At 58.7% G+C, this 54,170-nt stretch carries 51 protein-coding genes; 18 read left to right on the plus strand and 33 right to left on the minus strand.

Going from position 1 to position 54,170, the window contains the following annotated elements:
* Positions 1-173: 173 nt before the first annotated feature.
* The 11 genes from F8N21_RS19375 to F8N21_RS19425 form a co-directional block, all read right to left on the minus strand.
* Positions 174-503, minus strand: a complete 330-nt coding sequence (locus F8N21_RS19375; protein ID WP_191624357.1) for a GlpM family protein — start codon at positions 501-503, stop codon at positions 174-176.
* 30 nt (positions 504-533) lie between these two features.
* Positions 534-1,859 (minus strand): sigma-54-dependent transcriptional regulator, encoded by a 1,326-nt coding sequence (locus tag F8N21_RS19380; RefSeq protein ID WP_150643641.1) that lies wholly within the window; start codon positions 1,857-1,859, stop codon positions 534-536.
* Positions 1,856-3,757: a sensor histidine kinase gene (locus tag F8N21_RS19385; RefSeq protein WP_150643642.1), complete on the minus strand. Its 1,902-nt coding sequence runs from the start codon at positions 3,755-3,757 to the stop codon at positions 1,856-1,858. The genes F8N21_RS19380 and F8N21_RS19385 overlap by 4 nt, the downstream gene beginning before the upstream one ends.
* A 169-nt stretch (positions 3,758-3,926) precedes the next feature.
* Positions 3,927-4,661: an amino acid ABC transporter ATP-binding protein gene (locus F8N21_RS19390; protein WP_150643643.1), complete on the minus strand. Its 735-nt coding sequence runs from the start codon at positions 4,659-4,661 to the stop codon at positions 3,927-3,929.
* Positions 4,658-5,329 (minus strand): amino acid ABC transporter permease, encoded by a 672-nt coding sequence (locus F8N21_RS19395; protein WP_150643644.1) that lies wholly within the window; start codon positions 5,327-5,329, stop codon positions 4,658-4,660. Before F8N21_RS19395 ends, F8N21_RS19390 begins: the two co-directional genes overlap by 4 nt.
* Complete coding sequence (locus F8N21_RS19400) at positions 5,329-6,075, minus strand: amino acid ABC transporter permease (protein ID WP_150643645.1); 747 nt, start codon at positions 6,073-6,075, stop codon at positions 5,329-5,331. The genes F8N21_RS19395 and F8N21_RS19400 overlap by 1 nt, the downstream gene beginning before the upstream one ends.
* A 192-nt stretch (positions 6,076-6,267) precedes the next feature.
* On the minus strand, positions 6,268-7,182 hold the full coding sequence (locus tag F8N21_RS19405) for a glutamate/aspartate ABC transporter substrate-binding protein (protein ID WP_150643646.1): 915 nt from the start codon (positions 7,180-7,182) through the stop codon (positions 6,268-6,270).
* A 462-nt stretch (positions 7,183-7,644) separates the two neighbouring features.
* Entirely contained in the window at positions 7,645-9,183 is a 1,539-nt protein-coding gene (gene glpD, locus F8N21_RS19410) for a glycerol-3-phosphate dehydrogenase (RefSeq protein ID WP_150643647.1), read from the minus strand.
* 403 nt (positions 9,184-9,586) lie between these two features.
* Positions 9,587-10,342, minus strand: coding sequence for a DeoR/GlpR family transcriptional regulator (locus F8N21_RS19415; protein ID WP_150643648.1), 756 nt, complete (start codon positions 10,340-10,342; stop codon positions 9,587-9,589).
* A 95-nt stretch (positions 10,343-10,437) separates the two neighbouring features.
* Entirely contained in the window at positions 10,438-11,943 is a 1,506-nt protein-coding gene (gene glpK / locus F8N21_RS19420) for a glycerol kinase GlpK (protein ID WP_150643649.1), read from the minus strand.
* Positions 11,944-12,025: 82 nt separating this feature from the next.
* A complete protein-coding gene (locus F8N21_RS19425) occupies positions 12,026-12,877 on the minus strand; it encodes an MIP/aquaporin family protein (RefSeq protein ID WP_150643650.1) in 852 nt (283 codons plus the stop codon).
* Between the two features lie 367 nt (positions 12,878-13,244).
* Between F8N21_RS19425 and ybaK the strand changes: the two genes are divergently transcribed.
* Together ybaK and F8N21_RS19435 are read left to right on the plus strand one after the other, a co-directional pair.
* A complete protein-coding gene (gene ybaK / locus F8N21_RS19430) occupies positions 13,245-13,715 on the plus strand; it encodes a Cys-tRNA(Pro) deacylase (RefSeq protein WP_150643651.1) in 471 nt (156 codons plus the stop codon).
* A 94-nt stretch (positions 13,716-13,809) separates the two neighbouring features.
* Positions 13,810-14,592 carry a PhzF family phenazine biosynthesis protein gene (locus F8N21_RS19435; protein WP_150643652.1) on the plus strand — a complete coding sequence of 261 codons (783 nt, stop codon included), beginning with the start codon at positions 13,810-13,812 and terminating at the stop codon, positions 14,590-14,592.
* Positions 14,593-14,724: 132 nt separating this feature from the next.
* Here F8N21_RS19435 and F8N21_RS19440 read toward each other — a convergent pair whose 3' ends face one another.
* Positions 14,725-15,834 (minus strand): ABC transporter ATP-binding protein, encoded by a 1,110-nt coding sequence (locus tag F8N21_RS19440; RefSeq protein WP_150643653.1) that lies wholly within the window; start codon positions 15,832-15,834, stop codon positions 14,725-14,727.
* Positions 15,831-16,751: an ornithine carbamoyltransferase gene (argF, locus tag F8N21_RS19445; protein WP_150643654.1), complete on the minus strand. Its 921-nt coding sequence runs from the start codon at positions 16,749-16,751 to the stop codon at positions 15,831-15,833. Before argF ends, F8N21_RS19440 begins: the two co-directional genes overlap by 4 nt.
* A 416-nt stretch (positions 16,752-17,167) precedes the next feature.
* Between argF and F8N21_RS19450 the strand changes: the two genes are divergently transcribed.
* From F8N21_RS19450 to grxD, 3 genes are all read left to right on the plus strand, one after another.
* Positions 17,168-17,458: a hypothetical protein gene (locus tag F8N21_RS19450; RefSeq protein ID WP_150643655.1), complete on the plus strand. Its 291-nt coding sequence runs from the start codon at positions 17,168-17,170 to the stop codon at positions 17,456-17,458.
* A gap of 137 nt (positions 17,459-17,595) precedes the next feature.
* Complete coding sequence (locus tag F8N21_RS19455) at positions 17,596-19,704, plus strand: molybdopterin oxidoreductase family protein (protein ID WP_150643656.1); 2,109 nt, start codon at positions 17,596-17,598, stop codon at positions 19,702-19,704.
* Positions 19,705-19,828: 124 nt separating this feature from the next.
* The gene (gene grxD / locus F8N21_RS19460) at positions 19,829-20,170 is read left to right on the plus strand and encodes a Grx4 family monothiol glutaredoxin (protein WP_150643657.1); all 342 of its coding nucleotides are present in this window, start codon (positions 19,829-19,831) and stop codon (positions 20,168-20,170) included.
* Positions 20,171-20,304: 134 nt separating this feature from the next.
* Here grxD and bfr read toward each other — a convergent pair whose 3' ends face one another.
* Positions 20,305-20,775 carry a bacterioferritin gene (bfr, locus tag F8N21_RS19465; RefSeq protein WP_150643658.1) on the minus strand — a complete coding sequence of 157 codons (471 nt, stop codon included), beginning with the start codon at positions 20,773-20,775 and terminating at the stop codon, positions 20,305-20,307.
* A 200-nt stretch (positions 20,776-20,975) separates the two neighbouring features.
* Positions 20,976-21,194, minus strand: a complete 219-nt coding sequence (locus tag F8N21_RS19470; protein WP_150643659.1) for a bacterioferritin-associated ferredoxin — start codon at positions 21,192-21,194, stop codon at positions 20,976-20,978.
* A gap of 311 nt (positions 21,195-21,505) precedes the next feature.
* Between F8N21_RS19470 and F8N21_RS19475 the strand changes: the two genes are divergently transcribed.
* On the plus strand, positions 21,506-22,108 hold the full coding sequence (locus F8N21_RS19475) for a peroxiredoxin (protein WP_150643660.1): 603 nt from the start codon (positions 21,506-21,508) through the stop codon (positions 22,106-22,108).
* 116 nt (positions 22,109-22,224) lie between these two features.
* Here F8N21_RS19475 and rnt read toward each other — a convergent pair whose 3' ends face one another.
* Entirely contained in the window at positions 22,225-22,902 is a 678-nt protein-coding gene (gene rnt / locus F8N21_RS19480) for a ribonuclease T (protein ID WP_150643661.1), read from the minus strand.
* Entirely contained in the window at positions 22,899-23,945 is a 1,047-nt protein-coding gene (pyrC, locus tag F8N21_RS19485; protein ID WP_150643662.1) for a dihydroorotase, read from the minus strand. The genes rnt and pyrC overlap by 4 nt, the downstream gene beginning before the upstream one ends.
* Positions 23,946-24,117: 172 nt before the next feature.
* On the opposite strand from pyrC, the gene F8N21_RS19490 reads away from it, so the two are divergent.
* Together F8N21_RS19490 and F8N21_RS19495 are read left to right on the plus strand one after the other, a co-directional pair.
* Complete coding sequence (locus F8N21_RS19490) at positions 24,118-25,026, plus strand: flagellar protein MotY (RefSeq protein WP_150643663.1); 909 nt, start codon at positions 24,118-24,120, stop codon at positions 25,024-25,026.
* Between the two features lie 128 nt (positions 25,027-25,154).
* The gene (locus tag F8N21_RS19495; RefSeq protein WP_150643664.1) at positions 25,155-26,372 is read left to right on the plus strand and encodes an argininosuccinate synthase; all 1,218 of its coding nucleotides are present in this window, start codon (positions 25,155-25,157) and stop codon (positions 26,370-26,372) included.
* Positions 26,373-26,473: 101 nt separating this feature from the next.
* On the opposite strand, the gene F8N21_RS30500 is transcribed toward F8N21_RS19495, so the two are convergent.
* Positions 26,474-27,166, minus strand: a complete 693-nt coding sequence (locus F8N21_RS30500) for a hypothetical protein (RefSeq protein WP_191624356.1) — start codon at positions 27,164-27,166, stop codon at positions 26,474-26,476.
* A 656-nt stretch (positions 27,167-27,822) separates the two neighbouring features.
* Here F8N21_RS30500 and F8N21_RS19505 point away from each other — a divergent pair.
* Positions 27,823-28,449: a response regulator transcription factor gene (locus F8N21_RS19505; RefSeq protein ID WP_150643665.1), complete on the plus strand. Its 627-nt coding sequence runs from the start codon at positions 27,823-27,825 to the stop codon at positions 28,447-28,449.
* Positions 28,450-28,704: 255 nt separating this feature from the next.
* Here F8N21_RS19505 and F8N21_RS19510 read toward each other — a convergent pair whose 3' ends face one another.
* The 8 genes from F8N21_RS19510 to metG form a co-directional block, all read right to left on the minus strand.
* Positions 28,705-28,884 (minus strand): PA3496 family putative envelope integrity protein, encoded by a 180-nt coding sequence (locus tag F8N21_RS19510; protein ID WP_018926601.1) that lies wholly within the window; start codon positions 28,882-28,884, stop codon positions 28,705-28,707.
* A 107-nt stretch (positions 28,885-28,991) separates the two neighbouring features.
* Positions 28,992-29,630, minus strand: coding sequence for an endonuclease III (gene nth, locus F8N21_RS19515; protein ID WP_150643666.1), 639 nt, complete (start codon positions 29,628-29,630; stop codon positions 28,992-28,994).
* 25 nt (positions 29,631-29,655) lie between these two features.
* On the minus strand, positions 29,656-30,237 hold the full coding sequence (locus F8N21_RS19520; RefSeq protein ID WP_150643667.1) for an Rnf-Nqr domain containing protein: 582 nt from the start codon (positions 30,235-30,237) through the stop codon (positions 29,656-29,658).
* Entirely contained in the window at positions 30,230-30,841 is a 612-nt protein-coding gene (locus tag F8N21_RS19525; RefSeq protein ID WP_150643668.1) for an RnfABCDGE type electron transport complex subunit G, read from the minus strand. Before F8N21_RS19525 ends, F8N21_RS19520 begins: the two co-directional genes overlap by 8 nt.
* A complete protein-coding gene (locus tag F8N21_RS19530) occupies positions 30,838-31,827 on the minus strand; it encodes an RnfABCDGE type electron transport complex subunit D (RefSeq protein ID WP_150643669.1) in 990 nt (329 codons plus the stop codon). Before F8N21_RS19530 ends, F8N21_RS19525 begins: the two co-directional genes overlap by 4 nt.
* Positions 31,814-32,827, minus strand: coding sequence for an electron transport complex subunit RsxB (gene rsxB, locus F8N21_RS19535; RefSeq protein ID WP_150643670.1), 1,014 nt, complete (start codon positions 32,825-32,827; stop codon positions 31,814-31,816). Before rsxB ends, F8N21_RS19530 begins: the two co-directional genes overlap by 14 nt.
* Positions 32,824-33,411 (minus strand): Rnf-Nqr domain containing protein, encoded by a 588-nt coding sequence (locus F8N21_RS19540; protein WP_150643671.1) that lies wholly within the window; start codon positions 33,409-33,411, stop codon positions 32,824-32,826. Before F8N21_RS19540 ends, rsxB begins: the two co-directional genes overlap by 4 nt.
* A gap of 135 nt (positions 33,412-33,546) precedes the next feature.
* Entirely contained in the window at positions 33,547-35,598 is a 2,052-nt protein-coding gene (metG, locus tag F8N21_RS19545) for a methionine--tRNA ligase (protein WP_150643672.1), read from the minus strand.
* Between the two features lie 332 nt (positions 35,599-35,930).
* Between metG and apbC the strand changes: the two genes are divergently transcribed.
* On the plus strand, positions 35,931-37,025 hold the full coding sequence (gene apbC, locus F8N21_RS19550) for an iron-sulfur cluster carrier protein ApbC (RefSeq protein ID WP_150643673.1): 1,095 nt from the start codon (positions 35,931-35,933) through the stop codon (positions 37,023-37,025).
* Between the two features lie 113 nt (positions 37,026-37,138).
* Here apbC and F8N21_RS19555 read toward each other — a convergent pair whose 3' ends face one another.
* Complete coding sequence (locus F8N21_RS19555; RefSeq protein ID WP_150643674.1) at positions 37,139-37,897, minus strand: SDR family oxidoreductase; 759 nt, start codon at positions 37,895-37,897, stop codon at positions 37,139-37,141.
* Between the two features lie 164 nt (positions 37,898-38,061).
* On the opposite strand from F8N21_RS19555, the gene F8N21_RS19560 reads away from it, so the two are divergent.
* The 4 genes from F8N21_RS19560 to groL all read left to right on the plus strand — a co-directional run bounded on the left by F8N21_RS19560 (position 38,062) and on the right by groL (position 41,574).
* Positions 38,062-38,793: a HugZ family protein gene (locus F8N21_RS19560; protein WP_150643675.1), complete on the plus strand. Its 732-nt coding sequence runs from the start codon at positions 38,062-38,064 to the stop codon at positions 38,791-38,793.
* A 66-nt stretch (positions 38,794-38,859) separates the two neighbouring features.
* Positions 38,860-39,333, plus strand: coding sequence for an FxsA family protein (locus tag F8N21_RS19565; protein ID WP_150643676.1), 474 nt, complete (start codon positions 38,860-38,862; stop codon positions 39,331-39,333).
* Between the two features lie 255 nt (positions 39,334-39,588).
* Positions 39,589-39,882, plus strand: coding sequence for a co-chaperone GroES (locus F8N21_RS19570; protein ID WP_090180803.1), 294 nt, complete (start codon positions 39,589-39,591; stop codon positions 39,880-39,882).
* 48 nt (positions 39,883-39,930) lie between these two features.
* Positions 39,931-41,574 carry a chaperonin GroEL gene (gene groL / locus F8N21_RS19575; protein WP_150643677.1) on the plus strand — a complete coding sequence of 548 codons (1,644 nt, stop codon included), beginning with the start codon at positions 39,931-39,933 and terminating at the stop codon, positions 41,572-41,574.
* A 174-nt stretch (positions 41,575-41,748) separates the two neighbouring features.
* Here groL and F8N21_RS19580 read toward each other — a convergent pair whose 3' ends face one another.
* On the minus strand, positions 41,749-42,492 hold the full coding sequence (locus F8N21_RS19580; protein ID WP_150643678.1) for a phosphatase PAP2 family protein: 744 nt from the start codon (positions 42,490-42,492) through the stop codon (positions 41,749-41,751).
* Between the two features lie 219 nt (positions 42,493-42,711).
* Here F8N21_RS19580 and colR point away from each other — a divergent pair, with 219 nt between their 5' ends.
* The 4 genes from colR to F8N21_RS19600 all read left to right on the plus strand — a co-directional run bounded on the left by colR (position 42,712) and on the right by F8N21_RS19600 (position 45,389).
* Positions 42,712-43,395, plus strand: coding sequence for a two-component system response regulator ColR (gene colR / locus F8N21_RS19585; RefSeq protein ID WP_054593790.1), 684 nt, complete (start codon positions 42,712-42,714; stop codon positions 43,393-43,395).
* The gene (locus F8N21_RS19590; RefSeq protein ID WP_150643679.1) at positions 43,385-44,665 is read left to right on the plus strand and encodes a sensor histidine kinase; all 1,281 of its coding nucleotides are present in this window, start codon (positions 43,385-43,387) and stop codon (positions 44,663-44,665) included. Before colR ends, F8N21_RS19590 begins: the two co-directional genes overlap by 11 nt.
* 182 nt (positions 44,666-44,847) lie before the next feature.
* On the plus strand, positions 44,848-45,162 hold the full coding sequence (locus tag F8N21_RS31015) for a lipopolysaccharide kinase InaA family protein (protein ID WP_412071653.1): 315 nt from the start codon (positions 44,848-44,850) through the stop codon (positions 45,160-45,162).
* Positions 45,162-45,389 carry a hypothetical protein gene (locus F8N21_RS19600; RefSeq protein WP_150643681.1) on the plus strand — a complete coding sequence of 76 codons (228 nt, stop codon included), beginning with the start codon at positions 45,162-45,164 and terminating at the stop codon, positions 45,387-45,389. Before F8N21_RS31015 ends, F8N21_RS19600 begins: the two co-directional genes overlap by 1 nt.
* Before the next feature lie 220 nt (positions 45,390-45,609).
* On the opposite strand, the gene F8N21_RS19605 is transcribed toward F8N21_RS19600, so the two are convergent.
* From F8N21_RS19605 to F8N21_RS19625, 5 genes are all read right to left on the minus strand, one after another.
* Positions 45,610-48,636, minus strand: a complete 3,027-nt coding sequence (locus F8N21_RS19605) for a multidrug efflux RND transporter permease subunit (RefSeq protein WP_150643682.1) — start codon at positions 48,634-48,636, stop codon at positions 45,610-45,612.
* A gap of 13 nt (positions 48,637-48,649) precedes the next feature.
* Positions 48,650-49,801 (minus strand): efflux RND transporter periplasmic adaptor subunit, encoded by a 1,152-nt coding sequence (locus tag F8N21_RS19610; RefSeq protein ID WP_150643683.1) that lies wholly within the window; start codon positions 49,799-49,801, stop codon positions 48,650-48,652.
* 235 nt (positions 49,802-50,036) lie between these two features.
* A complete protein-coding gene (locus tag F8N21_RS19615) occupies positions 50,037-51,134 on the minus strand; it encodes a DUF1513 domain-containing protein (RefSeq protein ID WP_150643684.1) in 1,098 nt (365 codons plus the stop codon).
* A 14-nt stretch (positions 51,135-51,148) separates the two neighbouring features.
* Positions 51,149-52,213 carry an imelysin family protein gene (locus F8N21_RS19620; protein WP_150643685.1) on the minus strand — a complete coding sequence of 355 codons (1,065 nt, stop codon included), beginning with the start codon at positions 52,211-52,213 and terminating at the stop codon, positions 51,149-51,151.
* A 79-nt stretch (positions 52,214-52,292) separates the two neighbouring features.
* A complete protein-coding gene (locus F8N21_RS19625; RefSeq protein WP_150643686.1) occupies positions 52,293-53,720 on the minus strand; it encodes a di-heme oxidoredictase family protein in 1,428 nt (475 codons plus the stop codon).
* Positions 53,721-54,170: the final 450 nt, after the last annotated feature.

The raw sequence follows: 54,170 nt of genomic DNA on the forward strand, positions 1-54,170 counted from the left end.
GCCGAACGCAGCCTCGCAGGCTCGGCAGCTGCTACGCGCAGCCGGACGCAGGCTTCGCCAGCTGCTACGCGCAGCCGAACGCAGCCTCGCAGGCTCGGCAGCTGCTACGCGCAGCCGGACGCAGGCTTCGCCAGCTGCTACGGTTTCGCGTAACGTCTTGACTGGCGGCCAGTTCAGGCGTGCAACCGCACCCAAACCGTCACCAACACCGTCGCCGCCATCAACCACGCCACGGCGGCAACCGCCAGCGACAACTCCAGGCGCAGGCGATCGACCATCACGTACAAGGTCGCCAGATAAACGAAGTAGGGAATGATCGACCACATGCCAAACACGATGGTGGTCTTCAGGTCGTCCAGCGAGCGGCCCTTGCCGACGATGTAGTGGGCGATCAGCGCAAAGGTCGGAAACAGCGGTACCAGCCCGGCAATGTAATAGTTTCTGGTTTTCGCCAGGGCGGCCAGGATGACCACCACGGCGGCGCCCAATGCAGCTTTCAACAATAAATCCACAGGCTTCTCGCAGGCACAGGGTTAGTGGTTCAAGCCGTATTTCTTGACCTTGTCGAACAGTGTGGTCTTGGCCATGCCCAGTTCCAGGCTGGCCTGGGTCAGGTTGCCGCCACTGCGCTGCAAGGCATCGTTGAGCACGTTGCGCTCGAAAGCCTCCACCGCTTCGGCAAACCCCAAACCCTGGCTGGCATTGCTGCCGGATTTTTTGAAGGCGGGCAGGCCGAGGGCAAAACGTTCGGCGACGTTGCGCAATTCACGCACGTTGCCCGGCCAGTCGTGGCTCATCAGGTTCGACAGGGTCTGGTTGTCCAGTTCCGGTGCGGTGCGGTCAAAGCGCAGGGATGATTGCTGCAGGAAATGCTCGAACAATTGCAGGATGTCTTCACGCCGTTCGCGCAACGGCGGCAGTTCCAGGGTCACCACATTCAGGCGGTAATAGAGGTCGCTGCGGAACTGGCTGGCTTTGCTCAACTCGTCCAGATCGGACTTGGTCGCGGCAATCACCCGGCAGTCGACGGCCACACTCTGGTTCGATCCGAGGCGTTCCAGGGTTCTTTCCTGCAGGACCCGCAACAGCTTGATCTGCAGATTCAGTGGCATGCTTTCCACTTCATCGAGGAACAGCGTACCGCCGTGGGCGTGTTCGATTTTGCCGATCCGCCGTTTGCCGGCACCGGTGAAGGCGTTGGCTTCATGGCCGAAGATTTCGCTTTCGAACAGGTTCTCCGGCAGGCCGCCACAGTTCAGCGCGACGAATTGCGCGGACTGGCGCCGGCTGAAATCATGCAGGCAGCGTGCGACCAGTTCCTTGCCGGTACCGGTCTCGCCTTCGATCAATACGTTGGCCGAGGTGTCGGCGACGTTGGCGATCAGCTCGCGCAGGTTGTGCATGGCCGGCGAGCGCCCGATGATCCGGCCTTCCAGGGAATCGCGTTCGGCCAGCTGCCGACGCAGCGACCAGACCTCAAGGGCCAGGCTGCGTTGCTCCAGGGCACGCCGGGCCACGTCCACCAGGCGTTCGGGAGAGAAGGGTTTCTCCATGAAGTCGTAGGCGCCTTTTTGCATGGCGTCGACAGCCATGGAGATATCGCCATGACCGGTAATCAATACCACCGGCAAGCTGCGATCGCGGGCCTTGAGGCGAGTCAGCAGTTCCAGGCCATCGATGCCCGGCAGGCGAATGTCGCTGATGACGATCCCGGCGAAGTTGTCGCCGACTTGCGCCAGGGCTTCCTCGGCGCTGCCGACACCAATGCTGGGGATATCTTCCAGTGTCAGGGCTTGCTGGCAGCCTAGCAGGACATGGGGATCGTCTTCGACGATCAGCACGGTGAGGTCGGTATTCATAACGGCTCGACTTGAGTAGGGCTTACCAACGGTAAACTGAGGACGAAGGCGGTACCACCGCTGGCCGGGTGTTCGACGCCCAGATTACCGCCGGTGGCCGCGGCCAGGCTTGCCGACAGCGTCAGGCCGAGGCCCAACCCTTGTTCGCCGGGTTTGGTGGTGAAGAAGGGTTCGAACAGATGCTTGCGCGTTTCGGCGTCGATGCCGTGGCCGTTATCGCGCACCCGCAGGCGATATTTGCCGTCGACGGTTTCGCCCTCCAGCCACAACTCGGGCAATGGTTGCGCCTGCATGGCATCCAGAGCGTTGCCGATCAGGTTTACCAGAATCTGCTCCAGCCGGGTCTGATCGATCTGCACTTGCGCGTCGCTGAAATCGCGGTGCAGTTGCGGCTCGCTGCTTTCCAGACGGCTGCCGAGCAGCTGCAAGGCGGCGTCGACGGCCTTGCCGAGGCTGGCCTGACCCTGGTCATCGCCGCGGCGGGCGAAGGAGCGCAAGCTGGCGGTGATGCGGCCCATGCGGTCGATCAGTTCGTTGATGGTCTTGAGGTTGGCACTGGCGGTGTCCAGCGCGCCGCGCTCGAGGAAGCGCACGGTATTGCCCGACAGCGTGCGCAGGGCCGCCAGCGGCTGGTTCAATTCATGGGCGATGCTGGTGGACATCTGGCCGATGGCCGCCAGCTTGCCGGCCTGCACCAGTTCATCCTGGGCGCGGCGCAAGGTTTCTTCGGCTTGCCGGCGTTCGCGGATCTGCCCCTTGAGCCGTTCGTTGCTGGCGCGCAGGTCGGCGGTGCGGTCGGCGATCTTGCGTTCCAGCTGGTTGTTGGCTTCCTGCAGGGCCTCACGGGCGGCGAGGCGGGTGGCGATGACCTTGCGCCGTTCGTTCCAGGCAATCAGCAAAAACGCCACCAGGGCAAACGCCACGGCCACCAGGATGCCCTGATTGATGGCTTCGCGCCGCAGGTCCTGCAAGGGCGTCAGCAGGGTGAAGTTCCATGGCGTATCGCTCAGCGGCCGGGTCTGCGACAGGTAGCTGATGGCCTGTTCATCCGACTCCAGTTCGGTGTTGGCCGGAAAGGTCAGCTTCTCCACGCCTTCGGCCAGGTGTTCGCGGGCCAGCGGTTGCAGTTCGTTGAGCGGGAACCAGTAATATTGCAGGCTGCGCGCCAGGCGCTCCTTGGTTTCATCGCTGAGCGGAAGGACTGCCTTGAGACGTCGGGCCGGGTCGCTGGAGAGGATGATAATGCCGTTCTCGTCACTGACGAAGGCCTCCAGACGCGCCCGTTGCCAGCGTTCTTCCATGGCTTCGAGGCGCACTTTGACCACCGCGACGCCGATGATCTTGCCTTGTTCTTCCAGGCCATGGGCCAGGTAGTAACCGGGTTCGCCGCTGGTGCTGCCGATCCCGTAGAAACGCCCGGGCTGGCCGCGCACGGCGTTCTGGAAATAGGCGCGAAAGGACAGGTCTTCACCCAGGTAACTGTCGAAGTCACGCCAGTTACTGGTGGCCATGACCCGGCCGGTGGTATCCATAACGTAGATGGCCCGACTGCGGCTGCGCCGGTTCAGGCCTTCGAGGTAATCATTGACTGTCTGCCGATGTTCCGCAGACGGGTCGGCCAGCAGCTTCGAGACACTGGATTCGAGCTCCAGCAGGCTGGGCAGGTAGGTGTATTTACTGATCTCGCTTTCGACGGCACGGGCGTGCAGTTCCAGCTGGCGCTCGCCGTTCTCGCTGAGGGTGCGGATCCCGAAGTGTTCGCTGGTCCAGAAGCCGAGGTAACCCAGACCGATCATCAACGCGATGATCAGTGGCGGCAGGAACAGCTGGCGAATCAGGCGGGGTTTCACGGCAAGTGATGGCGGCGCGGCGCGATAGAGAGTGGGGTCGCATTTCATCACAGATGCCTTGGGTCAACCAGAACTACAAGCCGCGAGGATCCCGTGTAGGAGCTGCCGCAGGCTGCGATCTTTTGATTTGTTCAGCAGGCAAATCGTTGCCTGGACTGGCGCCAACATCAAAAGATCGCAGCCTGCGGCAGCTCCTACAGGGGCGGCCGTGTAGCTTTTAGTGCTGCAGAATCTTCTCGAGGAAGTGCTGGGCACGTTCGGAGCGGGCGTTGATGTCACCGAAGAACTCTTCTTTCTTGCAGTCTTCGATGATCTTGCCCTGGTCCATGAAGATCACACGGTCCGCCACTTTGCGGGCAAAGCCCATTTCGTGGGTCACGCACATCATGGTCATGCCTTCGTGAGCCAGCTGCACCATCACGTCGAGTACTTCGTTGACCATCTCCGGGTCCAGCGCCGAGGTCGGTTCGTCGAACAGCATGACGATCGGGTCCATCGCCAGCGCGCGGGCAATCGCCACACGCTGTTGCTGACCGCCGGAGAGTTGCCCGGGATGCTTTTTGGCATGGGCCGAGAGGCCGACGCGTTCGAGCAGTTGCAGGGCCTTTTTGTTGGCTTCTTCCTTGCTCCGACCCAGCACCTTGATCTGTGCGATGGTCAGGTTATCCATGATGCTCAAGTGCGGAAACAGTTCGAAATGCTGGAACACCATGCCGACCCGTGAACGCAGTTTCGGCAGGTCGGTTTTCGGGTCGGCGATGGAGGTGCCATCGACCACCACGTCGCCTTTCTGGAACGGTTCCAGGGCGTTGACGCACTTGATCAAGGTGGATTTGCCGGAGCCGGACGGCCCGCACACCACAATCACTTCGCCTTTTTTGACCTCGGTGCTGCAATCAGTCAGTACCTGGAAGTCGCCATACCACTTGTTGACATTCTTGATAGAGATCATACGGCAAACCTTTTTTGCAGACGCTTGACCAGCTGCGAGGCGGCAAAGCTGATTATAAAATACACCAGACCTGCGAAGACCAGGAACTCATTGGAGCGGCCGATGATGTCGCCACTGGCGCGCGAAGCATTGAGGAAATCCACCAGACCGACCGCGTAGACCAGCGAGGTGTCCTGGAACAGGATGATGCTCTGTTGCAGCAGCAAAGGGGTCATCTTGCGGAACGCTTGTGGCAGGATGATCAGTCGCATCATCTGGCCATACGTCATACCCACGGCTTGGGCAGCAGCCATCTGGCCCTTGGGGATCGACTGCACGCCGGCCCGGACGATTTCGCAGAAGTACGCCGCTTCGAACATCATGAAGGCCACGATGCACGAGGCGAACGCCCCGATCGGAGTGTCTTCGCCGGTGATCCAGCGCAGCACGAACGGCACCGCCAGGTAGAACCAGGTGATGACCAGCAGCAGCGGGATCGAGCGGAAGTAGTTAACGTAGGCGCCGGCAATGTTCGACAGCCATTTGTTGTGGGACAGGCGCATCAGCGCCAGGATCGTGCCGAGGATGATCCCGCCGGTGACGCCCAGGGCCATCAGCTTGAGGGTCATTACCATGCCGTTCCACAGGCCCGGTGTAGCCTGGACGATTCCACTGAAATCGAAGTCCATTATTTACCCCCCAGGGCAATCAGGCCGGGTACCGCGACTTTCTTCTCGACCATGCGCATCAGCAGCATCAGGCCCATGTTCAGCGTGAAGTAGATCAGGGTTGCCAGGGTGAAGGCTTCGAACAGGTTGGCGGAGAACTCGGCGGTCTGTTTGGTCTGCGCGAGCAGCTCCATCAGGCCGATCAGCGAGGCCACGGAGGAGTTCTTGAAGACGTTGAGAAATTCCGAGGTGAGCGGCGGAATGATGATCCGGTAGGCCTGGGGCAGCAGCACATTCCAGTAGACCTGTGGCAGCTTGAAGCCCATGGCGCGGGCGGCTGATTCCTGGCCGCGAGGCAGCGCCTGGATACCGGTACGCACTTGTTCGCAAACACGCGCGGCAGTGAACAGACCCAGGCACACGACGACGCTGAGGAAGGCTGAAGTGGTAGGGTTCAGGTCCTGCTTGTACCAATCCTGCAGGTTTTGCGGCAGCAGATCGGGCACCAGAAAGTACCAGATGAATAGCTGCACCAGCAGCGGTACGTTCCGGAAGAGTTCCACATAGCAGGTCGCGATGCCCGACACGACGCGATTCGGCACGGTGCGCATGACGCCCAGAATCGAACCCAGTAGCAGGGCGATGATCCAGGCCGAGATGGCGATGGCAATGGTCCAGCCCAAACCGGTGAGGTACCAGTCGAAATAAATCTCGCTGCCCACGCCGGTGGACTTGAAGAACACGCCCCAGTCCCAGTTGTAATTCATTAGGGGTCTCCCCTCTGATCAATCGATGTACAAGTGCCCGCCAGGGGAAATCCATTCCCGCCCGACCTTTACGGTCAGGCACACACGAGCGGCTCGACAATCACCGGTTCGAGTGTTTCCAAAAATGCCAGCAGGGAGTGACAACCCCCTGAAAGGGCAGTGGCCCTCTCAGGAGATAAGGTTAGTCAGAAATCAGGATTTCTTTTCGTCAGCCGCTTTATCGGTCGGATTGGCGATCAGAGCCTTGAGCTCTTCGCTCATCGGGAACATCAGGTTCAGGTTCTTAGGCGGGATTGGCTGCATGAACCACTTTTCGTAGATCTTGTTGATTTCGCCGGACTTGTAGGTCGCAACGATGGCGTCGTCGACGGCTTTCTTGAATGGCTCGTCGCCCTTGCGGACCATGCAGCCGTAGACTTCAAAGGACTGTGGAGTACCGGTCACGACCCAGTCGGTGGGCTTCTTGGCCTTGGCCATTTCACCGGCCAGCAAGGCATCGTCCATCATGAAAGCCACTGCGCGGCCGGTTTCGAGCATCTGGAAGGATTCGCCGTGGTCCTTGGCCGAGATGACGTTCATGCCCATCTGTTTGTCGGCGTTCATCGACTTGAGGATGCGCTCGGACGTGGTGCCGGCGGTGGTCACGACGTTCTTGCCTTTGAGGTCAGGGAAGTCTTTGTAGGGCGAATCTTTTTTCGTCAGCAGTTTGGTACCGATTTCGAAGATGCCGACGGAGAAGGCAACTTGCTGCTGACGCTCGACGTTGTTGGTGGTGGAGCCGCACTCGACGTCCACGGTGCCGTTCTGCACCAGCGGGATACGGGTTTGCGAGGTGACCAGGTTGTAGTTGACCTTGAGGTCCGGCATGCCCAGGTCTTTCTTGATGGCTTCGACGATTTTCAGCTGGATATCGTGGGAGTAGCCAACCGGTTTGCCGGAAGCGTCCGCGATGTAGGAAAACGGAATGGAAGCGTCACGATGCCCGAGGGTGATGGTGCCGGACTCTTTGATCTTCTTCAGTGTGCCGGTGAGCTCGGCCGCGAAAACTGGAGTACTGATCAGAGCAACAGCGATAGCTGCGCCCAGAAGCTGGGGAACGATGCGCATCAAATTTTCCTCGACATTGTTTTTATATGGAGCCAGTTCGTTGGCCCTTCTGTAACTGCAAATGCCTTGAGGCTCCTGATGGGGTGGCGCATCAGGCATTCGTCCAAGAGTGTAGAGCATGAGTCGTGCCAGGCCAGGCGTATTTGGTCAAAGTGCTGATTTATAAGAAAATTAAATATTTATGGCGAAGAAAAGGGTGCTCGATAATCCGGTTAACCGAATCGACCGGCAAGTCGCGTTCGGAAAACCGAATGCATTCCTAAGGGCACTGAGCCCCTTGTGGGAGCGAGCTTGCTCCGGGCGGCGTTCCGACGATAGCGGTGTGTCCGGCAACATCAATGTTGAATTTGATGGCCTCATCGCGAGCAAGCTCGCTCCCACAATGGATTTATGCTGTGCATCCGAATGCAAAAAGCCCCTGTATCTCGAGATTCAGGGGCTTCGCTTTAACCGGATTCCCGATCAGGCCGCTTCAATCTTCCTGCGGTTCTGTACAACCTTGGCCAGATACTGCTGCAGTTTTTCCTGCTCCGCCGGGGTAGTGAACAACCCCAGCTTGCTGCGGCGCCAAAGAATGTCGTGAGCACTCATGGCCCATTCTTCGCTGCACAGGTAATCGACTTCGCGGGTGTAGAGTCCGCCACCGATGTGTTCGCCCAGATCGCTCAGGCTCCGCACGCCTTCCAGCAGGCGCCAGGTGCGGCTGCCATAAGTGGTGGCCCAACGGCTGGCGATTTCAATGGGTACCCAATCGAACTTGTCGCGGATCAGCGAGCTCAATGCCTGCGGGGTGGTCATGTCTTCGCCGCCGGGCAGAGTCGATTGCGCGGTCCAGCTCGGCTTGATGTCTTTAAAGAATGGCGCCAGTTGCGCCAGGGCCGATTCGGCCAGTTTGCGATAAGTCGTCAGCTTGCCACCGAACACCGACAACAATGGCGCTTCTGCCGCACTGCCGGACAAGGCCAGGGTGTAGTCGCGAGTCACGGCCGAAGGGTTGTCGGATTCGTCGTTGCACAGTGGGCGAACGCCGGAATAGCTGTGCAGGATGTCCTCGCGGTTCAGTCGCTTCTTGAAGTGCGCGTTGACCACCTTGAGCAGGTAATCGGTTTCGCCTTCGGTGATCGTCACTTTGGCCGGGTCGCCGGTGTATTCGCGATCGGTAGTACCAATCAGGGTGAAATGGTTCAGGTACGGAATAGCGAACACGATGCGCTGGTCTTCGTTCTGCAGAATGAAGGCGTTCGGCGCGTCGTAGAGTTTCGGCACGATCAGGTGGCTGCCCTGGATCAGGCGGATGCCGTACGGCGATTCCAGCTTCAGGTCATCGCGGATGAACTTGGCGACCCAGGGGCCGGCCGCATTCACCAGGGCTTTGGCGCGGATCGAGAACAGACTGCCGTCGGTGCGTTCCAGGTTCAGCTGCCACATGCCTTTGCTGCGCCGGGCGCTGACACAGCGGGTCTGGGTGTGAACGTGAGCACCTTTTTCGCGGGCGGCCATGGCGTTCAGGACCACCAGGCGGGCGTCATCGACCCAGCAATCGGAATATTCGAAGCCTTTGCTGATTTCTGCCTTGAGCGGGCTGTCGGCACCGAATTTCACGCTCTTGGAACCGGCGAGTTTTTCCCGCTTGCCCAGGTGGTCATAAAGGAACAGGCCGGCACGGATCATCCAGGCCGGACGCAGGTGCGGACGGTGCGGCAGCACGAAACGCATCGGTTTGACGATGTGCGGGGCTTTGGCCAGCAGCACTTCGCGTTCGGCCAGCGCTTCGCGCACCAGGCGGAACTCGTAATGTTCGAGATAGCGCAGGCCGCCGTGAATCAACTTGCTGCTGGCCGACGAGGTGTGGCTGGCCAGGTCGTCCTTCTCACAAAGGAATACCGACAGGCCGCGACCGGCGGCATCAGCTGCTATCCCTACACCGTTAATCCCACCACCGATGACGGCGATATCGTAGACCTCGGCGATAGGGGGCGTAGGCAAGGTAGAAGTGGGCATCGGCTGGCCTCGGGTTCTTTATAATATTTGAATTCGAACATTAATGTTCATTTTCGAAAATGGTAGCGCATAAACAAGAACACGGCCAGTCATCTTCGATTGAAAATACTGATCGAAGACGGCCGAAAGGAATATTTTCGAACATTTTAGCGGGTGGGGGGCGGACGCACGGTCTATGTGGCAAGGGCTCTCGGTTAAGCTTTTACTCGGTCCGTAGCAGTTGCCGAAGGCTGCGTTCGACTGCGAAGCAGGCGAAAATCCTGCTTGAACGGTTTGTCGGGAATACCGCAGCGCCTGATTTTACGACCGCTTCGCGGCCGAACGCAGCCTTCGGCAGCTGCTACGGGGGCTCGCCGCAGCAAGCTCCCTCGCCACAAGGGAGCCTTGCTCAGCTTATAGAGGGCTAAACCACTTCCAGCCGAATCTTGTGCTGACTCAGCAGCTGCGCCAGCGCTGGCACTGGCGGTTGATCTGTGACCAGGCAATCGATCAGGCTGATCGGTCCCAGCCGAACCATGGCGTTGCGCCCGAACTTACTGGAGTCGGCCGCCAGTATGACTTGTCGGGCGTTGGCGATGATCGCCTGGGAGACCCGCACTTCCTGATAGTCGAAATCCAGCAGGCTGCCGTCTTCATCAATGCCGCTGATGCCGACCAGGGCGAAGTCGACCTTGAACTGGTTGATGAAGTCCACACTGGCCTGGCCGACGACGCCACCGTCGCGGCGCACATTGCCGCCGGCCAGCAGAACTTCGAAATCATCCTTGGCGCTGAGGATCGAGGCGACGTGCAGGTTGTTGGTGATCACCTTGAGCTGGGTGTGATTGAGCAGTGCCCGGGCGATGGATTCGGTGGTGGTGCCGATATTGATGAACAGCGAGGCATGATCGGGGATCTGCGCGGCGATGGCTTCGGCGATGCGTTGTTTCTCATCGCGCATTTGATCGGCTCGCATGGCGTAGGCGGTGTTTTCTACGCTCGAATCGTAAGCTGCGCCGCCGTGATAGCGACGCAACAGGTTTACTTCCGCCAATTGATTGATATCGCGGCGGATGGTTTGCGGTGTAACGACGAACAGCGTAGCCATTTCCTCGATGCTGACATAGCCGCGTTCGCGGACCAGTTCGAGGATTTGCTGCTGACGGGGAGGCAGATTCATGGGGCTTCCTTGGGGCTGCCGTGCAAAATGCGCCCATGATGCCGCAGGAATCCACTCCCGGCCAGTTACATACGGATACGAGTCCTTGCTCTAGCTTATTTGGCCTCTTCGTGGGGTTCCCAATCCCGGGTGCGGCTCACGGCTTTCAGCCAGCCGGCGTAGAGCTTTTCCTTCTCGGCTTCGGCCAGTTGCGGCTCAAACTCGCGCTCGATCACTGCCTTGCCGCGCAGCTCATCCAGGCTGCCCCAGAAACCACAGGCCAGGCCCGCCAGATAGGCTGCGCCGAGGGCAGTGGTTTCGCGCATTTTCGGGCGCTCGACGTGAGTGCCGAGAATGTCCGCCTGGAACTGCATCAGGAAGTTGTTTGCCACTGCACCGCCGTCCACGCGCAACGCTTTGAGGCGTTCGCCGGAGTCCTGTTGCATGGCGTCGAGCACGTCGCGGGTCTGGTAGGCAATCGACTCCAGGGCCGCGCGAATGATGTGATCCACGCGTACGCCACGGGTCAGGCCGAACAGCGCACCGCGGGCATAGGGGTCCCAGTAGGGAGCGCCCAGGCCGGTGAAGGCCGGGACCAGGTACACGCCATTGCTGTCTTTGACCTTGCCGGCAAAGTATTCGGTGTCGTGAGCGTCGTTGATGATTTTCAACTCGTCCCGCAGCCACTGAACGGTGGAGCCGCCGTTGAATACTGCGCCTTCGAGCGCATAAGCGACTTCGCCCCGTGGACCGCAAGCAATGGTGGTGAGCATGCCGTGATTGGATTTCACCGCTTTGTCGCCGGTGTTCATCAACAAGAAGCAGCCGGTGCCGTAGGTGTTTTTCGCCTGACCGGGTTCGACGCACATTTGGCCGAACAGCGCAGCCTGTTGGTCGCCGGCAATGCCCGCGATGGCGATGCCGCTTTTGGTATGGCCGTAGATTTGCGAAGAGGACTTCACTTCAGGAAGCATCTCGCGCGGGATATTCAGCACTTCCAGCATCTTCGCATCCCACTCCAGGGTGTGGATGTTGAAGAGCATGGTGCGCGAGGCATTGGTGTAGTCAGTGACGTGGGTCTTGCCGCCGGTAAATTTCCAGATCAGCCAGCTGTCGACGGTGCCGAACAGCAGTTCGCCGTTGCGCGCGCGTTCGCGGCTGCCTTCGACGTTGTCGAGAATCCACTTGAGCTTGGTGCCGGAGAAGTAAGGGTCAGTCACCAGGCCAGTGGTTTCGCTGATGTACTGCTCATGACCGTCGCGTTTGAGCTGCTGGCAGATCTCGGTGCTGCGCCGGCACTGCCAGACGATCGCGTTGTAGATCGGCCGGCCGGTGGTTTTGTCCCAGACCACGGTGGTTTCACGCTGGTTGGTGATGCCGATGGCGGCCACCTGGTCGTGATGCAGGCCGGCTTGAGCCAGGGCCTCGACCATCACCGCGCTCTGGGTCGCGAAGATTTCCATCGGGTCATGTTCGACCCAGCCAGGCTGCGGGTAATGCTGGACGAATTCGCGCTGAGCGGTACAGACCACGTTGGCGTCGCGGTCGAAGATGATCGCCCGGGAGCTGGTCGTACCCTGATCGAGGGCAATGATGTAGTTCTTGTTCTGAATGTCGGTCATGTCGATTGCCTTGGACTAAATAGGGTTGAAATTCAGCGAACGTGAACGCCGCAGGAGGGCAGTGGCGTTCACGCAGCCTGTATCAAGATGCCCGGACCTTGCCTTTGACGAGGTGTTCGACATCCGTTGCAGCAGGTGTGGCGCTGGGTAAATGACGGGCAATCAGCCCGCGATAGGCAGCAGCGCCGAGGCAGGCACCTATGATCGGTGCAAAAATCGGAATCAGGAAGTACGGGATATCGCGCCCGCCGGTGAAGGATATTTCACCCCAGCCGGCGACGAAGGTCATCAGTTTAGGACCGAAATCCCGCGCCGGGTTCATCGCAAAACCGGTCAATGGACCCATCGCGCTACCAATAACGGCAATCAGCAGGCCGATCAGCAAGGGCGCCAGCGGGCCACGTGGCAGGCCGTTATTGTCATCGGTCAGGGACATGATCACGCCCATCAGGATCGCGGTGATGATCACCTCAACCAGGAACGCCTGGCCGGTGGAGAGGGCGGGGTGCGGGTAGGTGGAAAACACCGACGCCAGTTCGAGGCTGGCCTGGGTGCCTCGGATCATGTGATGGGTTTGTTCGTAATCGAAGAACAGGTTGCTGTAAAGCGTGTAAACCAACAACGCCGAGCAAAAGGCTCCGGCGACTTGGGCGAGGATGTAGAACGGCAGTTTGCGCTTATCGAAATCGGTAAAAACGCACAGTGCAATGCTGACAGCCGGATTGAGATGGGCGCCGGAAATGCCTGCGGTCAGGTAGATCGCCATGCTCACGCCGATCCCCCAGATGATGCTGATTTCCCATAAGCCAAAGCTGGCACCCGCGACCTTGAGCGCGGCGACGCAGCCGGTACCAAAGAAGATCAATAAGGCAGTACCCAGGAACTCGGCCATGCATTGGCTCGAGAGCGAAGGTTGTTGTAAAGCAGTCGTCATTGAAAACCTCGTTTTTTGTTGTTGTCTGGCGCGTCCGAAAATGATTGGAGCGCGATTTTCTCCAAGATCCTTGTCTCGGCTTACTGCTGGGTACGACTCTGGAACGGGTTGCATATTCACATTCGAAAAAATATAGACAAGAAACGCTGCTGTCAAAGGTCGAAAGTGAACTATCTGTCATATTTTAACTATTAGTCTTGTGAATGATCGCGTTGCGGGCATGACGAAACGTCTGCGATGTCCGGCGTTATGGCCAACGGATTCAACCGATGGCGTGCGTAATGCCTGCGTAATAGAGCCTTTTTCCTGTTGATGGCCTAGAATCCTGCATCAGCGTTTTTCTCCATTGGTCACGTCCGGAGCTGCCATGACACCTGCATTGGATTTGTTGAAAAAAGTTCGGGCTGAACATCGAGTGCACAGTTACGAACATGATCCGAAGGCAGCTTCCTACGGGCTGGAGGCCGCGGAAAAGCTCGGGCTCGATCCGGCCCAAGTGTTCAAGACCCTCTTGGCCGCCAGCGAAAAGGGCGAATTGTTGGTGGCGGTTGTGCCGGTCGTCGGAAGTCTGGATTTGAAGGCGCTGGCCATTGCTGCGGGCGTCAAGAAAGTCGAAATGGCCGACCCGGCTGCCGCGCAACGGGCGACCGGTTACCTGCTGGGTGGGATCAGTCCGCTGGGGCAGAAGAAGCGTTTACGGACTTTTATCGATAACAGTGCGCAACCCTTCATCTGTATTTTTGTCAGCGCCGGGCGTCGAGGTCTTGAGGTCGAGTTGTCGCCTGCGGTGCTCGCCGAGCATACCCAGGCCAGATTTGCCGATATTGGTCGGGCCTGATTGCCTGGGCTGGCGCTGTATGGCGCAAATGATCTAGCCCCGGTCCGTATCCGGGTGCGTACTCGCTGTCGCATATTCAAGGAGAGGTATAGTCATGCAACTTGAGTTTCATCAGGTCGACGCGTTCAGCGAGCGGCCATTCAGTGGCAACCCGGCAATGGTCTATCGGCTCGATGCATGGCTCGCCGATGAACTGATGCAGAAAATCGCTGCCGAGCACAATCTGGCCGAAACCGCTTTTCTGGTGCGCGAAGGCCAGGGCTGGCATATCCGCTGGTTCACACCCACCACTGAGGTGCCACTCTGTGGGCATGCCACGCTGGCCAGCGCCCATGTCTTGTTCGAGGTGTATCGAGAGCCGGTCGAGCGACTGGACTTCATCAGCAAGTCCGGCCCGTTGAGCGTCAGCAAGGAAGGCGCTCGGCTTTGGCTGGATTTCCCGGCGTTGCTGCCTCGCGAGGTGGGCGTGACCCTGGACGTGGAGCGGGCGCTGGGTCTGGAAGTGGTGGATGTATTAGGTTCCAACGAGTTGTTCGTGGTCCTGGAGTCGGAGCAGGCAGTGCTTGATTGCAAGCCGGACATGGCCGCTTTGGCGAAGCTGCCTTGGCCGGGTGCGATCGTTACGGCACGAGGCAGCCAGCATGATTTTGTCTCGCGCTATTTCGCCCCGGCGATCGGGATCAATGAAGACCCAGTGACCGGCTCGACCCATTGCAGCCTGATCCCCTACTGGTCGCGACGCTTGGGCAAGACGAGCCTGACGGCGTACCAGTGTTCGGCGCGGGGCGGGGAGTTGTTCTGCCGGCTGGAAGGGAATCGGGTGAAAATCGGCGGGAATGCGACGCTGGTGGCTAGCGGGAAGTTGATGTTGGGCTGACGTGAGATTGTGGAAACCTTGAAAAGATCGCAGCCTGCGGCAGCTCCTACGCCGATCGAGTACATCCGCAAATTTTCGGGTGTACGCAAATCCTGTAGGAGCTGCCGCAGGCTGCGATCTTTTGGCATCGGCTCAACTGGCGGCGCTGTACCGCCGAACCCCGGAATCCGCAGGTGGTATCTGCGCTGCGATGCTGCCGGACGCCTGGAACAACACCAGATGCTCCGCCGCCACGCGAATGCCGACATCGACACCCACCAGATGATCGGCATGGCTCGGGAAGATCGACTCCAGCAGGCTGCCGGTTGGCAACTGCAGGCGATACAAGGTCGAAGCGCCGAGGAAGGTCTTGCCAATGATCCGCGCTTTCAGCTCGCTGTCCGGCGCATAGACGATATCGTCCGGACGCAGCAGCACGTCGACAGCGCAGCCAATCGGCCAGGTGTAGGCGCGATTGCCGCGCAGTACACCCAGTTCGGTCTGTACCGATTCAGGGCTCTGCAACTGGCCGCGAATGAAATAACCCTGGCCGATAAAGCTCGCGACAAAGGGCGTGAACGGCTCGTGGTAGAGGTTGTAGGGGGTGTCCCACTGCTCCAGTCGACCTTCCTTGAACACGCCGACATGATCGCTGACGGCGAAGGCTTCTTCCTGGTCATGGGTCACCAGGATTGCGCTGGTACCACGCAGCTTGAGAATGTCCCGCACCTCATGGCTGAGCTTGCGGCGCAGTTCGCCATCGAGGTTGGAGAAGGGTTCGTCGAGCAACAGCAATTGCGGTTCTGGCGCCAGGGCCCGAGCCAGTGCGACACGCTGCTGCTGGCCGCCCGATAACTCGTGAGGAAAGCGCTTGCCGAGGGTTTTCAGGTTGACCAGCTCGAGCAACTCGTCGGTCACGCGGTCCTTTTGCGGATGCTTGCGGATCCCGAAGGCGATGTTCTCGGCCACGCTCAGGTGCGGAAACAGCGCGTAGTCCTGGAACACCATGCCGATCCGCCGCTTCTCGGGCGCCAGGGTGAAGCCGGCACTGGAGATGACTTCGCCGGCCAGGGTGATTTCCCCTTCATGCACCGGCTCGAAACCGGCAATCGCTCGCAGGGTGGTGGTCTTGCCGCAACCGGACGAGCCTAGGAGGCAACCGATATCCCCAGCGTTGAGGTGCAGATTGAGGTTCTGTACGACCCGCTGGTTGTGGTATCCGCACGCCAGGTTGCGCAGGTTGAGCAGTAATGTCTGGCTCATGCGTGGTGGTACGCCGGCTCGACCAGGAACTCAAGCAGGGCCTTTTGCGCATGAAGACGGTTTTCCGCCTGGTCCCAGGCGACAGAGCGCGGGTCGTCGAGCAAGTCGAGGCTGATTTCTTCGCCGCGGTGGGCGGGCAGGCAGTGCATGAACAGCACGTCCGGCGCGGCGATGTCGAGCAGGGCGCGGGTCACCTGGAAAGGGGTGAACATGGCCAGGCGCTTGGCGGTTTCTTCTTCCTGGCCCATGGAGGTCCAGACATCGGTGCTGACCAGGTGCGCGCCGAGCACGGCGTCGCGCGGATCGCGGACGATGGTCACGCGATCGCCGGCCTTGGCCACGAACTCTGCATTCGGCTCGAAACCTTGCGGGCAGGCGATGCGCAGTTGGAAGTCGAACTGAATGGCCGCTTCTATATAACTGTTGCACATGTTGTTGCCGTCGCCGATCCAGGCCACGGTCTTGCCCTGGATCGAGCCACGATGTTCGAGGAAGGTCTGCATGTCGGCCAGCAACTGGCACGGATGCAGGTCATCGGACAGGCCATTGATCACTGGCACCCGGGAGTTGGCGGCGAATTCGGTCAGGGTACTGTGGGCAAAGGTACGGATCATCACGGCATCGAGCATGCTCGACATGACGATAGCGCAATCGCCGATCGGCTCGCCACGGCCTAGCTGGGTATCGCGGGGCGAGAGGAAGATCGCCTGGCCACCCAGCTGGATCATGCCGGCTTCGAACGAGATCCGGGTGCGGGTCGAGGACTTCTCGAAAATCATCCCGAGGACGCGGTTTTTCAAAGGCTCGAACAGTACGCCGCGATTACGCAGGTCCTTCAGCTCGATGCCACGACGAATCACGCTGACCAGCTCTTCGGGCGTGCAATCCATCAGGGAGAGAAAGTGCCTTGCGCTCATCATTAACTACCTTTTTGCAACAGACCGCAGATACTCAAAGCCTTGTTTAATTGAAAAACGGGCGAGACCTGCGGCGAAAGCCGCACGGGGCGACGAAATAGGGGAAGGCGCGATCTTGACATTAAATGTCGCGTCTTTCCAATAGGGCTACGGTTCTTAGGGGAGTTCAGAGGGGCTACGAGGAGGTCGCGGTAGCGCTTTTGAAGCCTGTTTCCTGACAGTAGCCTGTCATTTGTACACTGCCCTCGCGCGCCTTGGCAATCGAACGGCGCGCAGAAAGCAGCCAGACGGTCGTTTTCGACTCGTCAGCCGAGGCGTTTGCGAGCAGGATCTACCAGGCCGACCTGGCATAAACATTTCTTAATCTCAGGTGTTGGGCTATAAAGGTCCTACGAGTGAAACAGGGAGTTTCTGCAATGGAAGCAAAAGAACAGCAATTGATGGAACTACTGGGTCTCACGGCACGCTCCCTGACCCACCTCACCGCCTCCATGACCTCGATGTCCTTCGAGTTGCTGCGCAGTGAAGATCGCGTGACTCAGGCCGCGGGTCGACGCATGATCGATCGCATGGCGACCATCAGTGCCGGGCTCGACGAGCACTGGCGACTGATCGGCGAACTCACCGGGGTCCATGTGGCCCACGAGCAGATCGAAACCATTCAGGAAATCCAGTTGCAGCGCACGCCCGGGCCGTCACTGAGCTGAACCCTGGCGGGCCGACATTGGTTGGCCTGATGCCCTTCGATTCACAAGACGAACGTCGCTGGCGCAGTGGCCGGTCTGGCACCATAGTTTTGTTCCCGCAGCCTTGCTGGCTGCCCCGAATAAAATAGAGACTGGCCATGACCAAGACTCTCCACCACCGTGCCTGCCATCTGTGTGAAGCCATCTGCGGCTTGACCATCGAAACCACTGCGGTCGACGGCGCTGGCGTGCAGATCACCTCGATCAAGGGTGACCCGCAGGACAGTTTCAGCCGCGGTCATATCTGTCCCAAGGCGGTAGCGCTGCAGGATATCCAGAACGATCCGGACCGCCTGCGCCAGCCCATGCTCAGGGTGGGCAGCGAGTGGCAGCCGATCGAATGGGATGCCGCGTTTGCCCTGGTCGCCGAGCGCCTGGGGATGATTCAGGAGCGTCATGGGCAGAACGCCGTGGCGGTCTATCAGGGCAATCCCAGTGTGCATAACTATGGGTTGATGACCCACAGCAATTACTTTCTCGGCCTGCTGAAAACCCGCAACCGCTTTTCCGCTACGTCAGTCGACCAGCTGCCTCATCACCTGAGCAGTTACCTGATGTATGGCCACGGCTTTTTACTGCCGATTCCGGACATCGATCACACCGACTTCATGCTGATCCTGGGAGGTAACCCGCTGGCCTCCAATGGCAGCATCATGACCGTGCCGGATGTGGAGAAACGCTTGAAGGCGATCCAGGCGCGGGGCGGCAAGGTGGTGGTAGTTGATCCCCGGCGCAGCGAAACGGCAGCGATTGCCGATCAGCATGTGTTTGTCCGCCCGGGCGGGGATGCGGCGCTGTTGTTCGGGTTGCTCAATACCTTGTTCGCTGAAGGCCTGACTCGCGAAAGCCATTTGCCGGTGGATGGCGTTGATGAGGTGCGTCTGGCGATCGCAGCTTTCAGCGCCGAGGCGATGAGTCCGCTCTGCGCCGTGCCGGCCAAGCAGATCCGCCAATTGGCGCGGGATTTCGCAGCAGCGGACAAAGCCGTCTGCTATGGCCGGATGGGGGTTTCCACCCAGTCGTTCGGCACCTTGTGTCATTGGTTGGTGCAGCTGATCAATCTGCTGACGGGCAATCTCGACCGGGTGGGCGGTGCCTTGTGCACGGAACCGGCGGTGGACCTGGTGGCTTCCACCTCGGGCGGGCATTTCAATCGCTGGCAAAGCCGGGTCTCGGGGCGTCCGGAGTATGGCGGTGAGTTACCGGTGTCGGCCCTTGCCGAAGAAATGCTGACCGAAGGGGAAGGGCAGGTACGCGCACTGATTACCGTGGCCGGCAACCCGGTGCTATCAACGCCTAATGGCCGGCAACTGGAGCAGGCGCTGGACGGGTTGGAGTTCATGCTCAGCATTGATCTGTATATCAATGAAACCACCCGTTATGCCGACCTGATCCTGCCGTCGACCTCGGCGCTGGAGAACGATCACTACGACACCACCTTCAATATGTTCGCCGTACGTAACGTCACTCGCTTCAACCGGGCAATTCTGGCCAAACCTGAAGGCGCGTTGCACGACTGGGAGATATTTGTCGGCCTCGCACAGGCCTTTGCCGCGAAGACCGGCAAAGAACTCAAGCCGACCATTGCCCCGGCGCAAATGATCGATCACGGGCTGCGTGCTGGCTTGTATGGCGATGCTTCGGCGCACAAGCTGTCGGTCGCGACTTTGTTTGACTATCCCCACGGGATTGATCTGGGGCCACTCAAGGCGAATCTCGGGCCGCGTTTGAAGACCGCCAATCAACACATCCAGGCGGCACCAGCGGCAATTCTGGCGGATCTGGCGCGGTTTGCCGCGTTGCAGGCACCCCGTGCTGACGAGTTGTTGATGATCGGCCGTCGCCATGTACGCAGCAATAACTCCTGGATGCATAACTATCACCGCCTGGTGAAAGGCAAGCCGCGCCATCAGTTACTGATGCACCCGGATGATCTGGCCAGCCGCGGTCTCAGCGATGGACAGCGGGTGCGTGTCAGCTCACGGGTCGGCGCCATCGAAGTCGAAGTGCTGGCCAGTGTCGAGATGATGCCGGGAGTGGTCAGCTTGCCCCATGGCTGGGGGCATGCGCGACCAGGCGTACAGATGGGAATCGCCAGCGGCCAGCCGGGTGCCAGTGCCAATGACCTGACGGATGAGTTGCAACTCGATGAGCTGTCGGGCAATGCGGCCTTGAACGGGGTACCGGTCAAGGTGGCGGCAGCCTGATCGCTATGGGGTAAAATGTGCGGTAGTGCATCTCTATCGGGGAGACCGAGCATGGCGCCTGGCTTTCCGTTACAATGCGCCACCGTGCCGACAACTGAGTCGGAAAGTTCAGCCGAGGTGCTCCATGGATATCATCGAAACTATTAAAGAGCAGATTGCCAACAACACCATTCTGCTTTACATGAAAGGCTCGCCGAATGCTCCACAATGTGGCTTCTCCGCGAAAGCCGCTCAGGCCGTCATGGGCTGTGGTGAGAAGTTCGCTTACGTGGACATCCTGCAGAACCCGGAAATCCGTGCAAACCTGCCCAAGTACGCCAATTGGCCAACCTTCCCGCAACTGTGGGTCGGTGGTGAGTTGGTCGGCGGTAGCGATATCATGACCGAAATGGCCGCTGACGGTTCATTGCAGGCCACGATCAAAGCTGCTGTCGAAAAAGCCGCAGCGAACAAGACCGAAGCCTGATTCGCATTATTGCCGCAGCTTCTTTGTGTAGGAGCTGCCGCAGGCTGCGATCTTTTGATCTTGACGATGTAAAAAAAGCCCCGCCTCTCGAAAGAAGGCGGGGCTTTTTGTTGTATCGAGATCAGGGCGCCAGTTTATTCGCCCATCTGCGATTGCAGATAGTTCTCAAGACCGACCTTATCGATCAAGCCCAGTTGGGTTTCCAGCCAGTCGATATGTTCTTCTTCGGATTCGAGAATATCTTCGAGCAGATCACGGCTGCCGAAATCGCCAGTCGTTTCGCAATGCGCGATGGCTACCTTCAGATCGGCGTGGCCAGTCTTCTCGATGCGCAGGTCGCACTCAAGCATTTCCTTGGTGTGTTCACCGATCTGCAGCTTGCCGAGGTCTTGTACGTTCGGCAGGCCTTCGAGAAACAGGATGCGCTTGATCAGCTTGTCGGCATGCTTCATTTCGTCGATGGATTCGTGATATTCGTGCTTGCCAAGCTTGGCCAGGCCCCAATCTTCATACATGCGCGCATGCAGGAAGTATTGATTGATCGCGACCAGCTCATTGGCAAGGATCTTGTTGAGATGCTGGATGACTGTAACGTCGCCTTTCATGATGGGAATCCTGCCCTATATTTCGCGGTATATGAATATAGTTTGAGCCGAGCAACTACCTGTGTCAAACCTAAGTTATTGAATAATATATGAAAATTAATCGGAATAAGAACGTTTTTGTTCCGCATCGCGGTGCTAAGCGATTGATTTCCGGACATAAAAAAACCGGACACTAAGTCCGGTTCTTTAAAATTCATTATTTAAGCGGCGGAAAATTCTACAGCGTAGGGAATCGCCGCCTGGCTGCTTTGCAGTTCGGTCAGGGTTTCGCGTACCACTTGCTTGGCAAGGCAGGCACATTTACCGCATTGGCTGGCAACGCCGGTGGCTTGGCGCACGTCACGGTAGCTGCAGCAACCTTCAAAGATCGCATCGCGTATTTGCCCGTCGGTGACGCCTGTGCAGAGGCATACATACATAAGTGAGAACCGTCGCTGGTTGTGGCTTATTTGCGATGGATCTTAATGTTAACGAGAATTATTGTCAAAGTGGTTTCGGCACACCTGGCCTCTCAGGGGCAGGTGACTGACGAATGGTTTTCCCTTCAAACTGTAGGGGAAACGCAGTACGGCCTTTTTAACCGCCTCGAAAAAACCGTTAAGGACAGGTCAAAAACGCGGTGTATGATGGTCGGCCCTTGCGAAGCGGGTTCGTGTCACAGGGCTGTCGCCTGAGGGTGGCAGGCTGGCGCGAACCCAGTTCTTCACGTTATTACACCAGGAGATATCCAATGAGCGTACTCGTAGGCAAACAAGCCCCTGACTTCACCGTACCGGCCGTACTCGGCAATGGCGAGATCGTTGACAGCTTCACCCTGTCCTCGGCCATCAAAGGCAAATACGGCCTGGTGTTCTTCTACCCACTGGACTTCACTTTCGTTTGCCCATCCGAGCTGATCGCTCTGGACAACCGCATGGCTGACTTCAAGGCGCGTAACGTTGAAGTGGTCGCGGTGTCGATCGACTCGCACTTCACCCACAACGCCTGGCGCAACACCCCGGTGAACAATGGTGGTATCGGCCAGGTTCAATACACCATGGCTGCTGACATGAAGCACGAAATTGCCAAGGCCTACGACGTTGAGTCCGAAGGCGGCGTGGCCTTCCGTGGCGCGTTCCTGATCGACGACAAAGGCGTTGTCCGCTCGCAGATCATCAACGACCTGCCGCTGGGCCGTAACATGGAAGAGCTGATCCGTCTGGTCGACGCTCTGCAATTCCACGAAGAGCACGGCGAAGTTTGCCCTGCCAACTGGAAAAAAGGCGACAAAGGCATGACCGCTTCGACCGAAGGCGTCGCAGCTTACCTGACCGAAAACGCTGGCAAGCTGTAAGCCACGCGTCAGGCAATAAAAAAACCGGCCACTGAGGCCGGTTTTTTTATGGGTACGATTTCTTCAGGCAACGGACGGCATTATTTTTTATGGCACGATTTCTTCAGGCGACTTGATCAGTCGTGAAAGTCTTCCCAGCCACCCATTTGTTTCCAGCGATTGACGATGCCGCAGAACAGCTCGGCCGTCTTCTCGGTGTCGTAGCGCGCCGAGTGGGCCTCACGGCCGTCGAAATCGATATCGGCAGTCTGGCAGGCCTTGGCCAGCACGGTTTGACCGTAAGCCAGGCCAGCCAGGGTGGCGGTGTCGAAGCTGGAGAACGGGTGAAACGGGTTGCGTTTCATGTCCAGGCGCGCGACAGCGGCGTTGAGGAAGCCCAGGTCGAAGCTGCTGTTATGCCCCACCAGAATCGCGCGTTTACAGCCGTTGGCCTTCAGGGCCTTGCGTACGCCACGGAAGATATCGGTCAGGGCCGTTTCTTCGCTGACCGCCATGCGCAGCGGATGATCGAGCTTGATCCCGGTGAACTCCAGGGCCGCGGCTTCGATGTTCGCGCCTTCGAAAGGCTCGACCCGGAAGAAATAGGTGTGTTCAGGGTACACAAAGCCTTTTTCGTCCATGCCGATGGTGACGGCGGCAATTTCCAGCAAGGCATCGGTGGCACAGTTGAAACCACCGGTTTCAACATCGACGACTACCGGCAGGTAACCACGAAACCGGGCTGCCATCGGATGGCGCGAACCGCCACCACCATTTTGGCCGTCTTGTTCGTCGTCGAAATGGTCTTCACTCACGAGTGTTTCTCCAGCAGACGCCAGCGCAGTTTTTCACCGGCGCGCAGCGGGATGACAGACAGCTCGCCGAAGGGCAGGCTGGTAGGGGCGGTCCACTCTTCGCGAACCAGGGTAATGTGCTCGGTATTTGCCGGCAGGCCATAGAAGCGCGGGCCGTGCAGACTGGCGAAGCCTTCGAGCTTATCCAGCGCATTGCGCTGTTCGAAGGCTTCGGCATACATCTCGATCGCTGCGTAAGCGGTGTAGCAACCGGCACAACCACAAGCCGCTTCTTTGGCGTGTTGGGCGTGCGGGGCCGAATCGGTACCGAGGAAAAACTTCTCGCTGCCGCTGGTGGCGGCGTCGAGCAGCGCTTCCTGGTGGATATTGCGTTTGAGAATCGGCAAGCAATAGAAGTGCGGGCGAATCCCGCCAACCAGCATGTGGTTGCGGTTGTACAGCAGGTGGTGGGCAGTGATGGTCGCGCCAACGTTGGCCGGGGCCTCATTGACGAACTGCACGGCTTCACGGGTGGTGATGTGTTCGAACACTACCTTGAGGGTCGGGAAGTGTTCCACGACCCGACGCAGGTGTTCGTCGATGAACAGCTTTTCCCGGTCAAAGACATCGACATCGCCACGGGTGACTTCCCCGTGGATCAGCAAGGGCAAGCCGACTTCGGCCATGGCCGCCAGTGCCGCAAAGATCTTGTCGATGCTGGTGACACCGGAGTCCGAGTTGGTGGTCGCGCCGGCCGGATAGAGCTTGGCGGCATGCACGAAACCACTGGCCTTGGCCTCGTGAATCTCTGCAGCGGTAGTGCGATCGGTCAGGTAGAGCACCATCAGCGGTTCGAAATGGCTGCCGGCCGGACGTGCAGCGAGGATGCGCTGACGGTAGGCATCGGCTTCAGCGGCATTACGCACCGGTGGTACCAGGTTGGGCATGATGATGGCGCGGCCAAAGGTGCGCGCAACATCGGCGACAGTATTGGGTAGCACAGCACCATCGCGAAGATGTATATGCCAGTCGTCGGGACGCAGCAGGGTCAGGCGGTCGGACATTGGGAATTCCAGGCGGGTCAAACTGAGGGGAATGCTACCGGAAAAGACTCTCTCAGGCACTCGCTATCAAGTTTTGCAGCAAGCTTCCGATATCCCGTAGGTGTGCAGTAAACAAGTGATATGCCGTAAAGGTGTGTGTCGGTCTTTTGTGTAGAAGCCAATGGAGCCCTCCGTGCGCCAGCGTTATTTAGCCTTGCTCAGTGTGTTTGCCAGCCTGCCCGCGATGGCTCTGACTTACCAGACACGTCTGGAGAGCATCGAGTGGACGGTCGAAGGCGACAAGTTCGAGTGCCGCCTGAGCCAGCCGATCACCGACTTCGGCTCGGGTGAGTTCGTGCGACGCGCCGGTGAGCAGGCGACTTTTCGACTGAAGGCTTATAACAACTCCCTTGGCGGCGGTTCGGCCACCCTGTTGGCAGCGGCTGCGCCCTGGCAGCCGGGGCGTGGTGATATTAACCTGGGGGCCGTGCAAGTCGGCAGCGGTGATGTGCTGTTCAACAGTTCCCAGGCTCAGGCCGGCCGACTATTCAGTGGTTTGCTGGACGGTCGCAGCCCGCTGATACGTCATTATTCCCGTGATGGTGGCGTCTCTGAGGTCCGTTTGCTACCGGTCAAGTTCAGCAAGGCCTATGGCGACTATCAAGCGTGCACCGCCAAGCTGTTACCGATGAACTTCGAGCAAGTGAAGCAGGCCCAGGTCGGGTTTCCTGGCGGCGGGATCGAGCTGGATGCGCCGGCCAAGGCCAGGCTGCAGAACGTGCTGGAATTCCTCAAGGCTGATCCGACGGTCAATCACATTCAGCTCGACGGCCACTCGGACAACGGCGGCAACCGCCTGACCAATCGTGATCTGTCACGACGCAGAGCTTTGGCAGTCATGGATTTCTTCAAGGCCAACGGCGTCCCCGAAGCACAGATCACCCTGCGTTTCCATGGCGAGCGCTACCCTTTGGCACCCAATACCAACTCCGCCAATCGGGCGAAGAACCGCCGGGTCAATGTTCATCTGGAGCGTGTGGCGCCCAGCGAGAAGCCGGCACCGCAGGTCAGTTCCGCGAGCAATACCGCGGCGACGTCCTGAAACGGCTGTAGTGGTCGCACACTCGACATAATCTGTCGCTTCGTCGTCATAAGCTGTCGCGCCTCTGTAAATTATCCTGTTTGAACGGTAGACTTGACGGCTTTCCGAAAACCCCGTGGAGTGATGGCATGGCGGACATAAACAAAGTCGTTCTGGCATATTCCGGCGGCCTGGACACTTCGGTGATCCTCAAGTGGCTGCAGGATACGTATAACTGTGAAGTGGTGACCTTCACCGCTGACCTGGGTCAGGGCGAAGAAGTCGAACCTGCACGCGCCAAGGCACAAGCCATGGGCGTCAAAGAGATCTACATCGACGATCTGCGCGAAGAGTTCGTCCGCGATTTTGTGTTTCCGATGTTCCGCGCCAACACCGTTTACGAAGGTGAGTACCTGCTGGGTACCTCCATCGCTCGTCCGTTGATCGCCAAGCGTTTGATCGAAATCGCCAACGAAACCGGCGCCGATGCCATTTCCCATGGCGCAACCGGTAAAGGCAACGACCAGGTCCGTTTTGAACTGGGCGCTTATGCCTTGAAGCCAGGAGTGAAAGTGATTGCTCCGTGGCGCGAATGGGATCTGCTGTCCCGTGAAAAGCTGATGGATTACGCTGAAAAGCACAACATCCCGATCGAGCGCCACGGCAAGAAGAAGTCCCCGTACTCGATGGACGCCAACCTGCTGCACATCTCTTATGAAGGCGGCGTGCTGGAAGATACCTGGACCGAGCACGAAGAAGACATGTGGCGCTGGACCAAGTCGCCGGAAGATGCACCGAACGTCGCAACCTATCTTGAGCTGACCTATCGCAATGGCGATATCGTTGCTCTGGACGGCGTTGAAATGACTCCGGCCACGGTCCTGGCGACGCTGAACCGCATTGGCGGTGAGAACGGCATCGGTCGACTGGATATCGTCGAGAACCGTTACGTCGGCATGAAGTCTCGCGGCTGCTACGAGACCCCTGGCGGCACCATCATGCTGCGGGCTCACCGTGCGATCGAGTCGATCACTCTGGATCGCGAAGTGGCTCACCTCAAAGACGAGTTGATGCCTAAATACGCGAGCCTGATCTACACCGGCTACTGGTGGAGCCCTGAGCGTCTGATGCTGCAACAGATGATCGATGCTTCCCAGGCACACGTGAATGGTGTGGTTCGTCTGAAACTGTACAAAGGCAATATCATTGTCACCGGCCGCAAGTCCGATGAATCTTTGTTCGACGCAAACATTGCGACTTTTGAAGAAGATGGCGGCGCTTATAATCAAGCGGATGCGGCTGGCTTCATCAAACTCAATGCGTTGCGCATGCGTATTGCCGCAAACAAAGGTCGGAAATTGTTCTGATCGGTTGAGCGCGACTCAAAAAATGGCCCCGCATAAAAGCAGGGCCATTTTTTTTTGCATGTTCGGTCTGGATGCCTGATCGAGGTTGATGAAAGGCGTTTTTATGAGGCGCTGGTCAGTGTCAGGGTCAGTGTGCCCAGATTGTAGATCATATAAGATCGATTTGACTTTGCAGAATTCAGTTTGTCGAGTGTGCTCTGGTTTATCAGCTTGAGCGACTTCTGGTTGGCCAGAAAAATAATAAGATCGTTAGCGTCTGGCGGGTTGTTGAATGCCTGAGCCACTTCGCTGACTAAAAGCTCAAACCCTTTCCTTGTTTCGATTCGCCGGGTGTCGATGATATGCAATCCGTGCAGTATGTGATGCAGTTGGAAACTTTGTTGCATGCCTGGCTTTGCCAGCAGATTAATGAAAGCCGGTGGCGCTTGTGCGTTATCTGATGAAGCGTGGCGCATCGTAAAGCTCTGCGGCTGGCATGGATTCAGGTCTTTCTCCAGGGTGGCGCTGTCATTGTCTTGCTCAATGGGTTCAGGAGAGGGAGGTGAAAGTCTGGCTCCTTTTTGACGAACGGCTTCGTTGATGAGCTGCAGGAAGTGCTTTCCTTTAGCAAAGTCTGCAGGCGAATACAGCGCTTTGTAATTGAAGTTTAAAGTCATAAAGAAAAAAACTACCAGGCTGAACGGGAAACTGATCAGGAACCAGACATAAATATCCCGATCACCGTCATCAAGAAACGGCAGCGATACGGCTGCCGAGGCTTCTGTTAAGGCCGCGAAGAGGGCGATGATGGTCATTGGGTTAGTCATTTTAAGGGGTATATTCATTGGTTTTTACCTTGGCGTAGTGCGTTTTGCATCCTTAATTGTTGGTGAGTGGGGCAGCATTTTTATTGAGTTTGTGCAGGGGTGGAACACGAGTTGCAAGTTGTTATTGGTGAGTGGAGAAGTTAGTAAGTGTTGTGGATGCTTTTAATGATTCTAGCCTCAAATAAAAAATGTCGGGGTTTTTAGGTCGGATAACGGAGGTGGACGTCTGGCAGGGTGAGAACGTTCAGTGCGCTCTGCAGTAGTGATTTTCTGGGTGAGGTATGTAACCTCTGCTTTCAATTTCAGCGATCTGGCTCAAATGTAACTCTTCGATTCTCCACGCTAAAGCATTTCAGGTGTAAGTTGCGGTAAATAATTATTTTGTAAAAAACAACCGGTAATCTGGGGTGCAAGAATCAGGATGTCTTTGACTGAGGTCGCAAGGACGCTGAGCAGGGGAAGCTGGCAAGTCGATTAAGCTTGAAGACACAGCCTTTTATAGTGTTTTTTTGTAGGCATATTCCGCGTTTTTTGTAGGGAAGGTCTCTGGGTGCTGATGAGCGGGGGGGGGACGATGCCAAGGGGGAAATGACTAGGCTATTGTGCTGACTCTAAAAATTCGAACAGCGAAAATTGGACTGCCCATGAATAAAGTGCTGATCGTGGATGATCATCCCGTCATCCGTCTTGCTGTACGTATGCTGATGGAGCGTCATGGCTATGAAGTCATCGCGGAGACGGGGAATGGCGTGGATGCGTTGCAGCTGGCCCGCGAGCATATGCCGGATATTATAATTCTGGATATCGGGATTCCAAAACTGGATGGCCTGGAAGTCATCGCGCGCCTCACTTCAAACCCCATGCCTTTGAAGGTACTGGTGCTGACGTCGCAGGCGCCCGGGCATTTTTCCATGCGTTGTATGCAGGCCGGTGCTGCGGGCTATGTGTGCAAGCAACAAGACCTCACCGAGTTGTTGAGTGCGATCAAGGCGGTACTCTCCGGTTACAGTTATTTCCCCAATCAGGCGTTGCATACCGTGCGATCGAATTTGGGTAATGCCAGTGAAGCAGACATGGTGGATCGTCTGTCTGGCCGGGAAATGATGGTGTTACAGCAACTTGCACGAGGAAAGACCAACAAGGAAATCGCTGATGGAATGTTTCTCAGCAACAAAACCGTGAGTACTTACAAGACTCGATTGCTGTTGAAGCTCAATGCTCGCTCATTGGTTGACCTGATCGAGCTTGCGCAACGCAATGGGTTGGTTTGAATTCAAATACCCGGAAGGGTAAAAATGTTGCGGCGCGGGCGACAGCACTTTCCGCTCTGCTCAAAACCGGTTTTGTCCGTGTCTCCCTGAGCACTCGCAAAAGAAGCGCTCGCTGGTTGTCCTCCTGACGCTGTCTGCTTGATGTGCCGGTCACTGTTTCATCGGTCTACAAGATGCCTGTGGCGAAACAAATGACGGTTGGTCAAGGTGCGGGATGCCAACAAAAAAGCCTCCGTTTCGGGAGGCTTTCAGCTATTAAAGGTCAAAGTCGTAATCGGCCAGTTGTTTTTGCAGGCGCCGCTCTTCCAGAAGATTGTCAATGGTGCGGCGTTTGCTCAGGTTGGTCTTCGCTACCTCCACCACAGGCTCGGCGTCATCTGCTTCAACGGCGGTGAAGTCGTCTTCTACGTCCAGTTGCTCTTTGCCAGTGCTCATAAGGTTAACTCCAGGCTTTGACTGCCATTGGCGCTCCTTATATCGATAAACCGGTGGCGGGTAAAAAAGATTTTTTCAATCGACTTATTAATAAAGTTAATAGTCCCTCAATCGTCGGAGGTCTTGTGCTTGTATTCGCACAGGTCTTCGATCCGACAGCTGCCGCAGCGTGGCTTGCGGGCCAGGCATACATAGCGGCCGTGGAGGATGAGCCAGTGGTGGGAGTCGAGCAGGTACTCCTTGGGCACGAACTTCATCAGTTTTTTTTCCACCTCCACGACATTTTTCCCCGGCGCCAGGCCCGTACGGTTGCTGACCCGGAAAATATGGGTGTCGACCGCCATGGTGAGCTGGCGAAAGGCCGTGTTGAGTACCACGTTTGCGGTTTTTCTACCGACGCCGGGAAGCGCCTCCAGTTCTTCCCGTGTTTGCGGGACCTGGCTGCCATGCCGTTCCACCAGCAGCCGGCAGGTTTCGATCACGTTTTTAGCCTTGCTGTTGAACAGGCCGATCGTCTTGATGTATTCCGACAAGCCTTCAACACCCAGGGCATGGATCGCTTCTGGAGTATTGGCGACCGGGAACAGTTTCGCCGTGGCCTTATTGACGCCGACGTCGGTGGACTGGGCCGAGAGGATCACGGCTATCAGCAGTTCAAACGGCGAGGAATAGGCCAGCTCGGTTTTCGGTTTCGGATTGTCTTCGTGAAGCCGACGGAATATTTCCAGACGTTTTGCGGCATTCATGGGTAAAGCGTTTCCTTGAAGGCGGTCAGTGTGGTTTGGATAAGGCCTGTTTTGCCGCAATCAGCAACCCCAGCAGGATAAACCCGCCCGGCGCGAGCGTGAGCAGGCGCGGCCCTGTGTCCTGGGCCCATAGCCAGAGCTGCCAGTGAGTGTCGGCGGATCCGGCCAGCCATTCCAGGTGGCTGCCCAGGGATCCCGTACCGAGGACCTCGCGCAAGGTGCCCAGTGCAAGCAACAGCGCACCGAACAGGCCAGACAGTCGTAGGCGGTCAGACATTGGGCTGTGTTCGAAAAAGCCACCGAGTTCGAGCAGTACGCATTGGAGCGCGATCAGCCCCAGGTAGACTTCCAGGCTTTGATGCAGTTGCAAAGACCAGGCCTGCAACGCCAGCCCGGCACAGCTGACGAGAGTGGTGGCCAGCAGGATACTCGCCGCCAGACGCACATTCGGGTTGAGCCAGCGGCGAATCGCTTTCATGGCCATGCCATGGATCGTGATGATCAGAACGAACATCAGCCACAAGCCGATGGCCTTGACCAGAGTGTCGCTGACGCCAATCAGTGGCGCGAGCATCAGCGAATTGCGCAGTGTCGAGGTCTCAGTCATGTGCAGGCTTTCCTGTGAGTTGCGCCTGATGCTCGTCGAAATAACGCAGCGCATCATGAATAGCGCTTATCACCGACCTTGAGGTAATAGTGGCGCCGGCCATTTGATCGAACTGGCCATTATCCTTTTTCAGGGCCCAGCCCGAGTCGCCTGGCTCATCACGGGATTTCCCGACAAAACCCTGTAGCCAAGGGTTAGGGGTCACGGCGATGTTTCCTCCCAGGCCTGGGGTTTCTGTGTGCTTGAGGGCTTTCACACCCAACAGCTTGCCGTTGGCCCCGATCCCGATCAACAGCTCGACGGGGCCGGCGTAGCCCACTGTCTGGCTGCGCAGAATGACCGCGCTGGGTTCAGCGGATCGAGTCGCCAGATAGCCGCCCAGTAGCGTGCTGGCGCCAAGCTGCACCTTGTGGGTCGACAGCGGCTGATCCAGTGGCTGATTGTCGTAGCTGCCTGGGGGCAGCATTTGCAGCAGGTTACGATTTTCTATCGCCCGTCGTTCTGCCGCGATGTGCGGCGCCGCAGTCTGTTGCACGAGAAAGATCGCGGTCCCCCCCAGACCGGCCAGCACTATCAGCATCAGCACTCCGACATTTCGGTTCATGGCACAGATGGCTCTGGTTGCGTGGCGAACAGGCGCTCCAGGGCGGGCACGGTGAGGTTCATCAACAGCACTGCGAACGCAATGCCGTCTGGATAACCTCCCCAGGTACGAATGAGGTAGGTCAGCAGACCCACGCCCGCTCCGAACAGCAATCTGGCCTTTGGATTTTTGGCGCCCGAGACCGGCTCGGTGACGATGAAGAACGCCCCGAGCATGCTCGCGCCCGTCAGCAGGTGGAACAGGGGCGAGCCGTGGGAGTCGGAGCCCGAGCCGTTCCAGCAGAGCAGGCTGATGATAAACAGGCTGGCCAGCATACCGACCGGTGCATGCCAGCTGAATACCCGCCGTTGCAGCAAAACTGCGCCACCTGCAAGGAACGCCAGATTGACCCACTCGACGCCCTTGCCACCCCAGTGGCCGAACGCGGCATTGCCGGCGAACAGTTCATCCATGGTCAGGCTTTTATTGATCCGCAAGCTGTCCAGGGCCGTAGCCCTGGCCCAGGCATCGGCAGACTGGGTACTGAAGCCGAAAATCTGCTGCAAGCCACCCAGCAGGTCCATGCCATGGGATGCCGGCCAATGAGTCATCTGCTGTGGAAACGACACCAGCACCAGTGCATAGCCCAGCATCGCCGGATTGAACGGGTTTTTGCCGACTCCGCCATACAGATGTTTGCCGAAAAACAGCGCGAATGCGGTTGCACTCAGGGTCAACCACCAAGGGCAATAGGGCGGTAACGCGACAGCCAGCAATGTTGCGCTGACCAGGGCGCTCCCATCGCTCAGCGAGGGTTTCAGCGGGCGCTTGCGCAACCTGAGAACGGTGGCTTCGACGGCGAGGGCCGTGGAGCCGGCCAGCAGCAGGTTGATCAACACGCCCCAGCCGTACAACCAGAGTAAAACGAAGATGCCTGGCAGGGTTGCCAGCAGCACCAGTTTCATTGCCTGCTGAAGGCGCTCGTCGACCGTTTCAAGAGGCGACATAGGCAGCTACCTGTCGCTCGGCTTCAGCCAGGGCGTTGCCCAGAGCGGCAATTTGTTCGCTGGAGGCATTGCTGCTCTGGGCTTTTTTCAGTTCGGCGCGGCGCATGGCCAGTTGGATTTTCGCCCGTTTGAGCTCGGTATCCCTGGCCGGAGCCGGAGCCGACTGTGGCGCGGGTGCAGTATTGCTTTCAAGCTGTGCCAAGGCTTGCTCCGCGAGCTCGAACTGGTGTTGCAGAGTGATCAGCTGTGATTGCTGCTCGAAGGTCGGTGGATGCCCGAAGGCTTTCAGCGACTTGTTCAGTTGTGCGCGGCTCATCGCCAGATCGATCCTGGCTTTTTTCAAGGCGGCATCGGCAGCAGCGGTTTTCTGTGCCTGGACTCTCTCAATGGCAGCCTGAACCGGATTTAAAACGGGGGCTTCGTTGTGTTGCGTCGGGCGCTGTATCCGCGCCAGGCGCTCGGCCTGTTTTTGCTGTTCTTCGCGCTGCAGACGCGCATTGCGTTGCTCGAAACGCTGTCGGGCGTGATTGCGTTTTTCAGTGCGAGCGCGTTGTTCCTCAAGGCTGAACGCCAGCCCACCGACAATCGGCAGCACGCAGGCCTTCGGCAACGGATGCATTTCAATGCAGTCCACCGGGCAGGGCGCGACGCACAGGTCGCAACCGGTGCATTCGTCGATGATCACCGTATGCATCAATTTGGCCGCGCCGATAATCGCATCCACCGGGCAGGCCTGGATGCATTTGGTGCAACCGATGCATTCCGCTTCACGAATAAAGGCGATTTGCGCTGGCGCCTGACCGCGTTCCGCGTCCAGTTCCAGCACCGGTATTTTCAGCAGTTCGGCCAGGGCCGAAATGGTCTCCTTGCCGCCTGGAGGGCACTTGTTGATCGCCTCGCCGTTGGCAATGCCTTCAGCGTAGGGTTTACATCCGGGGTGGCCGCATTTACCGCATTGGGTCTGCGGCAGCAGGGCGTCGATGCGTTGAATCAGACTCATGTTTTGATCAGTCCGCTGAAACCGAGAAATGCCACTGCCATCAGCCCGGCGCTGATCAGTTCGATCGGCAAGCCGCGAAAGGGCAGGGGGATATCATTGTTGGATGTGCGTTGACGCAAATCGCTGAACAGGCTCAATACCAGCCAGAAACCCAGGCCCGCGCCGAGACTCAGCGCGGTCGTATACCGCAGTCCCTTGTCGTCCTGGGTGCTGAGCAGGGCCAGGCCGAGAACGCCGGCGTTGCCCAGCAGCAGGGGCCACAGGCCGCTGAACGAGAGCTGTGGAAGCCAGCGCGCAAGCAGGCTCAGGATCGGCTTGATCAACACAGCGCTGATGGGCAGAAAGATGAACAAACCAAGCGAGGTCAGCGCCAAGGGTGTCAGCAGGTAGTAGTAGAGCCCATAGCTCAGTACACAACTGATCAACATCAGACAGGTTGTGGCGATACCCAGTGCATGCACTTGCCGACGCTCGGCCCCGGTTTCGCCGGTGGCCTGCAGCAGTGGATCGACGCCCAGCGGCCAGTGCAATACGAAATTATTGATCAGTGCAGCGCTGAGAAGCGTGAGAATCAGGTCGGTCATGATCGTGCCGGGTTGTGCGAGCAGGTCTGTCTGCCTACAGATTAGGCATTATCCGGCAAGGACGGAGGGTGGGCCAGATATGAAAATCCCACCGCCACGAAACACCTGGCGGTGGGATTGTCAGCGCCGGGTCGCTTACTTGATCCGCTGACCTGGCTTGGCGCCGCTGTCCGGGCTCAGCAGGTAGATTTCTGCACCGCCGGGACCTGCCGCCATCACCATGCCTTCGGAGATCCCGAAGCGCATTTTGCGTGGCTTGAGGTTGGCGATCATCATGGTCAGACGACCTTCCAGCTCGACCGGGTTCGGGTAGGCGCTCTTGATGCCGGAGAATACGTTGCGCTGCTCGTCACCGATATCCAGGGTCAGGCGCAGCAGTTTGTCGGCACCTTCCACGGCTTCGGCCTTGAGGATCAAGGCGACGCGCAAGTCGACGGCGGCAAACGCATCGAACTCGATCTCTGGTGACAGCGGATCCTTGGCCAGCTCGCCGTTGCCGGCTGGCGCAGCATCGCCGGTGTCGGTCTGGCTGGCGGTCAGGTCTTCTTTGGATGCGTCGGTCATGGCTTGCACTTTTACCGGGTCGATCCGGGTCATCAAGGGTTTGAACTCGTTCAGCTGATGGTTGCTGAGCAGGGTCTGGTGGTCATTCCAGGTCAATGGCTCGACGTTCAGGAACGCCTCGGCATCAGCGGCCAGCAACGGCAGCACCGGCTTGAGGAAGATCACCAGTTGGCGGAACAGGTTGATGCCCAGGGCGCAGATGGCCTGGACTTCTTCCTGCTTGCCTTCCTGCTTGTTCAGCGACCACGGCGCCTTGTCGGCGATCCAGGCGTTGGCGCGGTCGGCCAGGCCCATGATTTCGCGCATGGCGCGGGCAAAGTCGCGGGCCTCGTAGGCTTCGGCGATGCTCGGCGCGGCCACGAGGAAGGCTTCGGTCAGCTCCGGCGCGGCGTTGCCGGCCACCAGCACGCCAGCGTTGCCTTTATGAATGAAACCGGCGCAACGGCTGGCGATGTTGACGACTTTGCCGACCAGGTCCGAGTTGACCTTCTGCACGAAGTCTTCAAGGTTCAGGTCGAGGTCGTCGACGCCTCGCGCAAGCTTGGCGGCATAGTAGTAGCGCAGGTATTCCGGCGACAGGTGATCGAGGTAGGTCCGGGCCTTGATGAAGGTGCCGCGGGACTTGGACATCTTCTGCCCGTTGACCGTCAGGTAGCCGTGCACGTTGATGCCGGTTGGCTTGCGGTAGCCCGCACCTTCGAGCATCGCCGGCCAGAACAGGGCGTGGAAGTTGATGATGTCCTTGCCGATGAAGTGGTACAGCTCGGCGCTGGAATCCTTGGCCCAGAACGCATCGAAGTCCAGCTCCGGACGACGGGCGCAGAGGTTCTTGAAGCTGGCCATGTAGCCGATCGGCGCATCCAGCCACACGTAGAAATACTTGCCCGGCTCATCGGGAATCTCGAAACCGAAGTACGGCGCATCGCGGGAGATGTCCCACTGCTGCAGGCCGGCGTCCAGCCATTCGGCGATCTTGTTCGCCACGGCCTCTTGCAGGGTGCCGCTGCGGGTCCAGCTCTGCAGCATTTCCTGGAAGTCCGGCAGCTTGAAGAAGAAGTGCTGCGAATCTTTCAGGACCGGCGTGGCGCCGGAAATCGCCGACTTCGGATCTTTCAGGTCGGTTGGCGCGTAGGTCGCACCGCATTTCTCGCAGTTGTCGCCGTACTGGTCTTCGGTGCCGCATTTCGGGCAGGTGCCCTTGATGAAGCGGTCGGCCAGGAACATTTTCTTTTCCGGGTCGAAATACTGCGTGATCGAGCGCGTGGCGATGTGCCCGGCGTCGCGCAGCTTCAGGTAGATCAAGCTCGACAGCTCGCGGTTTTCTTCGGCGTGGGTCGAGTGGAAATTATCGAAGTCCACCAGGAACTCGGCAAAGTCGGCGCTGTGTTCAGCCTGGACGTTGGCGATCAGTTGTTCCGGGGTGATGCCTTCCTTTTCCGCGCGCAACATGATCGCCGAACCGTGAGCGTCGTCCGCGCAGACATAAATGCATTGATTGCCGCGATGCTTCTGGAAGCGCACCCACATATCGGTCTGGATGTACTCAAGCATATGGCCAAGGTGGATGGAACCATTGGCATAGGGCAGGGCGCTGGTGACGAGGATCTTGCGTGGCTCGGACATGGGGCTCGGCTACTTGATGAAACGGAGGTCGAGCACTATAAAGCGTGGGCGCATATTTTTCACCCCGTGGAATGTTTTCCGGCACCCCGTAGCAGCTGGCGAAGCCTGCGTCCGGCCGCGAAGCGGTGGTAAAACCTGAATCCCGGTTACTTCAGGAAAACCGAGATCAACGGATTTACGGCTGCTTCGCAGCCGAACGCAGCCTTCGGCAGCTGCTACGGGTTTAGTGGTCGCGTATATGACCTATGTCACATCCTGAAAGCATGCCGTCCAACCATCAGAACAGGTAGGATACCCCCTGATTTTCTAAAGCCTTGCTATCGGAGTTGCCCATGAGCGCCGTCAATCGCGCAGCGGTGGAAGCCGTCCTTCGCCAATACACCGACCCTTATCTGAACCAGGATCCGGTCAGCGCCGGTTGTGTCCGCGCCATCGATATCCAGGGTGATCGCGTCAGCGTTGCGCTGGAACTGGGTTACGCCGCCGGGCTATTCAAGAGCGGCTGGGCGCAGATGCTGCAAATGGCCATCGAAGGTCTGGACGGGGTGACGACGGCCAGGGTCGAGATCACCAGCGTGATCGCCGCGCACAAGGCTCAGGCACAGATTCCGGGGCTGGCCAATGTTAAAAACGTGGTGGCAGTGGCTTCCGGCAAGGGTGGCGTGGGTAAATCCACCACCGCCGCCAACCTGGCGCTGGCGCTGGCTCGTGAAGGCGCCAAAGTCGGGATTCTCGACGCGGATATCTACGGTCCGAGTCAGGGCATCATGTTCGGTATCCCGGAAGGCACCCGCCCGAAAATCAAGGACCAGAAATGGTTCGTGCCGATCGAGTCCCACGGCGTCGAGGTCATGTCCATGGCCTTCCTGACCGACGACAACACGCCGATGGTCTGGCGCGGCCCGATGGTCTCGGGCGCGCTGTTGCAGCTTGTCACACAGACGGCCTGGGGCGATCTGGATTATCTGGTGATCGACATGCCGCCCGGCACCGGTGACATTCAGCTGACCCTGGCGCAGAAGGTCCCGGTGGCCGGCGCGGTGATTGTCACCACGCCGCAGGACCTGGCATTGCTGGATGCGCGCAAAGGCGTGGAAATGTTCCGCAAGGTCAACATTCCGGTGCTCGGTGTCGTGGAAAACATGGCTGTACACATCTGCTCGAATTGCGGGCACGCCGAGCATCTGTTTGGCGAAGGCGGTGGCGAGAAGCTGGCGACCCAATACGGAGTCGAACTCCTGGCCTCGCTGCCGCTGTCGATAGTCATTCGCGAGCAGGCTGACGGTGGCAAGCCGACAGTTATCGCCGAACCTGACAGCCAGATCGCTATGGTCTACCAAGAGCTGGCCCGGCACGTTGGCGCACGGATTGTGTTGCAGGAGGCTGCAGCGCCGGCGATGCCGAATATCACCATCAGCGACGATTGATTCGCGGCGCCCCCTAAAAGATCGCAGCCTGCGGCAGCTCCTACACTGGATCGGCATACATCCTGTAGGAGCTGCCGCAGGCTGCGATCTTTTGATCTTGCTTTAAATGCGCTTTAAATGCGTAACCCGCCATCCAGCTCCAGAATCCGGCCGGTGTAGTAGTCGTTCTCGAAGATGTAAGCCGCCGAGTGGGCGATTTCCTCAGCCTTGCCCATGCGCTTGAGCGGAATGCCCGAGGTCATTTTCTCCAGTGCTTCAGGCTTCATACTCAGCGTCATCTCGGTTTCGATAAAGCCCGGCGCGATGCCCGCCACGCGAATCCCGTAGCGCGCCAGTTCCCTGGCCCAGGTCACGGTGGCTGCGGCGACCCCGGCCTTGGCTGCGGAGTAGTTGGTCTGGCCCACGTTACCGGCGCGGGAAATCGACGAGATATTGATGATTGCGCCGTGATTGTTCAGCTCAATCATCTTCGCTGCCACTTCGCGGGTGCAGAGGAACACGCCGGTCAGGTTGACGTCGATCACTGCCTGCCATTGGGCCAGGCTCATTTTGCTCATTTCACCGTCCTTGACCTTGATCAGCAGACCATCGCGCAGGATTCCGGCATTGTTGATCAAACCGTGGATCGCGCCGAAATCTTCGGCGACCTGAGCAACCATGTAAGTCACTTGTTCTTCGTTGGCGACGTTGCACAGATAGGCGCGAGCTTCGACGCCGCTGGCCTGGCAGGCTGTCACGGCCAGATCGAGCCTTTCCTGGTTCAGGTCGACCAGCGCCAGCTTCGCACCCCTGGCGGCGAAATACTCCGCCATGGAGCGGCCTAAACCCTGGCAACCACCGGTGATAATGATTACTTTGTCAGTAAGTTCCATTCGCATGCCCCCGATAGCAGATCAAAGTGGTTCCCTTTTATATAGCCTCTCCTGCGTGCCTGATATGGCTTGGCTGCATATGAGAACTGCCTCGATGGCGTCACTGGAGACTTTCACCAGCTGCCAGTCCGTTTTTCGACGGATACTATATAAGGAGTCATAAATTGAGCGTTGAAGTCGCTAAGAATGCCCGAGAATTGTTACTCAAGGAATACCGTGGCGTGTTGTCGACGCATTCCAGGGCGATGCCCGGTTTTCCTTTTGGCTCAGTGGTTCCTTATTGCCTGGACCAGCAGGGTCGGCCGCTGATCCTGATCAGCCGGATCGCCCAGCACACCCATAATTTGCTCAAGGATGCCAAATGCTCACTGCTGGTAGGCGAGCGTGAGGCTGATGATGTGCAAGCCGTCGGGCGTCTGACCTATCTGGCCGAAGCTGAACAGCTCAGTGATCCCGAGGCGATCGAAGCCGCCGCCGAGCGTTATTACCGCTACTTCCCTGAGTCGCAGAGCTATCACAAGGCCCATGACTTTGACTTTTGGGTGCTCAAGCCAGTCCGTCATCGCTACATCGGTGGTTTCGGCAAGATTCACTGGATCGATCAAGTCACTTTGGCCAATCCGTTTGCCGGCAAGGCGGAAGCGAGCATGGTCGAACACATGAACAACGACCACGCCAAGGCCATTGCCCACTACGTCGAATTGGCCGGGTTACCGACAACCGTACCGGCGCAGTTGGCCGGAATCGACACCGAGGGCATGCACTTGCGTATTGGACAGGGGGTGTATTGGCTGCCGTTCCAGGATCCTTGTAATACGCCGACACAAGTGCGCCAAGCCTTGGTTTTTCTGGCTCACGCCCAGCATTGGCCAAAAAATGAAGCCGCTGACGCTTGAATTCACGAAACGGCGACGTCATCTAATGTGAACTTGGAAGGCATTCTTCCGTTGAGGATCCATTTGATGCGCGCTTTTTTGTTGCTCTTTCTGCTGTTTCCGGTGCTAGAGCTGTTTGTGTTTGTCAAAGTCAGCTCGGCCATCGGCTTTTTCCCGGCCTTGCTGGTGATTATTCTTGGCTCGATGCTCGGTGTGCTGGTATTGCGTGTCGCCGGCCTGGCCACGGCGCTGCGGGCACGTGAAAGCCTGAACCGCGGCGAGTTGCCAGCCCAGCAAATGCTTGAAGGCCTGATGATGGCCCTGGGTGGCGGTCTGTTGATCCTGCCGGGTTTCATCAGTGACGTGTTTGGTTTGATCATGTTGCTGCCGATCACTCGTCGGCTGCTGGCCAACAAAATCCGTCGACGTGCCGAGGAGCAGGCGATTCGTCAGCGTGCTTTTGCCGAGGATATGCAGGCTCGTGGCGGGCCGACCCCGCAACAGCCCCTGGGGCGCCAGCCGAACGTGATCGAGGGTGAGTTCGAGCATCGCGACCCGTAACCCGTTTTGTTGGTCGACATGGCACCTGCGGGTGCCATGTGGGTTTTTCAGGCCCGGGTCCCAGGTAAAAAAATTCGCTCATCAGCCCTTGTAATAAGCTTATGCGCCCTTATGTAACGGTCACCGCAAGGTTTTGGTGGCGACACCAGACAGACTTCCGCGGTTCGCTTTGCGAGCCGCAACCGGCAACGCCGGATTTGCTAACCCGCCGGGAATACACCGGCCGATGAAAACCACAATTAGGAGAGATCGACAATGAAGCTTCGTCCTCTGCATGACCGCGTCGTAATCCGTCGCAGCGAAGAAGAAAAGAAAACCGCTGGCGGTATCGTTCTGCCCGGTTCGGCTGCTGAAAAAGCCAACAGCGGTGAAATCCTCGCTGTAGGTACTGGCAAAGTGCTGGACAGCGGTGAAGTGCGTGCACTGGCCGTGAAAGTGGGTGACAAGGTTGTGTTCGGCCCTTACTCCGGCAGCAACACTGTGAAAGTAGACGGCGAAGACCTGCTGGTAATGAGCGAGAACGAAATCCTCGCTGTTATCGAAGGCTGATTCCCGCTCAATTTCCCGCTACTACAAAGTATTTAAGGAATATCGATCATGGCTGCTAAAGAAGTTAAATTCGGCGACTCCGCCCGCAAGAAAATGCTCGCCGGTGTCAACGTCCTGGCAGACGCAGTAAAAGCGACCCTGGGCCCTAAAGGCCGTAACGTGATCATCGAGAAGAGCTTCGGCGCTCCGACCATCACCAAGGACGGCGTGTCCGTTGCCAAAGAAATCGAGCTGAAAGATCGCTTCGAAAACATGGGCGCGCAGCTGGTCAAAGACGTTGCCTCCCGTGCCAACGATGACGCAGGCGACGGCACCACCACCGCTACCGTTCTGGCTCAATCGATCGTCAACGAAGGCCTGAAAGCCGTCGCTGCCGGCATGAACCCGATGGACCTGAAGCGCGGTATCGACAAAGCGACCATCGCGATCGTCAAAGAGTTGAAAGCCCTGTCCAAGCCTTGCGCTGACACCAAGGCCATCGCTCAGGTCGGCACCATCTCTGCCAACTCCGACAACTCCATCGGCGACATCATTGCCGAAGCCATGGAAAAAGTCGGTAAAGAAGGCGTGATCACCGTTGAAGAAGGCTCGGGCCTGGAAAACGAACTGTCGGTTGTTGAAGGCATGCAGTTCGACCGTGGCTACCTGTCCCCGTACTTCGTCAACAAGCCAGAGACCATGACTGCCGAGCTAGACGGTCCGCTGATCCTGCTGGTCGACAAGAAAATCTCGAACATCCGTGAACTGCTGCCAGTACTGGAAGCCGTTGCCAAAGCAGGTCGTCCACTGCTGATCGTGAGCGAAGACGTTGAAGGCGAAGCCCTGGCGACTCTGGTTGTGAACAACATGCGCGGTATCGTCAAAGTGGTTGCCGTCAAGGCTCCAGGCTTTGGTGACCGTCGCAAGGCCATGCTGCAGGACATCGCTGTCCTGACCGGCGGTACCGTTATCTCCGAAGAGATCGGTCTGAGCCTGGAAAGCGCTACCCTGGAACACCTGGGTAATGCCAAGCGCGTAGCCGTGACCAAGGAAAACACCACCGTCATCGACGGCGCTGGCGTTGAGGCTGATATCCAGGCTCGCGTTCTGCAGATCCGTCAGCAAGTGGCTGATACTTCGTCCGACTACGACCGTGAAAAACTGCAAGAGCGTCTGGCCAAGCTGTCCGGCGGCGTTGCAGTGATCAAGGTTGGCGCTGGTTCCGAAGTTGAAATGAAAGAGAAGAAAGCCCGCGTTGAAGACGCCCTGCACGCTACCCGTGCAGCCGTTGAAGAAGGCGTGGTACCTGGCGGTGGCGTAGCGCTGATTCGCGCTCTGCAAGCCATCAGCGAACTGAAAGGCGACAACGCTGATCAGAACGTCGGTATTGCTGTACTGCGTCGCGCTATCGAATCGCCACTGCGTCAGATCGTTGCCAACTCCGGCGACGAGCCAAGCGTAGTGGTCGACAAGGTCAAGCAAGGTTCGGGTAACTTCGGTTACAACGCAGCCAGCGGCGAATACGGCGACATGATCGAAATGGGTATCCTGGATCCTACCAAAGTGACTCGCTCTGCTCTGCAGGCCGCGGCGTCCATTGGTGGCCTGATGTTGACCACCGAAGCCATGATCGCTGATGCTCCAGACGACAAACCAGCTGGCGGCGGCATGCCAGACATGGGCGGTATGGGTGGCATGGGCGGCATGATGTAAGCCAGCCTTACCCTGTACTGAAAAACCCCGTCGGCATTAAGCCGGCGGGGTTTTTTTATGTCCGGGATTTGTGCGGCCCCGAAAAGATCGCAGCCTGCGGCAGCTCCTACAAGGACGGTGTACGCGATTGGCGTAGGAGCTGCCGCAGGCTGCGATCTTTTGATCTTGAATCGATCAGGCGCCGACAGGCTCCGCTCGAGCCACTCGCTCAGCCTTCGCCGCCGGCCGATACAGGACGTAGTAATACGAGCCCAGGCATATCAACCAACAGAAAATCGCTGTCCAGACGTTGTGGGAAAAGAAGTGCGCGCCCTGCATCATTCGGCCAATGGAAAACACCGTGCCCAGGCTGAATGCGAAAATAAGCGCGTTGCGCGCCATTCGCGGACGACGGTCACGCAATACAAAGAACAGCGCAAACAACGTAAACCCCGTAGCCGCATGGCCTCCGGGCCAGCAACGACCCGGTTTGTCGGTCTGCGGGCGTGGGCTGAGCAACTCGCTGTAGGTTTCCTTGCCACCGAACTCCTTCAGACTCCAGGGGCATTGCACGGCCGTCACGGCCTTGAGCGGGGTGATGAAAGACGTCGCCAGGACCAGCGATAGCACCAGGCAGCCCAGCTCACGTTCGAGCGGTTTGAGTCGCGGCAGGAAAAAACTGCCGATGAATCCGAATATCGCCAACACCGAGAAACCGATGACCACCTGCTTGGCCCGGTCATGCAGGATGTCTTCCAGTAAGTAACTGTGTTTGCCGATGAAACCGCCTGTGACTGGGTTATAAAACAGCTTCGCAAGGTCCATGTCCAAAGATGTCAATTCCAGCAAGAGCAAGATGATCCCCGCAATGGCGGGTACACCCAGACATACCCGGAAATCGAGCGGGCGCGAGGCTGGACGGACAACAGATGAGGCCATGGAAAATCCTTCTTGGATAAACGTGCTCGGCAAGCGGCTGCGCGCGGAGTCTGGACCGGGCCCTGTCGTCAGGTTGTGAATCGACAGTGAAAAACTCGTTAAGCCCTTTCAATGACTTACCGCCAGCCCCTGGCGCTGGAGACGCCCCTAGCCGTGAGCCACACTTGGCCTTAAGCTGCGCGAGCCAAGACGGCTGTTACTGTGTACGGAGGAGTGCCCATGCGAATTCTATTGGTTGAAGACAACCGCGATATTCTCGCCAATCTGGCCGATTACCTGGGGCTTAAAGGCTATACCGTGGATTGCGCGCAGGACGGACTGTCAGGCTTGCACCTGGCGGCGACCGAGCATTATGACTTGATCGTGCTCGATATCATGCTGCCCGGCATCGACGGTTACACCCTGTGCAAACGACTGCGCGAGGATGCCCGGCGCGACACCCCGGTGATTATGCTCACCGCCCGCGATCAACTGGATGACCGTCTGCAGGGCTTCAAGTCCGGTGCCGATGATTATCTGGTCAAGCCTTTTGCCCTGTCCGAGCTGGCCGCGCGGATCGAGGCGGTCATGCGTCGTACTCAGGGTGGCGGTCGCCGCGCGCTGCAAGTCGGCGATCTGAGCTATGACCTCGACACCCTTGAAGTGACCCGCGAAGGGCGTCTGCTCAAGCTCAATCCGGTGGGCCTCAAGCTGCTGGCGGTGCTGATGCAGAAGAGCCCGCACGTGCTGCGTCGCGAGATACTCGAGGAGGCCCTGTGGGGCGATGACTGCCCGGACAGCGACAGCCTGCGCAGCCATGTTCACCAGTTGCGGCAGGTGATCGACAAGCCCTTCGCCAAACCGTTGCTGCAGACCGTGCATGGCGTCGGCTATCGCTTGGCCGAAGGTCGTGATGGAGTTTAGACAGAGCCTTGCCCAACGGATCATCATCGCCTTTGCGTTGATGAGCGCATTGGTTGCCGGGGCATTCGCCATGGGCATTGTGGCGACCGTGCATCTGGTGGAAGAGAAGCTGATTTCCGCGGGGCTGGGCGGGGATCTGCAGCGTCTGTTGCTGATGGACAGCGTCGCCGACTGGAGTCACCGCCCGGAGCCGGACCAACTGTTCTACTTCAGCGGTGGCCCCGGCGACTTTGACGTGCCCAAGGATCTACGCCATCTGGATACGGGATTTCACGAGGTGTTTCGCGACCAGCTGTCGTATCACGCCATGGTCGAGATAGTCGATGGTCGACGTTATGTGTTGTTGCAGGACCAGAGCGATTTCGAAGAGCGTGAACGGGTACTGTTCGCCGTGGTGCTGGTGGGCTTTGTGCTGAGCCTGGCGCTGGCGGTGTTCCTCGGTTGGGTTCTGGCACGCAAGGTCATGGCACCGGTGGTACGGCTGGCCCGCCAGGTCCGGCATCGCGATCAGTTGCTCGGCCTGGCACCGCCTTTGGCGCCGGATTACGCCGCGGATGAGGTGGGTGAGCTGGCGGTAGCCTTCGACGCCACCCTGGGGCGGTTACGCCAGGCATTGAACCGTGAACAGTTGTTTACCAGTGACGTCAGTCACGAACTGCGTACGCCCTTGATGGTGGTGGCCAGCTCTTGCGAACTGCTTCTGGAAAACCCCGGCATCGACCCACGTGGGCGGGCCCAGGTCGAACGGATTGCCCGTGCCTGTGAAGAAATGCGCGAGCTGGTGCAGACCTTTCTGATGTTGGCCCGCGCTCAACATGAAGATGCCAGCATCTCGCCGCAGCTGACCTTGAGCCAGGTGTCCGAAGACCTGATAGCGCTGTGGCGCGAACCCATCGAAGCCAAGGGGCTCGAGCTGATCCATGAGCGGGGCAACCCGCTCGATACCCGCTACAACGCGACATTCCTGCATGCAGTCATGAGCAATCTGTTGCGTAACGCATTGCATTACACAGAACGTGGTTTCATTCGCCTGACGCTGGAGCCGAGCGGCTTTGTGGTCGAGGACAGCGGGGTGGGAATTCCAGAAGAAAAACGCGAAGCGATGTTCGAGCCGTTCGTGCGTGGCAACGAGAAGCGGGGCGAGGGGCTGGGCCTTGGCTTGTCACTGGTGCAGCGGATCTGTGAAAACCAGGGCTGGTGCGTCAGCCTCAGCACCATGCAACCCAATGGTTGTCGATTCCATGTTCAGCTCCATCCGTTGAAGACCTGACACCTTCCCGGGCCCGGTTCCTCCTGGCCGGCAATGACCCCTGCCATAACCAGCAGCGGCCTCGAGCCACTGCTGGTTGTTTAATACATCAAAATTGACGGGACGAAGTTTTCACAACCAGATGACCTGACGGCGACATGCCGAGGCCTAAGGTGAGCCATCAGTTACAGGAGACCCTGATGATGGCGACCCCGATCAAACTTGAATTTTCCGACAAATACACCGAACAGCACGCCCGCGAGTCTTTGCTCAAGCACCAGGACGGCATGTACGCCAAGCCTGTTTTCGTGGGAGTGAAAGGGGGAGGTGAGACGGCCCGGGTCGAGGTTGTCTTGCTGGATCTGGAGAAATCCCGACGGCGCCTGAGCAGCACCCTTGCCGCTCTCCACGACATGAAAAAATTGCGTCGCCATTCGTCGTCGGGCCCGATGGACTGGCAGAAACTCAGCTACTTTTATAGCACGGCGTTTGGCAGCGCTATCAAGGGTTTAGAGTAATGAAACTAGAAATTGCTCGAGGTTTGTTCTTGATTGGAGCCTTGGCAGTTACTTCTTGGGCGGTGGCTGCTTGGGAACAGCCCCGCACACAAGTCCTCAGCGCAATGCACAGCGACGCGCATTGCCCCTTGCCACGGGCGGCCAAGGCATCCGTGGTAACAAAACCCGACCAGGATTTTCTGCTGTTCATGTTCGGTCTTTCTCAGGGAATGAGGCCACAGAGTTGAAAAAAATGAAGCCCAAATAAAAGGCCTCGCATTGCGAGGCCTTTTTAGTATGCATGACTTTTTGCGAGCGTACCCGGATCCCACTGTAGGAGCTGCCGAAGGCTGCGATCTTTTGATCTTGATTTAACGATGGACGTTAATGATAACGCGTGTTTTCTGAATAAACGCGCCACCCGTAGGAGCTGCCGAAGGCTGCGATCTTTTGATCTTGATTCAGGCCTCAACGTTTATCCGGCTTGGCCAGCAGCGTGTAAACGCAAGGCAATACAAACAAGGTGAATAGCGTGCCGATCGACATCCCGGTGGCGATCACCGTACCGATATCGAACCGGCTGACCGCGCCCGCGCCAGTGGCGATGATCAACGGCACCATGCCGAACACCATCGCCGCGGTGGTCATCAACACCGGGCGCAAGCGAATCGCCGCGGCTTCTTCCACGGCTTCCCGAGCTGTCAGCCCCTTGTCCTTGCGCAGCTGGTTGGCAAACTCGACGATCAGAATGCCGTGCTTGCTGATCAGCCCGATCAAGGTCACCAGTCCGACCTGGGTATAGATATTCATGCTCGACCAGCCCAGGAACAGCGGGATCAGCGCACCACAGATCGACAGCGGGACGGTCACCAGGATCACCAGCGGGTCGCGGAAGCTTTCGAATTGCGCCGCCAGCACCAGGAAGATAATGGCCAGGGCCAGGCCAAAGGTCACCCACAACGCGCTGCCTTCCTGGACGAATTGCCTCGAAGCGCCGCCATAATCGAAGGCATAGCCCGGTCCGGCTTCCTCTTGGCCGAGCTGGCGCACGGTCTCGATCGCCTCACCCATGCTGACGAGCGGCACACCCGAGATTGTCGCCGAGTTGAGCTGCTGGAATTGATTCAACTGCCGCGGTCGAGCGCGCTCGGAAACGCTGATCAGGGTGGACAGTGGCAGTGCTTCGCCCGCAGTGTTTTTCACATAGTAGTTGTTCAGCCAGTCTGGATTGTCGCGATAGGCTCGTTCTACCTGGGCGATCACCTTGTAGCTGCGGCCTTCGATGGTGAAACGGTTGATTTCCGCCTCCCCGAGCAATGTCGCCAGAGTGCCCCCCAGGTCCTGCATCGAAACCCCCATCTGCGCGGCTTTGGCGCGGTCGATATCGACCACTACCTCAGGCTTGTCAAAGGCCAGGTCGATGTCGAGAAAGGCGAACTTGCCTGATTCCAGGGCGCGTTTTTTCACTCGATCGGCGATTTGCAGCAGCGACTCGTAGTCGTTCGGGGTGTTGATGATGAACGAGAACGGCATGCCCTCACCGGTACCCGGCAAGGATGGCAGGTTGAAGCCGAAGATCTGCAGCCCGGTGATGGCGCCCAACTTGGCTTGAACTTCGGGAAGAATTTCCATCTGGGTCCGGCTGCGCTCGCTCCACGGCTTGAGCAGGAAACCGCCGATCCCCGATTGCACGCCGTTGAAGCCGTTGATCTGGAACGATGAGTAGTACTCGGGGAACTCCTTGAAGAGGGTGATGAATTCGTCGGTGTAGGTGTTGAGGTAGTCGAGGTTGGTCGGCTGTGGTGAGTTGGCCATAATGAAGACGATGCCCTGATCTTCGTCAGGTGCCAGTTCCGACTTGGTGAATTTCAACAGTACCGGGATCAGGCACAGGACGATCACGGCGAACACCAGCACCACCGGCCGGGTGTTGAGGGTGCCATGCAGCAGGCTCTGATAGCGGCGCTTCAAGCCCTCGAAAATCAGATCGAGGCGGTGGGCCAGGCCGGTCGGGTTTTCATCGTGACGCAAGAGCAGGGCGCACATCATTGGCGACAGGGTCAGGGCGACGATCCCGGAGATCACTACCGCGCCGGCCAGGGTCAGCGCAAACTCCTTGAACAGGGCCCCGGTCAGGCCTTCGAGAAAACCGATGGGTGCGTAGACCGCAGCCAGGGTGATGGTCATCGAGACCACCGGCATGGCAATTTCCCGAGCACCCTCGAGGGCGGCATCGAGGGGGGTCTTGCCTTCTTCGATGTGTCGGTGGATGTTCTCCACCACCACGATCGCGTCGTCCACCACCAGCCCGATGGCGAGCACCATCGCCAGCAGGGTCAGCAGGTTGATCGAGTAACCCATCAGTTGCATGAAAAACATCACGCCGATCATCGACAGCGGGATGGTGATCACCGGGATCAGCACCGAGCGCAGCGCGCCGAGGAACAGGAACACCACGACAATCACGATCAGCACCGCTTCAAACAGGGTTTTCACCACCTCATTGATCGATGCCTGAATGAACAGCGTCGCGTCGTAGGCGATCTCCCCTTTCAAGTTCGGTGGCAACTGGGCTTCCAGCTCCGGCATGATCTTGCGCACTTCCTTGATCACGTCCAGCGGGTTGGCGGCAGGGGTGGCCTTGATGCCGATATACACCGACGGCGTGCCCCCAAAAGAGCTGACGGTGTCGTAGTTCTCGGCGCCCATTTCCACTCGCGCCACATCGCTGAGCAGCACCCGACTGTCGCCCTCGGTTTTCAGCGGGATCGCGGCGAAGGCCTCGGCGGACTTGAGCTCGGTGTTGGCGTTGATGCTGGTGACCACGTACTCGCCTTTCACCTCGCCGGCGGCGGAGAGGAAGTTGAAACGACGTACCGCATCGGTCACATCACTGGCGCTGAGGCCGTAGCCGGCGAGCTTGACCGGGTCCAGCCACAGGCGCATGGCGAACACCTGGTTGCCGAGAATCTGCGCTTCGGCCATGCCCGGCAAGGTCGCCAGTTTCGGCTGGATCACCCGTGACAGGTAGTCGGTGATCTGCGGGTTGCTCAGGTCGTTGCTGAAGAAACTGATGTACATCAGCGCCGAGGCGTCCGCCGCTTCCTTGCTCAACACCGGGTCTTCGGCATCCTGAGGCAGCTGGTTCTTGACCTCGTTGGCCTTGGCCAGCAGTTCGGTGAACAGCCGGTCACTGTTGGCGCCGATCCGCGCATAGATCGAAATCACCGAGAAGTTCTGCCGGCTGACCGAGGTCATGTAGTCGATGCCTTCGGCACTCGCCAGGCTCTGCTGCATCGGTTGGGTGATGTAACCCTGGATGGTTTCGGCATTGGCCCCGGGGTAGGCGGTGGTCACGGTGATCAGGGCGTTTTCCATCTGCGGATACTGGCGCAGCGGCAGCTTGCTCCAGGCCTGGAAGCCCAGCAGCACGATCAACAGGCTGATCACGCTGGCGAGCACTGGGCGGCGGATGAACGGATCGGTGAAAGCCATGGGGATTCCTTGCTCAGTCGGCGCGTGGCTGGCTGTTCTGCTCGACTGGCAAATTCTTGTCGGCGCTGATGGCAATGGGGGCGTCGTTGGTCAGTTTGATCTGACCGGCGCTGACCACCTGTTCGCCGTTCTTCAAGCCTTTGGTGATCAGCACCAGCCCGTCGCGCCGCTCGCCAGTCTCGATAAAACGTCGCTCGGCGATCAGTACCGGTTGCCCGTTGGCGTCCTTCTCGACGCTGCCATCGGCGGCTTTTTTCTGCGCCACCACAAATAGCGAGTTGCCATAGAGGGTGTAGGTGATCGCGCTTTCCGGTACCACGATCTGCGGCTGAGGATCCGGCAGCAGGACTTGCAGGCTGGCGAACATGCCGGGCAGCAACTTGCCGTCCGGGTTGGCCAGGGTCGCGCGCACCAGCACGTTGCGGGTGCTCTCTTCGACTTTCGGGTTGATCGCGCTGATGGTCCCGGGAAAGTTCTGCGTCGGATAGGCCGATACAGCGACTTGAACCGGCTGCCCCAGGGTGATTTTCGGTACCGCCTGCTCCGGCACGAAGAAGTCGACGTAGAGGCTGCTCAGGTCCTGCAAGGTGGCGATCACCGTGCCGCTGGCAAGGTAGTCGCCAACATCCACCTGGCGGATGCCGATGGTGCCGCTGAAGGGCGCGACGATGTGTTTCTTGGCCAGTATGGCCTTGAGCTGGTTGACTGTGGCTTTGTTCTTGTGCAGCAGTGCCGTGAGCCGGTCGAATTCGCCTTTGGAAATGGCCTGGCTGCCCACCAGCTGACTGCCGCGGCCGTAGTCGAGTTGCGAGAGGCCAAGGTCGGCCTGGGCGGTTTCCAGCAGGGCGCTTTCCACCGCGCTGTCGAGTTGCAGGAGCGGCTGGCCGGTCTTGACCTTCTGCCCCGACTGGAACTGCACTTCCTTGACCGTCCCGGCAGTCTCCAGGCTCAGATCGACCCCTTGCAGCGCCTTGAGTGTGCCGACAGTGGGCAGACGGCCTTGCCACGGGCGTTCAGTGGCAGTGGCCACGGCCACGCTCACCGGCGGTTGTGGCGCAGAGAACACCTGGACCTGCTGATAGATGGAGAAGGCTTTATAGCCGGCCAGCATCAGTACGATAAGCAGGACAACACCCAACATGATCAGCATGCGGCGGCGCAGCATATTCCGGTTCCTTGGAAAAAAAGCTGAAACAGACAAGATGAGACAGGAGGGACATTACGCCAGGCGTGCAGGTGATTCTATATGCTCGTCTGAGGATTGTGCATAGGACCCTAAAAGATCACAGCCTTCGGCAGCTCCTACGGAATGGGGCCTGACGCGGTATCGAGGCGCGCCTCGGTCGGCGTAGGAGCTGCCGAAGGCTGCGATCTTGTCGGCCTCGTTGACGCCAAAAATCTTAGATCAGATGCAGATGGTTGTCCCAGAGCCCTGCAGGTAGCTCAAGGGGTTTTGCAACCAGCGGAGCCTGACGACAATCATAGAATCGGCAACGCCCCTGACCCGAGGTGACGACAAAACCATCGGCCACGGCACCGACCCCGGCGCAGTCAGGCAAAGGCGCATCGAGGCGCAGTTGAGCAGTGTCCAGGTCCCAGATAAAGAAGCGATTGCCCCGCGGTGCGGTGAGTGCCACCAGGCGCAACTCGCTGTGCACGGCGACGCTGGCGGTGTAGTGCCCCATGGCCTGCAACTGCTGTTCGGCAACCGGGAAGGCGACAAAGGGCTGGCCGGGTCGCTTGATCGCCAGCAGCTCGGAAGATTCGTGGGCATCGCCCATGAACTGCTGACCGGCGACAATGGTGCCGTCGCTGGCAATGCCCAGATGACGCACGCTGTTCATCGACTGGGCGAGGGTTTCCTTGCTCAGCAAGCTGCCGTCGCGCTGCATCAGTACCAGGCTTGGCTGCATGGCATTGAGGTTCATCTCCACCCGGCTTTCGGCCTCGGTACGGATTCCGCCGTTGGCCACTACCAGAGTTTCACCGTCAGGCATCCATGACACCTGATGCGGACCGATGCCATGGGTGGAAATCTCACCGCTGTGCACCAGCCGCTCACCTTCGAAGCGGTACACGCCGAGCAGGCCGCGACCCGGATCGGTGGTGTCGTTTTCGGTGGCGTAGAGCCAGTCACCGCTCTTGTGTATCACCGCGTGACCATAGAAATGCCGGTTTGGCTGTGAGACCACTGTCTGCAGCAGCGTGCCGTCGCGCAGGTCGATCAGGTAACTCTCGGTCCCGGGGCGCCGGGCGACGAACAGGGCGATCGGCAGCGTCGGATGATTGATGATGTCGTGGCAGCGTTGGCCGACCCGGGTGGCGAACACCTGGGAGCCATCCAGCCGATAACCGACGGCATAATGTTGGCCGTCGCCATCGTTGCGCGCCGAGAGCAGCAACGGGCTTTGGTCCTTTTGCCGGAACAGCGTCCAGCCGCCCAGCGTCACCGCACCCAGCAACAAACTGCCCAAAGTCAAAGCCTGACGTCGCAGCATGGAGCTAACCCTCATCAGTCGCCGTCGTTGGCGTTGAAGCCCAGTTGGATGCCCAGCGCCTTGGCCAGTTCGCCTTCGTGCAGGCGATGGACCACGTTGAGGCTGTCGTAAAGATCATTGAGTTGCTGGCGACCGGCATCGTCGCCGAGCATTTCAGTCAATGAGCGCTGGCTGCTGGCGAACAGTTTCAGCGCGGCGGCATAGGCCGCATCGATCTTCTCGGCCAACGGCTTCTGCTCGGCAGGCAACAGGCCACGCAGGCCTTTGTTGTCGACTCCGACCCACACGGTTTTGGCGGCGGAAAGGCTGGCTTCCAGGCTGAGCAGCGAAGACTGGCTGCGCCATGCATCGGCCTGGAATGGCTGTGGAATGCCCTTACTCTGGCGGCCCATCGGGGTGCCGAGTTTTTTCTTCAGGGTGTCCAGCGCGGTGACTTGCACTCGCAGCAGATCGGCGATGGCTTCATGTGAATCGGCGTAGCGCTGGTTCGGGAATTTGCTCATCTGCGCGAGCATGCCGTCATTGGTGTTCCAGCGCGACAGGATTTCTTCGGCGAGGATCTTCTGGCGCTCGCCAATGGCCGTCAACAGGGGGCAATAGCGGGCTTTCTGCGCGCTGTCGGCCATATCGACCTTGCTGTCGAACAGGATGTATTCGTAGGCCGACAGGCCTTGCACCACAACGCTGGATTTGGCCAGGGCGGCGGCGTCGATCTGCGGCTGAGCGCTGACCAGTTGCTCGACCTGACGGCCGACCAGGTTCTTCTTGTCCGGCCAGAACTGTACCTGCCACGCCCGGTTACCCTCGGCCAATGGACCGATCAGCAGTGGTTGCAATTCGGCCCAGGCTTTTTGCGCGTGGTGGAAATCGGCCTTCGCAGTTTCCAGGTCTGACTTGCCTTCACAGAACGCCAGTGCGCTGATCGCCAATTGGCGGTCGGCATCGACCCAGCGGCTGTAGGTCGGCAGGATCACTTGCTTGGCGATGGCCGCCGAGGTGACGGCCTGGGGATCCTGAGGCGAGCAGGCACCCAGGGCGAGCGCGGCAAGGCTGGTGAACAACAGTTTGGGGCGGAACATGTCGGGCTCCATTTTTTTTGGTGGAAAGCTTTGGGTGGAAAGCTTTGCTGAAAGCTTTGCTGAAAGCTTGGAGAAAGCGTTATAGAGAATTCAGGAATGCCAGCAACGCGGCGCGCTGCTCGGCATTGAAGGACAAAACCTGCTGCTGGGCCGCCTGGGCTTCGCCGCCGTGCCAGAGCACCGCTTCGAGCAGGTTGCGGGCCCGGCCGTCATGCAGAAATTGGGCATGGCCGCTGACGGTTTGCGTCAGGCCGATGCCCCACAACGGCGGCGTGCGCCAGTCGCGGCCACTGGCCTGGAATTCCGTGCGATTGTCTGCCAGGCCGTCACCCATGTCGTGCAGCAGCAGGTCGCTGTAAGGGCGAATCACCTGATTGGCCAGTTCAGGCTCTGCGGCATTTGCCGAGGTGGTGAATTTCGGGGTGTGGCAGGACTGGCAGCCGGCTTGATAGAACAGGCTTTTACCCGCCAGCACCTGCGGCGAACTCACGTCGCGGCGGGCCGGGACGGCAAGGTTGCGGCTGTAGAACAGCACCAGACGCAGGATGTTGTCACTGACCTCCGGCTCACCGTCCGGGCCATTGCCATTGGGCGCCTGCAGGCAGCCAGTCTGGGTCTGGGTGCAGTCATCGACGTGTCGCAGGCTGGTGGTCAGGCCCATATCACCGGAAAACGCGTGGACGTTTTGCTGATTGAGCGTGGGCTGCCCGGCTTTCCAGCCGAAGCGCCCGAGCACGGTTTTCTGTTGCGCGTCATCCCAGACCTGGTTCGGTCGCCCGGCGATGCCGTTGTTGTCGTCATCCTGCGGGTCGGCGTTGCGCAGAATGTCGGCATCGGAGATGGCTTCGAGCAGACCCAGGCCAATCATCGGCGGGGCGACCCGGGCGGAGAAGCGAGTGTCCGGGTGCATGGGCCCGTAACCGAGCTGGCTGATTTGCAATTTCGGCTTGCGCAGTTCGACTTCAGTGCCGTCCTTGAAGCGAACCGGCACCGGCTCGTAGTTGACCCGGACTTTGCCTTCCGGCATGACGCCGGGAACCGACATATCCTGCAGTTGCCCACCGTAGATCGGCTCCGGAACTACACCGAGCTGCTCGATGACTTTGGCATAGGCCGGGGCGTTGGGGATCGACAGGCGGACCAGCATCGACACCGAGTTGCTTGCATCGGGGGCCGGCGGGTGACCGCGGCCGTCCTTGATGTGGCAGTTCTGGCAGCCATTGGTATTGAACAGCGGGCCGAGTCCGTCGCGCGCGGTAGTGGTCGCTGGGGCAATCACCCAGGGGTTGCGAAAGAAGCTGTTGCCGACACTGAAATCCAGTCGCCGGGTTGGCGACAGGTTGGCCGAGGGCAGGGAGAAGGCATTCTGATCGGTCTTCTTCACCGTCGCACTGCCAGCGGAGCGGGCTTCACCCGGTTCGGCCTTGGTGAAATGCGGGACGTCATCGCAGGCACTCAGGCCCAGGGCCAGCAACAGAGTGGACAAGCGAAGCGGCAGCGAGAGCATCAGACATCCTGCAAGACGAGCAAAACAAGGGCGCAAAGTCTAACAGGGCGGGTGAATTTGAATAAGAGGAATTAGCGTTTCGTTTGATGTGGGGCAAGGATTTGGGGGGCAGAGCAGGATTTGTGGTGGCTGTTAGATCCACCCCTCACCCTAACCCTCTCCCCAGGGGGGCGAGGGGACTGACCGAGGTGTTTTGTAGAGGTACTGCGACCTGAAACCTCTGCGCTGAATCCATAATCGACTCGGTCTCACAGGTCGCAGCAGCTCGGCAGACATTGGAGATCAGTTCCCTCGCCCCTCTGGGCACAGGTATCTACACAACTTTGAAATACGGCGTAGGGCTGAATCCGTAGCAGCTGCCGAGCCTGCGAGGCTGCGTTCGAGGACGCAGTCGTCGCAAATCCTGTGCCCGCGGTTTACCTGAAAAAGCGTGTTGCCTGATTTTACGAC

The organism is Pseudomonas fluorescens (assembly GCF_902497895.1).
Classification (GTDB): Bacteria; Pseudomonadota; Gammaproteobacteria; order Pseudomonadales; family Pseudomonadaceae; genus Aquipseudomonas; species Aquipseudomonas fluorescens_BP.

What these genes read in the sequence shown, in the direction of transcription:
- F8N21_RS19590 (WP_150643679.1), top strand. Translation starts at nt 43,385, where the DNA reads ATGGAGTTTAGACAGAGCCTTGCCCAACGGATCATCATCGCCTTTGCG.
- F8N21_RS19385 (WP_150643642.1), bottom strand. Translation starts at nt 3,757, where the DNA reads ATGAAATGCGACCCCACTCTCTATCGCGCCGCGCCGCCATCACTTGCC.
- glpK (WP_150643649.1), bottom strand. Translation starts at nt 11,943, where the DNA reads ATGACCGACATTCAGAACAAGAACTACATCATTGCCCTCGATCAGGGT.
- nth (WP_150643666.1), bottom strand. Translation starts at nt 29,630, where the DNA reads ATGAATGCCGCAAAACGTCTGGAAATATTCCGTCGGCTTCACGAAGAC.
- ybaK (WP_150643651.1), top strand. Translation starts at nt 13,245, where the DNA reads ATGACACCTGCATTGGATTTGTTGAAAAAAGTTCGGGCTGAACATCGA.
- F8N21_RS19400 (WP_150643645.1), bottom strand. Translation starts at nt 6,075, where the DNA reads ATGAATTACAACTGGGACTGGGGCGTGTTCTTCAAGTCCACCGGCGTG.
- F8N21_RS19435 (WP_150643652.1), top strand. Translation starts at nt 13,810, where the DNA reads ATGCAACTTGAGTTTCATCAGGTCGACGCGTTCAGCGAGCGGCCATTC.
- argF (WP_150643654.1), bottom strand. Translation starts at nt 16,751, where the DNA reads ATGAGCGCAAGGCACTTTCTCTCCCTGATGGATTGCACGCCCGAAGAG.
- glpD (WP_150643647.1), bottom strand. Translation starts at nt 9,183, where the DNA reads ATGCCCACTTCTACCTTGCCTACGCCCCCTATCGCCGAGGTCTACGAT.
- F8N21_RS19600 (WP_150643681.1), top strand. Translation starts at nt 45,162, where the DNA reads ATGAAACTAGAAATTGCTCGAGGTTTGTTCTTGATTGGAGCCTTGGCA.
- F8N21_RS19475 (WP_150643660.1), top strand. Translation starts at nt 21,506, where the DNA reads ATGAGCGTACTCGTAGGCAAACAAGCCCCTGACTTCACCGTACCGGCC.
- F8N21_RS19520 (WP_150643667.1), bottom strand. Translation starts at nt 30,237, where the DNA reads ATGACTGAGACCTCGACACTGCGCAATTCGCTGATGCTCGCGCCACTG.
- F8N21_RS30500 (WP_191624356.1), bottom strand. Translation starts at nt 27,166, where the DNA reads ATGACCATCATCGCCCTCTTCGCGGCCTTAACAGAAGCCTCGGCAGCC.
- rsxB (WP_150643670.1), bottom strand. Translation starts at nt 32,827, where the DNA reads ATGAGTCTGATTCAACGCATCGACGCCCTGCTGCCGCAGACCCAATGC.
- F8N21_RS19565 (WP_150643676.1), top strand. Translation starts at nt 38,860, where the DNA reads ATGCGCGCTTTTTTGTTGCTCTTTCTGCTGTTTCCGGTGCTAGAGCTG.
- F8N21_RS19495 (WP_150643664.1), top strand. Translation starts at nt 25,155, where the DNA reads ATGGCGGACATAAACAAAGTCGTTCTGGCATATTCCGGCGGCCTGGAC.
- F8N21_RS19605 (WP_150643682.1), bottom strand. Translation starts at nt 48,636, where the DNA reads ATGGCTTTCACCGATCCGTTCATCCGCCGCCCAGTGCTCGCCAGCGTG.
- F8N21_RS19425 (WP_150643650.1), bottom strand. Translation starts at nt 12,877, where the DNA reads ATGACGACTGCTTTACAACAACCTTCGCTCTCGAGCCAATGCATGGCC.
- F8N21_RS19530 (WP_150643669.1), bottom strand. Translation starts at nt 31,827, where the DNA reads ATGTCGCCTCTTGAAACGGTCGACGAGCGCCTTCAGCAGGCAATGAAA.
- F8N21_RS19610 (WP_150643683.1), bottom strand. Translation starts at nt 49,801, where the DNA reads ATGCTGCGCCGCCGCATGCTGATCATGTTGGGTGTTGTCCTGCTTATC.
- F8N21_RS19380 (WP_150643641.1), bottom strand. Translation starts at nt 1,859, where the DNA reads ATGAATACCGACCTCACCGTGCTGATCGTCGAAGACGATCCCCATGTC.
- bfr (WP_150643658.1), bottom strand. Translation starts at nt 20,775, where the DNA reads ATGAAAGGCGACGTTACAGTCATCCAGCATCTCAACAAGATCCTTGCC.
- grxD (WP_150643657.1), top strand. Translation starts at nt 19,829, where the DNA reads ATGGATATCATCGAAACTATTAAAGAGCAGATTGCCAACAACACCATT.
- F8N21_RS19455 (WP_150643656.1), top strand. Translation starts at nt 17,596, where the DNA reads ATGACCAAGACTCTCCACCACCGTGCCTGCCATCTGTGTGAAGCCATC.
- F8N21_RS19615 (WP_150643684.1), bottom strand. Translation starts at nt 51,134, where the DNA reads ATGCTGCGACGTCAGGCTTTGACTTTGGGCAGTTTGTTGCTGGGTGCG.
- F8N21_RS19440 (WP_150643653.1), bottom strand. Translation starts at nt 15,834, where the DNA reads ATGAGCCAGACATTACTGCTCAACCTGCGCAACCTGGCGTGCGGATAC.
- F8N21_RS19395 (WP_150643644.1), bottom strand. Translation starts at nt 5,329, where the DNA reads ATGGACTTCGATTTCAGTGGAATCGTCCAGGCTACACCGGGCCTGTGG.
- apbC (WP_150643673.1), top strand. Translation starts at nt 35,931, where the DNA reads ATGAGCGCCGTCAATCGCGCAGCGGTGGAAGCCGTCCTTCGCCAATAC.
- F8N21_RS19390 (WP_150643643.1), bottom strand. Translation starts at nt 4,661, where the DNA reads ATGATCTCTATCAAGAATGTCAACAAGTGGTATGGCGACTTCCAGGTA.
- F8N21_RS19505 (WP_150643665.1), top strand. Translation starts at nt 27,823, where the DNA reads ATGAATAAAGTGCTGATCGTGGATGATCATCCCGTCATCCGTCTTGCT.
- F8N21_RS19625 (WP_150643686.1), bottom strand. Translation starts at nt 53,720, where the DNA reads ATGCTCTCGCTGCCGCTTCGCTTGTCCACTCTGTTGCTGGCCCTGGGC.
- F8N21_RS19580 (WP_150643678.1), bottom strand. Translation starts at nt 42,492, where the DNA reads ATGGCCTCATCTGTTGTCCGTCCAGCCTCGCGCCCGCTCGATTTCCGG.
- F8N21_RS19540 (WP_150643671.1), bottom strand. Translation starts at nt 33,411, where the DNA reads ATGACCGACCTGATTCTCACGCTTCTCAGCGCTGCACTGATCAATAAT.
- colR (WP_054593790.1), top strand. Translation starts at nt 42,712, where the DNA reads ATGCGAATTCTATTGGTTGAAGACAACCGCGATATTCTCGCCAATCTG.
- F8N21_RS19570 (WP_090180803.1), top strand. Translation starts at nt 39,589, where the DNA reads ATGAAGCTTCGTCCTCTGCATGACCGCGTCGTAATCCGTCGCAGCGAA.
- F8N21_RS19510 (WP_018926601.1), bottom strand. Translation starts at nt 28,884, where the DNA reads ATGAGCACTGGCAAAGAGCAACTGGACGTAGAAGACGACTTCACCGCC.
- F8N21_RS19470 (WP_150643659.1), bottom strand. Translation starts at nt 21,194, where the DNA reads ATGTATGTATGCCTCTGCACAGGCGTCACCGACGGGCAAATACGCGAT.
- pyrC (WP_150643662.1), bottom strand. Translation starts at nt 23,945, where the DNA reads ATGTCCGACCGCCTGACCCTGCTGCGTCCCGACGACTGGCATATACAT.
- F8N21_RS19415 (WP_150643648.1), bottom strand. Translation starts at nt 10,342, where the DNA reads ATGAATCTGCCTCCCCGTCAGCAGCAAATCCTCGAACTGGTCCGCGAA.
- F8N21_RS19405 (WP_150643646.1), bottom strand. Translation starts at nt 7,182, where the DNA reads ATGCGCATCGTTCCCCAGCTTCTGGGCGCAGCTATCGCTGTTGCTCTG.
- F8N21_RS31015 (WP_412071653.1), top strand. Translation starts at nt 44,848, where the DNA reads ATGGCGACCCCGATCAAACTTGAATTTTCCGACAAATACACCGAACAG.
- F8N21_RS19525 (WP_150643668.1), bottom strand. Translation starts at nt 30,841, where the DNA reads ATGAACCGAAATGTCGGAGTGCTGATGCTGATAGTGCTGGCCGGTCTG.
- metG (WP_150643672.1), bottom strand. Translation starts at nt 35,598, where the DNA reads ATGTCCGAGCCACGCAAGATCCTCGTCACCAGCGCCCTGCCCTATGCC.
- F8N21_RS19620 (WP_150643685.1), bottom strand. Translation starts at nt 52,213, where the DNA reads ATGTTCCGCCCCAAACTGTTGTTCACCAGCCTTGCCGCGCTCGCCCTG.
- F8N21_RS19450 (WP_150643655.1), top strand. Translation starts at nt 17,168, where the DNA reads ATGGAAGCAAAAGAACAGCAATTGATGGAACTACTGGGTCTCACGGCA.
- F8N21_RS19555 (WP_150643674.1), bottom strand. Translation starts at nt 37,897, where the DNA reads ATGGAACTTACTGACAAAGTAATCATTATCACCGGTGGTTGCCAGGGT.
- groL (WP_150643677.1), top strand. Translation starts at nt 39,931, where the DNA reads ATGGCTGCTAAAGAAGTTAAATTCGGCGACTCCGCCCGCAAGAAAATG.